The sequence below is a fragment of the Variovorax nivicola genome, from assembly GCF_051216475.1.
Lineage (GTDB): Bacteria > Pseudomonadota > Gammaproteobacteria > Burkholderiales > Burkholderiaceae_C > Variovorax.
This window is the reverse complement of the sequence record NZ_JBPJZK010000002.1, coordinates 838,380-885,713: the sequence shown is the minus strand read 5'-3', so window position 1 is coordinate 885,713 and position 47,334 is coordinate 838,380. Positions and strand designations below refer to the sequence as shown.

Annotated in this window: 41 protein-coding genes (1 of these 41 cut by a window edge); 14 read left to right on the top strand and 27 right to left on the bottom strand. The window is 66.1% G+C overall.

Annotation, left to right across the window (positions count from 1 at the left end):
• Positions 1–521: 521 nt before the first annotated feature.
• The 5 genes from ACSFBF_RS12740 to ACSFBF_RS12720 form a co-directional block, all read right to left on the bottom strand.
• Positions 522–1,463, bottom strand: a complete 942-nt coding sequence (locus ACSFBF_RS12740) for a hypothetical protein (RefSeq protein ID WP_435467382.1) — start codon at positions 1,461–1,463, stop codon at positions 522–524.
• Positions 1,464–2,379: 916 nt separating this feature from the next.
• A complete protein-coding gene (locus ACSFBF_RS12735) occupies positions 2,380–3,021 on the bottom strand; it encodes a response regulator transcription factor (protein WP_097198409.1) in 642 nt (213 codons plus the stop codon).
• A complete protein-coding gene (locus tag ACSFBF_RS12730) occupies positions 3,018–4,409 on the bottom strand; it encodes a cache domain-containing protein (RefSeq protein ID WP_435467380.1) in 1,392 nt (463 codons plus the stop codon). The genes ACSFBF_RS12735 and ACSFBF_RS12730 overlap by 4 nt, the downstream gene beginning before the upstream one ends.
• A 45-nt stretch (positions 4,410–4,454) precedes the next feature.
• Positions 4,455–5,348, bottom strand: coding sequence for a transporter substrate-binding domain-containing protein (locus tag ACSFBF_RS12725; protein ID WP_435467378.1), 894 nt, complete (start codon positions 5,346–5,348; stop codon positions 4,455–4,457).
• An 11-nt stretch (positions 5,349–5,359) separates the two neighbouring features.
• Positions 5,360–6,727, bottom strand: a complete 1,368-nt coding sequence (locus tag ACSFBF_RS12720; RefSeq protein ID WP_435467376.1) for an aspartate aminotransferase family protein — start codon at positions 6,725–6,727, stop codon at positions 5,360–5,362.
• Positions 6,728–6,908: 181 nt separating this feature from the next.
• Between ACSFBF_RS12720 and ACSFBF_RS12715 the strand changes: the two genes are divergently transcribed.
• A complete protein-coding gene (locus ACSFBF_RS12715) occupies positions 6,909–7,802 on the top strand; it encodes a LysR family transcriptional regulator (RefSeq protein ID WP_435467374.1) in 894 nt (297 codons plus the stop codon).
• A 6-nt stretch (positions 7,803–7,808) separates the two neighbouring features.
• Here the strand turns inward: ACSFBF_RS12715 and ACSFBF_RS12710 are convergent, their stop codons facing one another.
• From ACSFBF_RS12710 to ACSFBF_RS12630, 17 genes are all read right to left on the bottom strand, one after another.
• Complete coding sequence (locus ACSFBF_RS12710) at positions 7,809–9,047, bottom strand: MFS transporter (protein WP_435467372.1); 1,239 nt, start codon at positions 9,045–9,047, stop codon at positions 7,809–7,811.
• Between the two features lie 100 nt (positions 9,048–9,147).
• On the bottom strand, positions 9,148–10,074 hold the full coding sequence (locus tag ACSFBF_RS12705) for a VTT domain-containing protein (protein WP_435467370.1): 927 nt from the start codon (positions 10,072–10,074) through the stop codon (positions 9,148–9,150).
• 128 nt (positions 10,075–10,202) lie between these two features.
• Positions 10,203–11,600 carry a heavy metal sensor histidine kinase gene (locus tag ACSFBF_RS12700; protein WP_435467368.1) on the bottom strand — a complete coding sequence of 466 codons (1,398 nt, stop codon included), beginning with the start codon at positions 11,598–11,600 and terminating at the stop codon, positions 10,203–10,205.
• Positions 11,597–12,316 carry a heavy metal response regulator transcription factor gene (locus tag ACSFBF_RS12695; protein ID WP_435467366.1) on the bottom strand — a complete coding sequence of 240 codons (720 nt, stop codon included), beginning with the start codon at positions 12,314–12,316 and terminating at the stop codon, positions 11,597–11,599. The genes ACSFBF_RS12700 and ACSFBF_RS12695 overlap by 4 nt, the downstream gene beginning before the upstream one ends.
• A gap of 51 nt (positions 12,317–12,367) precedes the next feature.
• Positions 12,368–15,538 (bottom strand): efflux RND transporter permease subunit, encoded by a 3,171-nt coding sequence (locus ACSFBF_RS12690; RefSeq protein ID WP_435467364.1) that lies wholly within the window; start codon positions 15,536–15,538, stop codon positions 12,368–12,370.
• Positions 15,535–16,761: an efflux RND transporter periplasmic adaptor subunit gene (locus ACSFBF_RS12685; protein WP_435467362.1), complete on the bottom strand. Its 1,227-nt coding sequence runs from the start codon at positions 16,759–16,761 to the stop codon at positions 15,535–15,537. Before ACSFBF_RS12685 ends, ACSFBF_RS12690 begins: the two co-directional genes overlap by 4 nt.
• Positions 16,762–16,765: 4 nt before the next feature.
• Positions 16,766–18,271: an efflux transporter outer membrane subunit gene (locus tag ACSFBF_RS12680; protein WP_435467360.1), complete on the bottom strand. Its 1,506-nt coding sequence runs from the start codon at positions 18,269–18,271 to the stop codon at positions 16,766–16,768.
• Positions 18,272–18,478: 207 nt separating this feature from the next.
• Positions 18,479–19,489, bottom strand: a complete 1,011-nt coding sequence (locus ACSFBF_RS12675; RefSeq protein ID WP_435467358.1) for an aldo/keto reductase — start codon at positions 19,487–19,489, stop codon at positions 18,479–18,481.
• Positions 19,490–19,574: 85 nt separating this feature from the next.
• Complete coding sequence (locus ACSFBF_RS12670) at positions 19,575–20,834, bottom strand: MFS transporter (protein ID WP_435467356.1); 1,260 nt, start codon at positions 20,832–20,834, stop codon at positions 19,575–19,577.
• A gap of 132 nt (positions 20,835–20,966) precedes the next feature.
• Complete coding sequence (urtE, locus tag ACSFBF_RS12665; RefSeq protein WP_015866784.1) at positions 20,967–21,659, bottom strand: urea ABC transporter ATP-binding subunit UrtE; 693 nt, start codon at positions 21,657–21,659, stop codon at positions 20,967–20,969.
• A gap of 15 nt (positions 21,660–21,674) precedes the next feature.
• Positions 21,675–22,553 (bottom strand): urea ABC transporter ATP-binding protein UrtD, encoded by an 879-nt coding sequence (gene urtD, locus ACSFBF_RS12660; protein WP_435467353.1) that lies wholly within the window; start codon positions 22,551–22,553, stop codon positions 21,675–21,677.
• Positions 22,550–23,770 (bottom strand): urea ABC transporter permease subunit UrtC, encoded by a 1,221-nt coding sequence (urtC, locus tag ACSFBF_RS12655; protein WP_435467351.1) that lies wholly within the window; start codon positions 23,768–23,770, stop codon positions 22,550–22,552. The genes urtD and urtC overlap by 4 nt, the downstream gene beginning before the upstream one ends.
• On the bottom strand, positions 23,767–25,314 hold the full coding sequence (gene urtB / locus ACSFBF_RS12650; RefSeq protein ID WP_435467349.1) for an urea ABC transporter permease subunit UrtB: 1,548 nt from the start codon (positions 25,312–25,314) through the stop codon (positions 23,767–23,769). The genes urtC and urtB overlap by 4 nt, the downstream gene beginning before the upstream one ends.
• Before the next feature lie 183 nt (positions 25,315–25,497).
• Positions 25,498–26,766 (bottom strand): urea ABC transporter substrate-binding protein, encoded by a 1,269-nt coding sequence (gene urtA, locus ACSFBF_RS12645; protein WP_093058616.1) that lies wholly within the window; start codon positions 26,764–26,766, stop codon positions 25,498–25,500.
• A 117-nt stretch (positions 26,767–26,883) separates the two neighbouring features.
• The gene (locus tag ACSFBF_RS12640) at positions 26,884–27,210 is read right to left on the bottom strand and encodes a nucleotide pyrophosphohydrolase (protein WP_435467347.1); all 327 of its coding nucleotides are present in this window, start codon (positions 27,208–27,210) and stop codon (positions 26,884–26,886) included.
• Between the two features lie 45 nt (positions 27,211–27,255).
• A complete protein-coding gene (locus ACSFBF_RS12635; protein ID WP_435467345.1) occupies positions 27,256–28,725 on the bottom strand; it encodes an MFS transporter in 1,470 nt (489 codons plus the stop codon).
• Positions 28,726–28,789: 64 nt separating this feature from the next.
• Positions 28,790–29,167: a nuclear transport factor 2 family protein gene (locus ACSFBF_RS12630; protein WP_435467343.1), complete on the bottom strand. Its 378-nt coding sequence runs from the start codon at positions 29,165–29,167 to the stop codon at positions 28,790–28,792.
• Positions 29,168–29,291: 124 nt separating this feature from the next.
• Here ACSFBF_RS12630 and ACSFBF_RS12625 point away from each other — a divergent pair, with 124 nt between their 5' ends.
• On the top strand, positions 29,292–30,221 hold the full coding sequence (locus ACSFBF_RS12625; protein WP_435467341.1) for an AraC family transcriptional regulator: 930 nt from the start codon (positions 29,292–29,294) through the stop codon (positions 30,219–30,221).
• A 12-nt stretch (positions 30,222–30,233) separates the two neighbouring features.
• On the opposite strand, the gene ACSFBF_RS12620 is transcribed toward ACSFBF_RS12625, so the two are convergent.
• Both ACSFBF_RS12620 and ppk2 read right to left on the bottom strand, forming a co-directional pair.
• Positions 30,234–31,277: an extracellular catalytic domain type 1 short-chain-length polyhydroxyalkanoate depolymerase gene (locus tag ACSFBF_RS12620; protein WP_435467339.1), complete on the bottom strand. Its 1,044-nt coding sequence runs from the start codon at positions 31,275–31,277 to the stop codon at positions 30,234–30,236.
• Between the two features lie 77 nt (positions 31,278–31,354).
• Positions 31,355–32,281 (bottom strand): polyphosphate kinase 2, encoded by a 927-nt coding sequence (ppk2, locus tag ACSFBF_RS12615; protein ID WP_435467337.1) that lies wholly within the window; start codon positions 32,279–32,281, stop codon positions 31,355–31,357.
• A 146-nt stretch (positions 32,282–32,427) separates the two neighbouring features.
• On the opposite strand from ppk2, the gene ACSFBF_RS12610 reads away from it, so the two are divergent.
• The 8 genes from ACSFBF_RS12610 (at position 32,428) to ACSFBF_RS12575 (ending at position 40,438) form a co-directional block, all read left to right on the top strand.
• The gene (locus tag ACSFBF_RS12610; protein WP_435467335.1) at positions 32,428–34,059 is read left to right on the top strand and encodes an inorganic phosphate transporter; all 1,632 of its coding nucleotides are present in this window, start codon (positions 32,428–32,430) and stop codon (positions 34,057–34,059) included.
• A gap of 9 nt (positions 34,060–34,068) precedes the next feature.
• Entirely contained in the window at positions 34,069–35,121 is a 1,053-nt protein-coding gene (locus tag ACSFBF_RS12605; RefSeq protein ID WP_435467333.1) for a transporter, read from the top strand.
• Between the two features lie 97 nt (positions 35,122–35,218).
• Entirely contained in the window at positions 35,219–36,076 is an 858-nt protein-coding gene (locus ACSFBF_RS12600; RefSeq protein ID WP_307617386.1) for a 3',5'-nucleoside bisphosphate phosphatase, read from the top strand.
• Positions 36,073–37,050 carry a DMT family transporter gene (locus ACSFBF_RS12595; RefSeq protein WP_435467331.1) on the top strand — a complete coding sequence of 326 codons (978 nt, stop codon included), beginning with the start codon at positions 36,073–36,075 and terminating at the stop codon, positions 37,048–37,050. The genes ACSFBF_RS12600 and ACSFBF_RS12595 overlap by 4 nt, the downstream gene beginning before the upstream one ends.
• 14 nt (positions 37,051–37,064) lie before the next feature.
• Complete coding sequence (locus tag ACSFBF_RS12590; RefSeq protein WP_435461197.1) at positions 37,065–37,700, top strand: L-threonylcarbamoyladenylate synthase; 636 nt, start codon at positions 37,065–37,067, stop codon at positions 37,698–37,700.
• A 41-nt stretch (positions 37,701–37,741) separates the two neighbouring features.
• Positions 37,742–38,416, top strand: coding sequence for a site-2 protease family protein (locus ACSFBF_RS12585; RefSeq protein WP_435467329.1), 675 nt, complete (start codon positions 37,742–37,744; stop codon positions 38,414–38,416).
• Between the two features lie 13 nt (positions 38,417–38,429).
• A complete protein-coding gene (locus ACSFBF_RS12580; protein ID WP_435467327.1) occupies positions 38,430–39,761 on the top strand; it encodes a tryptophan--tRNA ligase in 1,332 nt (443 codons plus the stop codon).
• Positions 39,762–39,835: 74 nt separating this feature from the next.
• A complete protein-coding gene (locus ACSFBF_RS12575) occupies positions 39,836–40,438 on the top strand; it encodes a LuxR C-terminal-related transcriptional regulator (protein ID WP_093058637.1) in 603 nt (200 codons plus the stop codon).
• Between the two features lie 72 nt (positions 40,439–40,510).
• Here the strand turns inward: ACSFBF_RS12575 and shkS are convergent, their stop codons facing one another.
• Positions 40,511–41,926 carry a surface-behavior sensor histidine kinase ShkS gene (gene shkS / locus ACSFBF_RS12570; RefSeq protein WP_435467324.1) on the bottom strand — a complete coding sequence of 472 codons (1,416 nt, stop codon included), beginning with the start codon at positions 41,924–41,926 and terminating at the stop codon, positions 40,511–40,513.
• A 101-nt stretch (positions 41,927–42,027) separates the two neighbouring features.
• On the opposite strand from shkS, the gene ACSFBF_RS12565 reads away from it, so the two are divergent.
• Entirely contained in the window at positions 42,028–42,426 is a 399-nt protein-coding gene (locus ACSFBF_RS12565) for a VOC family protein (RefSeq protein WP_435467322.1), read from the top strand.
• Entirely contained in the window at positions 42,420–42,821 is a 402-nt protein-coding gene (locus ACSFBF_RS12560; protein WP_435467320.1) for a phage holin family protein, read from the top strand. The genes ACSFBF_RS12565 and ACSFBF_RS12560 overlap by 7 nt, the downstream gene beginning before the upstream one ends.
• Before the next feature lie 21 nt (positions 42,822–42,842).
• Here ACSFBF_RS12560 and ACSFBF_RS12555 read toward each other — a convergent pair whose 3' ends face one another.
• Together ACSFBF_RS12555 and ACSFBF_RS12550 are read right to left on the bottom strand one after the other, a co-directional pair.
• Positions 42,843–44,156, bottom strand: a complete 1,314-nt coding sequence (locus ACSFBF_RS12555) for an FAD-dependent oxidoreductase (protein WP_435467318.1) — start codon at positions 44,154–44,156, stop codon at positions 42,843–42,845.
• 306 nt (positions 44,157–44,462) lie between these two features.
• Positions 44,463–45,470, bottom strand: coding sequence for a Bug family tripartite tricarboxylate transporter substrate binding protein (locus tag ACSFBF_RS12550; protein WP_435467316.1), 1,008 nt, complete (start codon positions 45,468–45,470; stop codon positions 44,463–44,465).
• Positions 45,471–45,604: 134 nt separating this feature from the next.
• Between ACSFBF_RS12550 and ACSFBF_RS12545 the strand changes: the two genes are divergently transcribed.
• Together ACSFBF_RS12545 and ACSFBF_RS12540 are read left to right on the top strand one after the other, a co-directional pair.
• Positions 45,605–46,504: a LysR family transcriptional regulator gene (locus ACSFBF_RS12545; protein ID WP_435467314.1), complete on the top strand. Its 900-nt coding sequence runs from the start codon at positions 45,605–45,607 to the stop codon at positions 46,502–46,504.
• 98 nt (positions 46,505–46,602) lie between these two features.
• Positions 46,603–47,334: the 5' portion of an alkaline phosphatase D family protein gene (locus tag ACSFBF_RS12540; RefSeq protein ID WP_435467312.1), read on the top strand. The gene runs 180 nt beyond the window's last position; only the first 732 of its 912 coding nucleotides appear in the window; it begins with the start codon at positions 46,603–46,605; its stop codon lies beyond the right edge, outside the window.

Here is a 47,334-nt window from a genome sequence, read left to right as displayed (position 1 = left end):
CACCGTTCACTGCGATGGCCGCGCATGGCGCGTGGCGTTCGCTCTGCTTCAGAACGTCACCGACATCACGCCCTAAACCATCCAGCCGTCAACAACGGCCTCGAGCGGACTATTACGTTGAATGCACACTCTTCCCCCGTGTTTTGGACTATCGCTCTCCCGGTCCAGTAGATAAAACCGTCTTCGTGCCGCCGCGAACTCGGACACCTCGGGGTCAAGGCGGCCCAGGGGGTCGCGGCGGTGTGATCGACTTTAGAAGTCTCTGACGTGGTCGAGGGCATCCGCTTTAGCCATCTTCCAAGCATTTATAGATGCGTTTGCGAATGTGCTTCTTCCTCAGGCTACCGAAGAAAGATTCGGCAGTTGAACTATCCCAGCTATTGCCGCTGGTTAGCCCAGGCCATGAAGGCTCGGTTGATGAACTCCGGGCCGTTGTCGATCCTGATTGCCATGGAGTAATCTCTGACGATCGCCGCTCGGTCCGGCAAACGAGTAGATACAGTGCGCTAGCGACTTAAGAGTCACACCCCCTTCCAAAGAACCGCCCACAAATCGGTGTTGAGCTTATCCAAAAGCGCCATGTAGTGATCGCCAGCCTCTTTTCTGACAGCCCGTACTTCACTATTCAATGCTGATCCTCGCCCAAAGTATGCGGTCCTGGCTCGCTGCGACTCTGGCGACAGTGGATCGAGTTTCTGAGTTGCCTTGTATGCCTCTTCAAGCGGCAAGAGTTCATTTGTAAGTGCGGTGATCCTCTCATTCAGCCTTGCCACAATCAAAGCGAGTTCCTTACGATGCGGTGGCGCAACTTTTTCTACACCTGCCTGCAGCATTGGATACTCTGTCGGCTTCAATTGCCCTATGTAAGACTTCGACTTGTTAACCGCACTACGTAGACATTGATCTAGAGAATCTGCAGCAAGTTCGGGGGGCTCTCTCCAATCTATGGCAGCCAGTCTCAGTCTAGTGATATGCCCGCACGATCTGATATCTGCAGTGACAGCTCCCAGATACTCGCGCCGGAGTTTGATGTAGGTGACTTCACCTTCTAAGGTCGCGACTAGTGCCTGCGATTTCGCGAGATCCTTTTCGTGCTTCGCGATCTTCAAGCTCGATTCCGCTGCCTCTACCTGTTTATCCTTCTCCTTCAATGCAGCGGTACGTTGGTCGATAAGAATGGTCAACTCTGCGATGCGGGCCATCTTCTCATTTAGCTCGCTCGCTTTTCCGGTCAATTCGGCATCCTTCTTGCCAAGCTCAATCGTTTTCTTAGCGATGTCTTCATCCAAAAGAGATTTTTGGTATACAGGCAACACCGTATAGAAGTAGCCGAAGATGCCGAGCAGCAGCAATAGCACCTGAGAGAGTTGCCCTGCGCGATTGCACCATCGGTCGATGGAGTCGTGGCGTCGAGCGGACGCAGCGTTGTCGCGATGCAACCTACGCTCGGAAACTCGAGCCATCTTGGTATCTCCGTCTTCTACTCAAACCCGACTTGTAACAGAGTCCCGGAACCCCAAAAAGGATACCGGGGTGCATGAATGCTGGTAGCTGGGGATAGTTCAAGAAATTCCTCCAACCCAAGCCATAACTCACTGCTCCCTTAAGTCTAACTATCCGGTCGCCCCGAGCCATCCGACGGGGCGCAAAAATCGAATTCGGTCAGGCCTGAGTGCCCGCATGACCGTTCTTAGCTGATAGGACCTATTTGCGCGAATCCATCGAACGTTCGCAATCAGTCCGAAGCAGCCACAGACGTCCGACGGAGCGTTTTGTGCGAGCCCCTGTCACCCACCCCCACTCTCCTGAAACAACTCCACAGCCTCCCGCGCCAAATCAGAAGCAATCCAAAGCAAATTCTCCCGATGCGCCTCCCCTGCCTCCTGAAACCATCCATCCCCAGCGCCGTAGAAGCACCACAGCAGTGAGTTCAACTGCTCCAGCTTGTTCTCAAGAAGATCGGACGGATCCCGTGTCGTGGTGGTCGCGTCCGCAGATGCCGGCCTTGCAGGCCCGGCCATAATTCGTTTAGCCACTTGGTGTGCTCCTTCTCAAAGCTTGCACGTCATTTGGTTAGACGGCTGAGGTGTTCGCGCACCTTGGCCGTCGCCTTTTGTGCCTCACGTTCGCATCGATGCATGTCGCACCAATGGCCCGCCGTGAAGCGAAGCGGTTCATTCATTCATCCGGTTGTTAGTGTTGGTTGTGTGTGCCGCCTTCCTCACCCACATAGCGGGTCGTTCAATCACAGGGGCATTCACTGTAGAGAAAACCAGCCCGGCGCAGGAAGAAACTTCTGCCGAGAATTTCTCGAATAGCGCAGGTATTCGCCGGGCGGCAGCGCCAATACACAAAGCTCTGACAGTCAGTCGCTGAAGTTCACGAGCGCTGCCCGAACTCCCGCGCATGCTCCACCGCGTACTTGATGAGTTCCGCCTGCCCTTCGATGCCCAGCCGCCGCTTGATGCTCTGCCGATGCGCCTCCACCGTGCGCACGCTCAGCCCCAGGTCGCGGGCAATCTGCTTGCTCGATTCCCCTCGCCCCAGCGCCGAAAGAATCTCGCTCTCGCGCGGCGTAAGTAACGGCCGCGGCTCCTGCGTGCGAAACAGTTTTTTCGACACGGCCGGGCTCAGGAAGGTGCCACCCGCCGACACGGCCTCGATGGCCGCGACTATTTCCGCTGCGGGGGCGTCTTTCAGCACGTAGCCGCGCGCGCCCACCTGCAGGGCCTTCTGCACGTACTCGGGGTTGTCGTACATGCTGAGCATCACGATGTGCGTCGCGGGTTGGCGTTGCAGCAGCAGGGCCGCGAGCTCGATGCCGTTCATGTCTTTCATGCCGACGTCCATCAGCATGAGGTCGGGCTGCACGCTGTCTACCTGCGCTAGCGCTTCGGCTGCGCTGCCGGCCTCGCCGACGATCTCCAGGTTGGGCATGGAGCCGAGCCGGGCGCGCAGGCCGTCGCGCACCAGCGGATGGTCGTCGACAAGAAAAAGCCGGATGGTCTTTGTCGTCGTCATGTTATGGATGCGGGCGCTTCTTCGGTAGCCCTCGCGCTGCGGGTCGGCACTTCGGCCTCGATGGATGTGCGCCCGGCGTTGCTGCACATGATGAGCCGCCCGCCTATGGCCTCCATGCGCTCGCGCATATTGCGCAGGCCAATGCCGCGCCGGGGGTCGAGCTGCACGGCCTGTATGTCGAAGCCGGTTCCGTCGTCGCTCACTTCGAGCCGCACGCCTTCTTCTTCGTCGAAGTTCAGCGCAATGTTCACGTGCTGTGCATGCGCGTGCTTGCGCACGTTGGTCAGCGCCTCTTGCGTCAGGCGGAAGAGTGCGGTCTTCACTTCGGGTTGCAGCTCGAAAGATTCGCCGCCCATCATCATCGATGCGTCGACGCCGCCCTCTTCCCTGAACTCGTCGACCAGCCGCTCCAGCGCGGCGGGCAGGCCCAGGGTGTCGAGCAAGGCGGGGCGCAGGCGGTGCGATATGCGGCGCACTTCAATCAGCGAATCGTTGAGCCGCTGCAGCGCCTTGGCCAGTGCGGGCGGTGTGGGCTGCCGCTGGCGGTCTAGCGATTCGACCGCCGATTCGATCAGCAGCTTGGCCGACACCAGCGTCTGGCTGGTGCCGTCGTGCAGTTCGCGCGCGAGGTGGCCGCGCTCTTCTTCCTGCGACTGCACCACGCGCCGTGCGAGCAGGCGCAGCTTGGCTTCTGCGGTGCGGTGCTCGCTCAGGTTCAGCAGCAGGCCGGCGGCGCTGACCACGCCGAGGCACAGCGCGGCTATGCCGGCAATCCACAGCAGCGTGGCGGTGACGTTGGCGTTCATCTGCCGGTCGAGGGTGTCCATGGTCGACTGGATGTCGTCTAGGTACAGGCCGGTGCCTACCATCCAGTTCCAGCGCGGCATGGCGGTCACGTAGCCGAGCTTGGGCGCCATCTGCGCGCTCGACGGCTTGCGCCACTCGTACTCGACATAACCGCCGCCGTTTTCTTTCGCGCCCTTGATCAGCTCCTGGATGGTGTAGCGGCCACGCGAATCGCGCAGCTCCCACAAGTTCTTGCCGACCAGCTCGGGCTGGCGCGAATGCATGAGGGAGTTGCCCTCCAGGTCGTACACAAAGAAGTAGCCGTCGTCGCCGTAGTTGAGCGCGGCCAGGCGGCGCAGGGCCTCGTTGCGGGTGGCTTCGTCGTCCTGGCCCGATTCGTACAGCGGCAGCAGGTTGCTCACGGCCAGGTCGACGTAGCTGCGCAGCTCGCTGCGGCGCTGGGCCATGTAGCTGTTCTCGATGAGGGCACGCTCGCGCTGGGCGAGGTCATGCTCCTGATGGCGCACCGCGAGGGCCACCAGCACCAGTGCGATGAGCAAAGGTGCAACGGCCAGCGCAACGATCTTGGTGCGGAGATTCATCGGGTGGCAAGGCTACCACCGCCGCCCGGCGCGGCTTCTTCGCGTTTACTGCCGCTCTTCGTAGGCCTCGGCAGGCCGGTCGTTGGGCGACAGGAAGGCCGCCTTCAGCGACTCGCTCAACGGAATGTTGATGACGGCATTGCGCGGCGGAATCGGCGACATGAACCACTTGGCGTACAGCTTCTCCAGCGCACCGGAGGCCATGGCGCCGGCTAGGTAGCCGTCGACCGCGCGCTTGAAGGCCGGATCGTCCTTGCGCAGCATGATCGAAATGGGCTCGATGCCCAGCGGCTTGCCGACGATCTTGAAGTCCGCCGGATTGCGGGCGTTGGCGATGTTGCCGGCCAGTGTGTTGTCGTCCATGGCGAAGGCGTCGGCGCGGCCGCTTTCGAGCAGCAGGAAGCTCTCTGCATGGTCCTTGGCCAGCACGATGGTCAGCCCCAGGCCGCGGTCTTGCTCCAGCTTGCGCAGGCGCTGCACGAGGGTGGTGCCGGTGGTGGTGACCACCGTCTTGCCCTTGAGCTGGTCTGCCGAGGCAATGCCGCTGGCCGCGCGCACCGCAAAGCGCGCCTCGGTGATGTAGGTGGTGCTGGCAAACGCAACCTGCTGCTGGCGCGCGGCGTTGTTGGTGGTGGAGCCGCACTCGATGTCGATGGTGCCGTTCTGCAGCAGCGGCACGCGGTTCTGCGAGGTAACGACCATCGGCCGTATCGACACGCCGGGCAGCAGCTTCGACAGCATCTGCTCGCACAGCTCGACGTGGTAGCCCACGTAGGTGTTGCCGAGCGAGTATGAAAGCGGCGGCGATGCCTCGCGCACGCCCATGGTGATGGTGCCGGCGGCCTTGGCCTTGGCGAGCGTGCCTGTGGCGTCTTGCGCGCTGGCCGCGACGAGGGTCAGGGCCAGCGCGGTGCCGATGAGAAGAGATCTGCGGTTCATGGCCGGCCGGCTCAATTGCTGGCGCCCACGGACTCGGGCGCCTTCGACGCAGCGCGTGCCACGGGCGCTGGTGTCGCCAGCTCGTCCAGGCTCTCGCGCAGCGCGCGGTCGAGGATGGCGGTGGCGCGGTCGATCTCTTCGTGGCTCACGGTGAGCGGCGGCGCAATGCGCCACACCGAGCCCCGCTCGGGCCGCCGGCGGATGTTCATGCTCAGGCCCAGCTCGAAGCACTTCTTGGTGGTGCGCGCGCCGAGCTCGTGGTACGGCAGGCGCGACTCGCGGTCTTGCACCAGTTCCACGCCCAGCAGCAGGCCCTCGCCGCGCACGTCGCCTATGGCTTCGTAGCGCTCCTGCATGGCCAGCAGCTGGCTGCGCAGGTAGGCGCCGGTGGTGCGGGCGCGCTCGATCAGGCCTTCGCTGCGGATGGTCTCCAGCACGGCCAGCCCCACGGTGGCGGGCAGCGGGTCGGAGACGTGGCTTGTGTAGAAGGTGAAGCCCTTGTCGTGCACGTCCTGCTCGATCTTCGGGCTGGTCACGGTGGCGGCCAGCGGCAGGCCGCCGCCCATGGTCTTGCTGACGGACATGATGTCGGGCACCACGCCGTAGAAATCAGACGCGGTGCGGTGGCCGATGCGGCCAAAGGCGGTTTGCGCCTCATCGAAGATCAGCAGCATGCCGCGTTCGTCGGCCGCCTTGCGCAGCGCCTGCATGTACGACCTGGGCGGCACCAGCACGCCGCCGGCACTGATGATGGGCTCGATGATGATGGCCGCGCGGCGGCCGGTGGAGGCCATGTCGTACATCTTCAGGCCGAGGTCCAGGCAGGTCAGCGCCGACTCTTCGGCCGACATGCCCTTGATGTACGGCCGGTAGGCGTTGGGCTCGGGCATGACGTACACGCCGGGCACGTGCACGCCGTAGCCCTTGCGGTCGCTCGCAAAAGACACGGCACTGGTGCCTCCGGTAACGCCATGCCACGAGCCGCCCACGGCCAAAATCTCGAAGCCGCCCGTGTACATCTTCGCCATGCGAAGCGCCACTTCGTTGCTCTCGGAGCCGGTGTTGACGAAGATCGACTTGGTGAGCGGCGCGGGCATCCAGTCGGTGGCCATCTTCTGTGCCAGCTCGGCCACCACCTCGGGAATCATGCCGCTGAACATATGGAAGGCCTTCTCGCCGGCCTCGTGCACCGCGCGCACGATGGCCGGGTGGTTGTGGCCGATGGTGGCGCACATCTGGCCGGAGGTGAAGTCGAGAATCTCGCGGCCCGTGTCGTCGATGACGATGGCGCCCCTTGCACTGCGAAACAGGTTGGGGAAGGTGTCGCCGCCGTAGCGGACCATGTATTCCTTGGCTGCCGCGCGAAGTTGCTCGCTCATGATCGAATCCTTTGCGTTGTGGTGAGTGGATTCATCAATGGTCGCGAGGGGTGCGCCTGCGGTCCAATGTTCACTTTGCATCCGGCGGCAATGCGCGCCACGCATCGCCGATGCGAAAAACGAATGAGCACAACGAGGCACGGCGCTTGCAATCCGCACGTGCAAAGGAGCAAATCGCAGCATGGACACCCGGTGGTTTCAGGACTTCGTGACGTTGGCCGACGTACAGAACTTCACGCGCGCGGCGGAGATGCGCAACGTGTCGCAGGCCGCGTTCAGCCGCCGCATCCAGGCGCTGGAGCAATGGGTGGGCGCAAAGCTGATCGACCGCGCGGCATTCCCGACGCGGCTCACGCCCGCGGGCGAGCGCTTTCGCAAGGTGGCGACGGGGCTGCTCAACCAGATTGCCGATGCGCGCGCCGAGATCGGCGACGCGCCTTCGCGCAACCACGTGCGCATTGCGCTGACCTATGCGCTGGCCAGCACGCGGCTGCCGGGCTGGTGGCGCGATTGGTCGGGCGAAGGCGACATCACCTGCAGCCTGGAGGTGGGGAACGTGCACGACACGGTGTCGGCGTTCAATGCGGGCTCGGCGGACTTGCTGATCGGCTTTCATCAGGCGGCGCACCCCATACAGCTCGACATGGCGCGCTTCGAGCGGCACGAGCTGGGCGTGGAGAAGGTGCGGCCCTATGTGGCGCGCTCATTGGCAGAGTCAGGCCGGCTGGTGTTGCCGGGCACGACGACCCAGCCAGTGCCGCTGCTGATGTACTCGCCCAGCGGCTACTTCGCGCGGGTGGTCGATTCGGCCATCGAGCAATCGTCGCAGCGGCTCATGGGCTACCGCGCGTTCGAGGCCGAGATGACGGACGTGCTTGGCGATCTCGCGCTGCAGGGCATGGGCATCGCGTGGCTGCCCGACAGCTCATTCGTATCAGGACGGCTCGCAGACCTGGTGCCGGTAGGCGACGGCGCATGGGACATCGAGGTGAGCATCGTCGCGTATCGCGCCAAGGCGAACGCGCGCGCCGTCGTCGGCCAGCTGTGGGAGCGCATCTGCGCGATGCGCTCCTGAAGGGCTTCAGCTGCCGACAGCCGCGGGCACCGCGCTGCGCCGGAACTCGGTCGCGTAGTAGAGCAGCGCCAGCAGCACATAACCGCCGCCCAGCAGGCACAGGCCGCTCCATCCGTGGAAGGCGTACACGGCCGCCGCAATGCCCGAGGCCACCGCGGCGCAGATGAAGATGAAGGTCATGAACAACCCGTTGAGCCGACCGCGCAGCTCCGGCGCCAGCATGAAGAGGCTGCGGAAGTTGAGCACCTGGCAAAGCTGCACCGCCCCATCGAGCAGGATGCCCGCCGCGACCAGCCCGACCAGCGAGTGGTAGTGCATGGCGATTGCGCCGAGCACGAAGGAAAGCAGCGCAACGACGATGGCAGCCCCGGTGGCGGGCCGCGTCAGCCCCCTGTCGGCCAGCCGGCCCGCCAGCGGCGCCATCAGCGCGCCGGCAGCACCGGCCAGTGCGAACAATGCAATGCCGCGCTGCCCCATGCCGAACTCGTGCACCAGCGCCAGCGGCACGGCCGTCCAGAAGGCCTGGAAGCCGGAGAACATCATCCCCTGGTAGAAGCCGCGCCGGCGCAGCAGCGGCGTGTTCCACACGATGCCGGGCAGCGAGGCCATGGTGCGCGCATAGCCCACCGAGGCATGCGGCCGCCGCTGTGGCAGCACGCGCCACAGCACGGCGATGAGGGTGGCCATCAGCACGGCCGACAGCCAGAACACCGCACGCCAGCCCAGCGCCGACGCCACCACGCTGGCAAAGGGCCGCGCCAGCATGATCCCGCCCAGCAGGCCGGCCATGATGTTGCCGACCACCTTGCCGCGCGTGGCCTCCGGCGCAAGGTGCGAGGCAAAGGGCAGCAGCACCTGCGCCGCGACCGCGCATGCGCCAACCACGAAAGAGGCCGCCAGGAAGGTGACTGCCGAGTCGGACAGCGCAATGCCCACCAGCCCGATCACCGCGCCGACCAGCGCGCCGACGATGAGCCTGCGGTTCTCGACCACGTCGGCCAGCGGCACCAGCAGCAGCAGGCCTGCGCCGTAGCCGAGTTGAGTCAGCGTCATGATCAGGCCGGCCAGCCCGGCGTGCAGCTGCAGCGTGTCGGAGATGGGGCCGATCAGCGGCTGGGCGTAGTAGATGTTGGCCACGCACAGGCCGCAGGCGATGGCGAAGACCAGCGTGAGCGTGGGCGTGAGGCCTGTTGCGGTCGCGGTGGCCGTGGTGGCCGGAGAGGCTGTGGGAGCGGAAGAAGACACGAGGAATCCCGGTTGCCAGTTGCGAGGGAGGGACGGACTTAGGGGTTAACCCGGAGCCCGGGCACCTTAGCACGCAAGGCCGATTTCTGCAGGCGCGAGGTCAGTCCACGCTGGTGGGCCGGCCCGAGGCCACCCATGCATCGAGCCCACCGGTCAGCGGCAGGGCCCGCCGCGCACCGCGCGCCAGCAGCACGCGCGCGGCCTGCGCGGCCGACACCTCGTTGGGGCAATTGCAGTACAGCACCACGACGCGCCCGGAGGCATGCGACAGGTCGAGGCTGCGTTGCTGCAGCGCCTTGAGCGTGTATGCCTCTGCGCCCGGAATGCGGCGCGGGTCGACCTGCATGCCGGCCTTGCCGCGCACGTCGATCACCAGCGGCGGCTCTTCCCCGCTCAGCAGCTCGTGCAGCTCTTCCACCGAGATGCGCGGCATGCCCGTGAGCCGCATGAAGGCGCGCCGGCGCCAGTAGCGCACTGCGAGGATCACCAGCAGCAGCACGCCCAGCGCAGCAGTGGCGATGCCGCCTGCCTGCGCCATGACGGCCAGCACTTCCTGGATCTGGTTGCGGAACACCCAGCCCAGCCCGAGGAAGAGGCCCGTCCAGACCAGCGCCGCGCCAATGTCGAAGCCGATGAAGCGCCGCACCGACATGCCCAGCGCCCCCGCCATGGGCGGTGCCACCACCGACACGCCCGGCACGAACTTGGCGGCCACGAGCGACAGGCCGCCCCAGTCGGTAATGAGCGATTCGCCGCGCCGCACGCAGGTGTCGGGCGACAGAGAGATGCGGCACAGCAGCCGCATGAAGCGGTAGCCGAAGCGCCGCCCGGCATAGAACCAGGCGCCATCGCCCAGCAGGTTGGCAATGACCGCGGCCATCACCACGCCGGGCACCGAAACATCGCCCGCCGCCAGCAGCGCGCCCGTTACCACCAGCACCGCCGCCGCCGGCACGGGCAGCCCAAGGCGTGCGGCAAAACTGGCGGCAAACACCACCAGGATCGCGTTCTGCACGAGCAGGGACATCAGCTGCGCCATGGCTGCCTTGGTTGTCCGGATACCGGTAGTAGCGGGGGTTGCGTGCGGTTCATGCGAACCGCGATTCTCGGGCATGGCCCAAGAACGTACTGGGCACAGGCCATTGCCGGGCGGCTTCAGCCAGCGAGCTTTTCAGGGGGGCGTGCCACGCTGAAACCAAAGGTGTTCAGGCCACCCTCGCTCGATGCGCAAACCTGCCCTCCGTGCATGCTCGCCACCGCCCTCACGATGGCCAGCCCCAGCCCGTGGCCATGGTGCTCGCCGCCGTCGTTGCGCGCGGCATCGACGCGGTAGAACCGGTCGAACAGGTGCTGCAGATGCTGCTCGTCGATGGGCGCGCCCGGGTTCGACACGGTGATCCACGTCGAGGCGGCTTCTTCGCGCAGCGTGACGGCGATCTGCGCCCCCGGCTTCGAATGCTCGATGGCGTTCTGCAGCAGGTTCGACATGGCTCGGCGGAACAGCGCGCTCTCAAGCCGCGCCTCGGCCAGCACGTCGCCTTCGATGGCGACCTGCGCACGCGTCTCGTCGAGCACGAACTCGAAGAACTCGATGGTCTTGCGCACTTCCTGCGCCACGGGCGTTAGCACCAGCCCGGTCGCCACTTCGCCGCGGTCGGCGCGCGCGAGGAACAGCATGTCGTTGACGATGGAGCGCACGCGTTCCAGGTCTTCGAGGTTGGCCTGCAGCACCTCCTGGAACTCGCCCGCGCTGCGCTGGCGCGACAGCGCCACCTGCGTGCTGCCGATGAGGTTGGCCAGCGGCGTGCGCAGTTCGTGCGCCACGTCGGCATTGAACGATTCGAGCTGGCCGTAGGCCTCTTCGAGCCGGTTCAGTGCGCCATTGAAGGCCTCGGCCAGCGCCGAGAGCTCGACCGGCAAGGCCCCTGACTGCAGCCGCTGCGACAAGGTCTTGGGCCGCAGCGCCTGCGCCTCGGCCGAAAGCCGCTCCAGCGGCCGCAACCCCACCCGCGCGATCCAGTAGCCGGCAATGGCCACCACCAGCACCGACCCCAGCCCAAGCGCGGCCAGCGCGGTCAGAAAGGTCTGGCGCGTGCGCGCATAAGGCTCGGTGTTGCGCCCGACGATCAACCGCACGGCCGGCCGCTGCGCGTGGGGCTCGATGTGCACGGACAGCGTGCGAAACGGCCTCTCCTGCCCTGGCAGCACGACGCTGCTGGTGTGGCCGTTGGCCTCGCGCGTGAGGCCGTCTATTTCGGCCAGGCCCTTGCCGTACTGAAAGCGCGGATCGTCGCTGAGCACCCAGAAGCGCACGCTGCCGTCCTCTGGCGTGAGTGCGTCCATGCGCGCCTGCACGCGGGTCCAGCGCTCGGGGGTGTCGATGGCCTTGATCCAGAACTGCAGGCTCTTGAGCGTGGTGTCGAGCTCTTCGTACTGGTGCCGGTCCAGCTCGCGAATCAGCACCCTGTGCAGTGCGAAGCCGGTCAGCGCAAAGGCCCCGAGCGCCGCCGCGGCGAACATGATGACCAGCCGCGCGGTGATCGAGCGCTTCACGGTGCCGCGCCCTCCCCGCCGGCGGTGTTCTCGCTGTCGCGCACTTCCATCACGTAGCCCATGCCGCGGATGGTGTGCAGCAGCTTCGGGCTGAAGGGCACGTCGATCTTGTCGCGCAGCCGCTTGATGGCCACCTCGACCACGTTGGTGTTGCTGTCGAAGTTCATGTCCCACACCAGCTCGGCAATGGCGGTCTTCGACAAGATTTCGCCCTGGCGCCTTGCCAGCACGGCCAGCAGCGCGAACTCCTTGGCCGTGAGGTCGATGCGGGTGTTGCCGCCACCACTGCCACGAAAAGCCTTGCGCGCAAGCAGGTCGATCTGCAGGTCGGCAATGCGCAGCTGCATCGGCTCCTGCTTGCGGCCGCGCCGGTTCAGCGCCTGCAGCCGCGCCAGCAGTTCGAGAAACGAGAAGGGCTTGACGAGGTAGTCGTCCGCGCCTTCGTGCAGGCCCTTGATGCGGTCTTCCACGCTGTCGCGCGCGGTGAGCATGATGACCGGCGTCTGCTTCACGGCACGCAGCGCGCGCAGCACCGAGAAGCCGTCCTGCCCGGGCAGCATCACGTCGAGCACGATCACGTCGTAGTCGTGCGTGAGCGCCAGGTGCTGGCCGTCGATGCCGTTGTGCGCCATGTCGACGGCGCAGCCCTGCTCGGTCAGCCCCTTGGAGAGGTAGTCCGCGGTTCTCAGCTCGTCTTCGACTATCAGGATCTTCATGGCGTTTTTGTCTCTGTCTCCGTCCCTGCCTGTGGTGTCAGCCGGCGCTCATCAGTGCGCCTCGGCCGGCACCGGGGCCTTGCCTTCCTTCGCAGCCTTGCGGGCCTTGCGCGCTTCCTTGCGGCGCATGTACCAGTAGTGGCCGCGGTCGAGGTACAGGTAGACCACCGGGGTCGTGAACAGGGTGAGTGCCTGCGAGAGTATCAGCCCGCCGACCATCGCGTAGCCCAGCGGCCGGCGCAGCTCGGAGCCCGAGCCGTGGCCCAGCATCAGCGGCAGGCCCGAGAGCAGCGCACACATGGTGGTCATCATGATCGGGCGGAAGCGCAGCAGGCAGGCCTGGTAGATGGCGTCGTGCGGCGACATGCCCTGCTCGCGCTCGGCCTTGAGCGCGAAGTCGATCATCATGATGCCGTTCTTCTTCACGATGCCGATCAGCAGGATGATGCCGATCAGCGCGATCACGCTCAGGTCGTAGCCGCCCGCCATCAATATCAGCAGCGCACCCACGCCGGCCGAGGGCAGCGTCGACAGAATGGTGAGCGGGTGGATGTAGCTCTCGTACAGCAGGCCCAGCACGATGTACACCGCCACCAGCGCCGCCGCAATCAGGTAGGGCTGCGTGGCCAGCGAATCTTGAAAGGCCTGCGCCGTGCCCTGGAACGAACCGGTAAGCGACTGCGGCAGCCCCATGTCGGCCTGCGCCTTGTTGATGGCGTTCACCGCATCACCCAGCGCATGGCCCGGCGCGAGGTTGAACGAGATGGTCACCGCCGGGAACTGCCCCTGGTGGCTGATCGACAGGTAGGCCGTCTTGCTGGTGTCCACCTTCACGAAGGTCGACAGCGGCACCTGCTGGCCGGTGAGCGGCGAATTGAGGTACAGCTTGCTGAAGAGCGACGGGTCTTGCTGCAGCTCGGGCGTTACCTCCAGCACCACGTGGTAGCTGTTGAGCTGGGTGAAGTACTGCGCCACCTGGCGCTGGCCGATGGCGTCGTACAGCGTGGCGTCGATGGTGGCGGGCGTTATGCCGAAGCTCGATGCGCGGTCGCGGTCGATGGTGAGCACGGCGGACGCCGCGGCGTTCTGCTGGTCGGAGGCCAGGTCGGTGATCTCGGGAAGCTGTTTGAAGCGCGCGAGCAACTGCGGCGCCCAGGTGTTGAGCTCGTCGAGGTTGGCGTCGGTCACCGTGTACTGGTACTGCGTGCGCGAAGAACGCCCGCCCACGCGAATATCTTGCCCGGCCTGCAGGAACAGGTTCACGCCCTGCACCTTGGCAAGCTGCGGGCGCAGGCGCGTGATGATCTCGTCGGCGGTCGCGGTGCGGCCTTCGTCCTTCGGCTTCAGGCTGATGAAGAAGTTGCCGGTGTTGTAGGTGGACGAACTGCCGTTCATGCCGAAGCCGGTCACGTCAGGGTCTTTGCGCACCACGTCGGCCAGCTCGAGCATGCGGGCGTTCATCGACGCGAAGGATGCGTCTTGCGCCGACTCTGCAAAGCCCGAGATGAAGCCGGTGTCCTGCTGCGGGAAGAAGCCCTTCGGAATGATCGCGAACAGCACGCCGGTGGCGGCCACCGTGGCAATGAACACCATCAGCGTGATGAACTGGTGGTCGAGCACCACGTGCAGCCCGCGCTTGTAGCCATTGAGCATGGCGTCGAAGCCGCGCTCGAACAGCTGGTACAGGCGCCCGTGCTTGCTGCCATGCTCGTTCTTCAGGAAGCGCGAGCACAGCATGGGCGTGAGCGTGAGCGAGATGACCACGCTCACCACGATGGTCAACGTGACCGTCACCGCGAACTCGCGGAAGAGGCGCCCCACGATGCCACCCATGAGCAGCAGTGGAATGAACACCGCCACCAGCGACACCGAGATCGAGATGATGGTGAAGCCGATTTCGCCCGCGCCCTTGTACGCGGCCTCGACCGCCGACATGCCCTCTTCCACGTAGCGGTAGATGTTCTCGAGCATCACGATGGCGTCGTCCACCACGAAGCCGACCGCGATGGTCAGCGCCATGAGCGAGAGGTTGTCGAGGCTGTAGCCCAGCACGTACATCACCGCGACCGTGCCTAGCAGCGCGAGCGGCACGGTCACGCTGGGAATGAGCGTGGCGGGCACGTTGCGCAAGAACACGTAGATCACGCCCACCACCAGCGCAATGGTCAGCAGCAGCGTGAACTCGACGTCTTTGACCGAGGCGCGAATGGTCTGCGTGCGGTCGATGATGGCGTTGACATCCACGGTCGGCGGAATCGACGCCTTCAACCGCGGCAGCGCGGCGTTGATGCGGTCCACCGTTTCGATGACGTTGGCGCCGGGCTGCTTGGTAATGGCGAGCACGATGGAGCGGCCGTTCTGCACATTGCTGCCTTCGGGCGCGGCGGCGCCTGCGTAGGCCCAGCCGGCGATTTTGGCGTTCTCGGGGCCGTCGACCGCCACGCCCAGGTCGCGCACGCGAATGGGCGCGCCGTTGCGGTAGGCCAGCACCACGTCGTTCCATGGCTGAGCCTTCAGCAGCTGGTCGTTGGTGTAGACGGTGAAGCTCTGGTTGGGCCCGTCGATGGTGCCCTTGGGCGCGTTGACGGTGGCCGAGGCGAGCACGGTGCGCACGTCCTCAAGGCTCAGGCCCAGCGCCGCGAGCTTGGCCGGGTCGACCTGGATGCGCACGGCCGGCTTCTGCACGCCACCGATGTTGACCAGGCCCACGCCGGAGATCTGCGAGATCTGCTGCGCAAGGATGTTGTCGGCGTAGTCGTTCACCTCGGTGAGCGGCAGCGTCTTCGACTGCACCGACAGAATCAGAATGGGCGAGTCGGCCGGGTTCACCTTGCGGAAGGTGGGCGGGCTCGGCAGGTTGGCGGGCAGCTGGCCGGTGGAGGCGTTGATGGCGGCCTGCACGTCGAGCGCGGCGGCGTCGATGCTGCGGTCGAGGTCGAACTGCAGCGTGATCTGCGTGGAGCCGAGGCCGCTGGTCGATGTCATCTGCGACAGCCCCGCGATCAGCGAGAACTGCCGCTCCAGCGGCTGCGCCACGTTGGAGGCCATGGTCTCCGGACTGGCGCCCGGCAAGCTGGCCGAAACCTGGATGGTCGGAAAGTCGACCTGCGGCAGCGGCGCCACCGGCAGCAGCGGAAACACCGCCGCACCGACCAGCAGGATGGCCAGCGCCAGCAGCGTGGTGCCAATGGGGCGCTTGATGAATGCGGCGGAAATGCTCAATTGCTGCTCCCGCTGGCGGCCTTCTTGCCATCTTTGCCATCTGCATTCCTGGCGGCGGGCGGCGGCTCGATGATGGTGACGCCGGGCTTGAGCTTGTACTGGCCGTCGACCACCACGCGCTGGCCGGCCGTCAGGCCCTTGTCGACAACTGCTGTGCCGTCGGCGATCTGCACCACGTGCACGGGCACGTTCTCGGCCTTGTTCTCGGCATCGACCACCCAGACGTAGGTGCTGTCCTGGCCGCGCTGGATGGCGGCGGCGGGCACGGTGAGCGAGTCGGGCCGGCGGTCGAGCTGCAGCCGCACGTTGACGTACTGGCCGGGCCACAGCGTGTGCTGCGGGTTGGCGAAACTGCCCTTGAGCTGCACGGTGCCGCTGGTGGTGTCGATCTGGTTGTTCAGCAGGATCAGCTTGCCGGTGCCCAGCATCTGCGCGCCGCTGCGGTCAAAGGCCACCACCGAGAGCGGCTGCGCGCTTTGCTGCTGCACGCGGTTGATGTCCTGCACCGCGTCTTCGGGCAGCGTGAACTGCACGGCGATGGGGTCGATCTGGTTGATGACGACGAGGCCGTTGGTGTCGGCTGCGTGGACGATGTTGCCCGGGTCCACCAAACGAGCGCCAACGCGGCCGTTCATGGGCGACGAGATGCGCGTGAAGCTCAGCTGCACCTCGGCGAATTGCACCTGCGCGGCATCGTTCTGCACAGTGGCTTCGAGCTGGTTGACGAGGGCCTTCTGCGTGTCGACCTGCTGCTGCGTGGCGGCGTCCTGCGACAGCAGCGTGGTGTAGCGCTTGAGGTCGGCGCGGGCGTTGACGAGCGTGGCCTGGTCCTTGGCCTTGGTGGCCTGCGCCTGCGCGAGTTGAGCTTGCAGCGTGCGCGGGTCGAGCTGCGCGAGCAGCTGGCCGGCCTTCACGTCTTGCCCTTCGACGAAGCCGACCTTGTCGAGCTGGCCATCGATGCGCGCCTTGACGGTAACGGTGGCCATCGAGGCAACTGTGCCGATGCCCGAGCGGTAGACCTGCACGGTCTGCGGCGTGACGCGTGCGGTGGTCACCTGCACCGGCGGGGTCTTGGGTGCGTCGGGTTTGGCTGCGTTGGCCGCCTGGTGGGTGAGCGCCCAGGCGCCGCCGCCCAGCACGACCACGAGCGTGGCGGCCGCGAGCCAGGTGGAGCGGCGTTGGAACAGGGGGGGCGTTGTGGTGGTGTCTGCGGTCGTCGTCATGGCGTCAATTTCCGGAAGTCTTTTGTGCGGCATCTGCAGTGGCGGCGGTAGCGTCTGCGGCGCTCCAGCCGCCGCCCGTGGCCGCGATCAGCGAGACGCTGGCGGCCAGCTGGCGGCCGAGCACCTGCGCAGCCGTGCGCTGGTTGGTGAGCGAGAGCGTCTGCGCCGTTACCACGCTGAGGTAGGTGGCGGTGCCGGCGCGGTACTGGCTCAGGGCCAGGCGCTCGGCGAGTTGCGCGGCGCGCACGGCATCGGCCTGCAGGGCGGATTCGCTGTCGAGCACGCGCAGGGTGGCGAGGTTGTCTTCGACCTGCTGGAAGCCGCCAAGCACGGTCTGCTTGTATTGCGCAACGGAGGCGTCGTAGGCGGCCACGGCCTGGTCGCTGTGCGCCTTGCGCAGGCCACCGTCGAACACGGTCTGCGCCAGCGCCGCGCCGAGCGACCACACGCGGCTGGGCGTGTTGAAGAGCGAGGCAAGGCTGGCCGCGCTGAAGCCGCCGCTGGCGCTGAGCACGATCTGCGGGAAGTACGCGGCCTTGGCCACGCCGATGTTGGCATTGGCTGCCTGCACGCGGCGCTCGGCGCCGGCGATGTCGGGGCGGCGTTCGAGCAGTTCCGAAGGCAGGCCAGCGGGAGTGACCGGCAGTTGCACGCGCAGTGCGGCGGCCGAAGAAAGCGTTTCGGCAGTCGGTGCCTGCGACGACGACTCGAGCGGCGGCAGCGAGAACGACGCGGGCGCCTGCCCTGTCAGCACCGCGATGGCGTGTTCGAGCAGGGCGCGCTGGGCATCGAGATCCACGGCCTGGGCCTGCGCCGTCTTGAGCTGGCTTTCTGCCAGTGCCACGTCGGAGCGCAGCACTGTGCCGGCCGCGTACTGGTGCTGCGTGAGTTCGAGCGCCTTGGCGTAGGCGGTGGTGGTGCTGGCGTACAGGTCGCGCTGCAGGTCGATCACGCGGATCTGCAAATAGTCTTGCGCGAGCGTGGTCTGGATGCTGAGCCGCGCGCCGGCCAGATCGTCGGCGCTGGCCTGTTCGCTCGCGCTGCCGGCCTCGACCGAGCGGCGCACTGCGCCCCAGATGTCGGGCTCCCAGCTTGCAGCGAGGCCCAGAGTGTCGGTAGTTCCTAGCTTGACGGTGCCGGTGCTGTTCGACTGCGCACGGGTGGCTCCGGCGTTGATGCCGACGGTCGGGAAGAAGTTGGCGCGCGCTGCCGCGGTGATGGCCTGCGCCTCGCGGTACTGCGCCTCGGCGACGCGGATGTTCTGGTTGGCCGCGTTGGCCTGCACGATCAGCGCGCTGAGGGTGCTGTCGCCGTAGGCGTCCCACCAGGGGTGATTGGCGTCGATGGTCTGCGGGGCAGCGGTTTTCCAGGGGCCGCCGGTTTCCTTGTAGGCGACCGGCACGTCCATCTGCGGGCGGACGTAGTCGGGGCCGACGGCGCAGCCTGCGAGAACCAGGACGGCCAGCGCGAGGGCCGCGCGCGAAAGAGGAGGTACGTCGGAAAGAACCATGATGAAGGCACTCTAGGCACCCTCATCAAACCCCTCGCTGTCGACTAACTGACAGTTCTGACAGTTTTAGGCTCGCCCCCAGGCTGCGCGCACTTCGTGTCGCTTCGCCAACCCCCTACCGGGGGCAACACCTGCGGCCCGGCAAAGCCGGTTCCGCGGTGTTCCTGGTTTTTCTCCCTCCCCCGCTGGGGGAGGGAGCAAGACTGTTCAGCGAGGGGCGTCGCCCTTGCGGTACTCGGCGGTCAGCTCGTCGAGCTTCTGCTTCAGCGCCGGATCGAGCTTGTATTCGGCGGCGGCCAGCGTCGCATCGAGTTGGTCGGGCCGGCTCGCGCCGAGCAGCGGCGCGGTGATCAGCGGATTCGCCATCACCCACGCCACAGCCAGCGTGGCCAGCGGCACACCCGCCTCATCCGCCAGCTTGTGAAGCTGCGTCACGGTGTTGAAGCTGCGCTCGTTCCAGTAGCGGTCCTGGTACATGTTGCCCGCAGTGCCGAGCGTGAAGCGGGTGTTTTCCTCGGGCTTGGCACCGGGCTTGTACTTGCCGGTCAGCAGGCCACCCGCCAGCGGGTTGTAGGGAATCACGCCCAGCCCTTCCTCGCCCACCAGCGGCAGCAGCTCGCGCTCGATCTCGCGGAACAGCAGGCTGTAGCGCGGCTGCACTGACACATAGCGCGTGAGCTTGTGCAGCTCGGCCTTGCCCAGCGCGCGCGCCAAGCGGTAAGCCAGGAAATTCGACACGCCGATGTAGCGCGCGCGCCCCGACTTCACGATGACGTCGAGCGCTTCCAGGCTTTCTTCGAGTGGCGTCTCGCGGTCGTCGCTGTGCAGTTGGTACAGGTCGACGTGGTCGGTCTGCAGCCGCTTGAGAGAAGCGTCGATAGCGTCGAGCAGGTGCTTGCGCGACGCGCCCTGGTCCCAGCTGTTGGGGCCGACCTTGCCGACCGCCTTGGTGGCGACGACGAAGCGGCGGCGGCCCGTGGGGCCCTGCTTCTGCAGCCAGCGGCCGATGATCTCTTCGGTGCGGCCAGTGGTTTCGACGGTGCCGCCGAGCGGGTACACGTCAGCGGTGTCGAGAAAGTTGATGCCGCCTTCGGTCGCCTTGTCGAGGATCTGGTGCGACACCGTCTCGTCGGTCTGCAGGCCAAAGGTCATGGTGCCGAGGGCAAGGCGGGACACGGTCAGGCCGGTGCGGCCGAGACGGGTGGTGGGAATGCTCATGGTGTTTTCGCTCTGCGAGGATGAGGAAAGGGCGGCGGCCATCATAGACACGGCCGCGCAATCCTGCAGGCGAGACGCCGAAGCTCTACGAGGCGCTTGGGGAGCGTTGAACGGCGCCGGGGCGGGCGACGGCGCGCGCGCTCATCACCGCCCAGCCGAACACGCCCATGCCCGCCAGCGCCAGCAAGGCGCCGACCCAGCCGGTCGAGGTCCAACCAAGGCCAGCCGCAATGGCCACGCCACCGAGCCACGCGCCGAGCGCGTTGGCCATGTTGAAGGCCGAGTGATTGAGCGCGGCAGCGAGCGTCTGCGCGTCGCCGGCCACGTCCATCAGGCGGATCTGCAGCGCCGGGCCGATGGCCACGGTGGTGCCGATGAGGAACACGTTGAACGCCGCGGTAAAGACGTTGTGCGCCGCGAAGGTGAACATCGCGAGCACCAGCGCCGCGTAGACCAGCAGGCCACCGATGGTGCGCATGAGCGACTTGTCGGCCAGGCGCGAGCCCACGAGGTTGCCGGTGACCATGCCCAGCCCGAACAGCGCCAGCACGAAGGGCACGCCGCCCAGCGGCATGCCGGCCACTTCGATGAGCGTGGGCTTGATATAGCTGAACACCGAGAACATGCCGCCGAAGCCGATGGCGCCGATGCCGAGCGTGAACCACACCTGCTTGCGCTTGAGCGCGCCGAGTTCGCGCCACGGGCTGGCGCCTGCGGGCGCTGCGAGGTCGGGGATGTCGCGGCGAAGCAGCACGATGGCCACCAGCGCGATCACGCCGACGAACACGAAGGCGGCGCGCCAGCCGAAGATCTGGCCCAGCCAGGCGGCGATGGGCACGCCGACCAGCGTGGCGCCGGTGAGCCCCAGCATGACGAGCCCCACGGCGCGTGCTCGCCGCCCCGGTGGCGCGAGCGTGGCGGCCACGAGCGCAGCCACGCCGAAGTAGGTGCCATGCGGCAGGCCGGTGGCAAAGCGCAGCAGGTTCAGCAGCAAATAGTTGGGGGCTGCGGCGCTGGCGAAGTTGCCGGCCGCGAACACGGCCATGAGCGCAATCAGCAGCGCGCGGCGGCGCCAGCCTGCGGCGAGCACCGCGAGCACGGGCGCGCCGATGACCACGCCGAGCGCGTAGGCGCTGATGACGTGGCCGGCCTGGGGAATGCTGACGTCGATGTCCTTCGCCACTTCGGGCAGCAGGCCCATGATGACGAACTCGCCGGTGCCGATGGCAAAGCCGCCGACGCCGAGTGCGAGCACCGCGCGCAGGAAATTGACGGGTGCGGCGGGAGAAGAAGAAACGGAAATGTCGGTGTCCGCGCTGTCCAGCGCGGGTGGGGAGGCGTTCAAGGCCAGGCTCCTGGGAAGGTGCCCGGCGGCCGCGGGCAGAAGCCGAATTTTAGGGTAAACCCTGAATTTCCGCTGATACGGGGTTGCCCAAGGCCGTGTACTGGCAGGGCTTCAAAGCCCTGCCCCAGGGGTTCAGATGGCGACGAGCTGGCGCACGCCCTGGGCTTCCATGTCCTTGCCAAGGCCGCGGGCAATGACTTCGCCGCGCTCCATCACGAGGTAGTCGTCGGCCAGTTCCTGGGCGAAGTCGTAGTACTGCTCGCACAGCACGATGGCCATGTCGCCGCGGTCGGCCAGCATGCGGATGACACGGCCAATGTCCTTGATGATGCTGGGCTGGATGCCCTCAGTGGGCTCGTCGAGAATCAGCAGCTTGGGCTTGGGCGCGAGGGCCCGGGCAATCGCAAGCTGCTGCTGCTGCCCGCCGGAGAGGTCGCCGCCTCTTCTGTTGATCATCTGCTTGAGCACGGGGAACAGGTCGAACAGTTCCGATGGAATGGGCGTGCTGCCGCTCTTGTAGGCAAGGCCCATGCGAAGGTTTTCTTCGACAGTGAGCCGCGCGAAGATCTCGCGGCCCTGCGGGACGAAGCCGATGCCGGCCCTTGCCCTGTCGTAAGGCGTGGCCTTGTGGATCGGCTTGCCTTCGAGTTCGATGCTGCCGCTCTTGATGGGCACCAGGCCCATGAGCGACTTCAGCAGCGTGGTCTTGCCTACGCCGTTGCGGCCCAGCAATACCGTGACCTTGCCGAGCGTTGCCTCGAAGCTCACGTCTCTGAGGATGTGGGAGCCGCCGTAGTACTGGTGGATGTTCTTGACTGTCAGCATGGCTTCGTTCTTTCCTCAGCGGCCCAGATAGACCTCGATCACACGCTCGTCGGACTGCACTTCGTCCAGCGTGCCTTGCGCCAGCACGGAGCCGTCGCACAGCACGGTGACGATCTCGGAGATGGTGCGGATGAAGCTCATGTCGTGCTCCACCACCATCAGCGAATGCTTGCCCTTGAGCGTGAGGAACAGCTCTGCGGTACGAGCCGTCTCTTCATCGGTCATGCCTGCGACGGGCTCGTCGAGCAGCAGCAGCTTCGGGTCTTGCATCAGCAGCATGCCGATTTCGAGCCACTGCTTCTGGCCATGGCTCAGATTGCCGGCCAGGCGCGAGACGCTGTCGGCGAGGTGGATGGTCTCCAGCACCTCGGCCAGGCGGTCGCTTTGCGCCGAGTCGAGCCTGAAGAGCATCGAGGCACGCACGCCCTTGTTGGTCTTCAGCGCGAGCTCGAGGTTCTCGAACACGGTCAGGTGCTCGAACACTGTTGGCTTCTGGAACTTGCGGCCGATGCCCAGTTGCGCGATGTCCGCTTCGCGGTGGCGCAGCAGGTCGATGGTGCTGCCGAAGAACACGGTGCCCTCGTCGGGCCGGGTCTTGCCGGTGATGATGTCCATCATCGTCGTCTTGCCCGCACCGTTGGGGCCGATGATGCAGCGCAGCTCGCCCGGCGCGATGTCGAGTGACAGCTTGTTGATGGCCTTGAAGCCGTCGAAGCTCACGCTCACGTCTTCGAGGTACAGGATGCGGCCGTGCGTGACGTCGACCTCGCCCGGCGTGACGTGTCGGCCGAAGTCGGCAGCGCGGCCGCCCGACTCGGTGTTGCCGCTCGCGTATTGAATGCCGCTGGCGCGTGCCGCGCGCTCTGCGCCGGCTTCCATCAGGTCGGGCGTCATGCGCGTGCTCCCTTCGCGTCCACAGGCAGCGAGGCCAGGGCGTCGGGCTCGACGCCCTGCTCCGCCGCGACCGAGCGCCGTGCTTCCTGTACAGGCTCTGCCGGTGCGGCAGGCTTCTTCTCCCTCGACACCCACTTGCGCACCAACCCCACGATGCCGTTCGGCAGGAACAGCGTGACAGCAATGAACAAGGCACCCAGGAAGTACAGCCAGTACTCGGGGTAAGCCACCGTGAGCCAGCTCTTCGCGCCGTTGACGATGAAGGCGCCGATGATGGGGCCGATCAGCGTCGCGCGTCCGCCCACTGCGGCCCAGATGGCGATCTCGATGGAGTTGGCCGCGCTCATCTCGCCCGGGTTGATGATGCCGACCTGCGGCACGTAAAGTGCGCCGGCCACGCCGCACATGATGGCGGAGATGACCCAGATCGTGAGCTTGTACGGCAGCGGGTTGTAGCCCGAGAACATCACGCGCGTTTCGGCGTCTCGAATGGCCTGCAGCACGCGGCCGAACTTGCTGCCGATGAGCCACTTCGCGAACAGGAAGAAGCCGAGCAGCGTGGCGCCGGTGAGCGCGAACAGCGTCATGCGCATTTCCTGCGTGGCGATCGGAATATTCAGGATGCGCTTGAAATCCGTGAAGCCATTGTTGCCGCCGAAGCCCGTCTCGTTGCGGAAGAACAGCAGCATGGCCGCAAAGGTCATGGCCTGCGTGATGATCGAGAAGTACACGCCCTTGATGCGCGAGCGGAAGGCGAAGAAGCCGAACACGAAGGCAATGAGGCCAGGCACCGCGACGATCAATATCAGCGTGGCAATGAAGCTGTCGCTGAAGGTCCAATGCCAGGGCAGCGTCTTCCAGTCGAGGAACACCATGAAGTCGGGCAGGTCGCTCTTGTAGTTGCCGTCGCGGCCGATCTGGCGCATGAGGTACATGCCCATCATGTAGCCGCCGAGCGCGAAGAACAGGCCATGGCCCAGCGAGAGGATGCCGGTGTAGCCCCAAATCAGGTCCATGGCCAGCGCGCAGATGGCGTAGCACATGATCTTGCCGACCAGCGCCACCGCGTAGTCGCTCATGTGCAGCGGGCTGTCGACCGGCACGACGATGTTCAGGACCGGCGCCACGGCGCACACCACGATCAGCGCGACGAAGAAGGCCGTCCAGCCCTTGCCGCTCAAGAGCGGCCCCTTGGTTGGAAGTACGACCTTGCTCATGCCTCAGCGCTCCGGCCTTTCATTGCGAAGATGCCTTGTGGCCGCTTCTGGATGAAGATGATGATGAAGACAAGCACAGCGATCTTCGCGAGCACCGCGCCCGCCCAGCCTTCGATGAACTTGTTGAGAATGCCCAGCCCCAGCGCCGCATACACGGTGCCCGCGAGCTGGCCGACGCCGCCCATCACGACCACCATGAAGCTGTCGACGATGTAGCTCTGGCCCAGGTCGGGGCCGACGTTGCCGATCTGGCTCAGCGCGCAGCCTGCAAGGCCGGCGATGCCGGAGCCGAGCGCGAAGGCGTAGGTGTCGATGCGCGCAGTGTTCACGCCCATGCACGAGGCGATCGGCCGGTTCTGCGTGACGCCGCGCACGAACAGGCCCAGGCGCGTCTTGCCGATGAGCCAGCCCATCGCAAGCAACACCAGAGCGGCGAAGATGATGATGCAGATGCGGTTCCACGGCAGCGTGACGTTGCTCAGCATGGTGAAGCCACCGCTCATCCAGCCGGGGTTTTCGACGCCGACGTTCTGCGCGCCGAACAGCGTGCGCACGAGCTGCTGCAGCATCAGGCTGATGCCCCAGGTGGCGAGCAGCGTTTCGAGCGGCCGGCCGTAGAGGAAGCGGATCACGCCGCGCTCCAGCACTGCGCCCACGAGTGCCGATGCGAGGAACGAGACCGGAATGGCCGCGACAAGGTACAAGCCGAAGGCAGCCTCCGGCACGTACTTCTGGAAGATGCCCTGCATCACGTAGGTGGCGTAGGCGCCGATCATCATCAGCTCGCCGTGCGCCATGTTGATCACGCCCATCAGCCCGTAGGTGATGGCCAGGCCGAGCGCGGCCAGCAGCAGCACCGAGCCCAGGCTGATGCCGCTGAACACGGCGTTGATGCGGTCGCCCCAGACCAGCGCGCCGTCGATGCTGGCAATGGACGCGACGATGGCGGCCTTGACGTCCGCCTCGGTTTCGTCGGCCAGGCGCTGGTTGAGCAGCAGCTTGGTGTCGGGGTTGCGGTTGTTGCCCAGCTCCTTGGCCGCGACGAGGCGCTTGGCCTTGTCGGCGCTGTTGAGCATGCTGGCGGCGCGCACCAGTTCTAGCTGCGCCTTGATCTTGGGGTTGGTCTCGGCGGCCAGCGCCTTTTCGACCATGGGCACGCGCGATTCGTCGGGCTCCTTGAAGAGCGCCTGCGCGGCTTCGGCGCGCACAGCGTCGTCCTTGCTCGTGAGCTTGAGCGCGGCCTGCGCGGCATCGAGCGCGCCGCGCATGAGGTTGTTGTTGACGACGTCCTCGGCGGTGTCGGGCACCTTCAGCTCGGCGCCGGTGACGGGGTCGTAGCCTTTGTCGTCCTTCATCACGAAGACCTTGTCTTCGGTGTACTTGACCGCGTCGTCGGACATGGCCTGAATGAAGGCAGCGGTCTTGTCGTCGGCCGTGAGCACGGCCTTGTTGAGCGCGTCGATGCGGGCTTCGGATTCGCCGGAGGCAATGGCCCGGGCTTCGTCGGCGGTCAGCGCGTGGGCGGCCGATGCCATGAGGAGCATGGCGGCGAGTGCGCAGTGAAGGGTTCGTCGAAGCATCATGAGAATGGAAGTTGGGTTGGCTCCCTCCCCCACTGGGGGAGGGTTGGGGTGGGGGCACGCGGCGCCTGTACAAGCGCAGTGCTCGAATCGACCGCCGTCAGCCCCCACCCCTGCCCTCCCCCAGCGGGGGAGGGAGAAACACACTTACATCGACTTGCCGGCCGGGTAATCAGGCTTCTTGTCGTTGCCTTCGATATACGGGCTCCACGGCTTCGCCTTCACCGGACCCGGCGTCTTCCATACCACGTTGAACTGACCATCGGCCTTGATCTCGCCGATGAACACGCTCTTGTGCAGGTGATGGTTCTTCTCGTCCATCTTCGAGACGATGCCCGAGGGGGCCGTGAAGGTCTGGCCGGCCATGGCGGCGATCACCTTGTCGGTGTCGGTCGACTTGGCCTTCTCGACCGCCTGCTTCCACATGTGGATGCCGATCCAGGTGGCTTCCATCGGGTCGTTGGTGAGCGGCTTGTCCTTGTGACCGGCGATGTTCTTGGCCTTGGCGTAGTCGCTCCACTGCTTGATGAACGCCGTGTTGGTCGGGTTCTTGATCGACATGAAGTAGTTCCATGCGGCCAGGTGGCCGACCAGCGGCTTGGTGTCCACACCGCGCAGCTCTTCTTCACCCACCGAGAAGGCAACCACGGGCACGTCCTTGGCCTTCAGGCCGGCGTTGCCGAGTTCCTTGTAGAAGGGCACGTTGGAGTCGCCGTTGATGGTCGACACCACTGCAGTCTTGCCGCCGGCCGAGAACTTCTTGATGTCGGCAACGATGGTCTGATAGTCGCTGTGGCCGAAGGGGGTGTACTTCTCGTCGATGTCGGTGTCCTTCACGCCCTTGCTCTTGAGGTAGGCGCGCAGGATCTTGTTGGTGGTGCGGGGGTACACGTAGTCGGTGCCCAGCAGCACCCAGCGCTTGGCGCCGCCGCCTTCCTTGCTCATCAGGTAGTCGACAGCCGGAATGGCTTGCTGGTTGGGCGCGGCGCCCGTGTAGAACACGTTCTTCGAGAGCTCTTCACCCTCGTACTGCACCGGGTAGAACAGCAGGCCGTTCATTTCCTCGACCACCGGCAGCACCGACTTGCGCGACACCGAGGTCCAGCAGCCGAAGATCACCGAAACCTTGTCCTGGCCGAGCAGCTGCTTGGTCTTCTCGGCGAACAGGGGCCAGTTGGAAGCGGGGTCGACCACCACGGGCTCGAGCTGCTTGCCCAGCACGCCGCCCTTCTTGTTGATGTCGTCGATGGCCATCAGCACCGTGTCTTTCAGCACGGTTTCCGAAATGGCCATCGTGCCCGACAGCGAATGCAGCACGCCGACCTTGATGGTGTCGGCAGCGAAAGCGGGCGCAGCAGAAATGCTGGCCAGCGCGACGGCGGCGGTGAGCGCCTTGAGTGTGAAACGACGTTGCATGTGGACTCCTGCTCCGGGTTGGTTGAACCTTGTCGCCAGCGCTTTGCTGGCGTGGGAGGGAGTCTGCGGAATGCACCAGGAAGGGGAAATACGCCGGGTGGCGTACACGGAAGGTATTCAGGCTGACGGCGGCGGCGCGGGGTACTTCTGTGCGTTGACCAGCATCTTGCTTCTAGCCGCCTCGATCACGTCGATGCCGAGCTTGTCGGCGAGTTGCAGCAGATAAAGAAAGACATCCGCGATCTCCGTGCCGATCTCGGCGCGCTTGTCGGCCGGCAGCGAGCGGCTCTGTGCTTCGGTGAGCCACTGGAAATGTTCGAGCAGCTCGGCGGCTTCGACCGAAAGGGCCGAGGCGAGGTTCTTGGGGGAGTGGAACTGCTCCCAGTTGCGGGCTTGCGCGAAGTCGCGGAGCGCCTGAATCAGTTGTTGCAGATCGGTTGCCATGTCGCTCCTGTTGTTCGGTCAGGAGTTTGGCACGGCCTCCATGCCTCAGGTCTGCCGGCTCCCTCGCCGATGCAGCACAGCCACCACCAGGGCCGACACCATCAGGTACAACAGCGCGACACCGAACGCCCCCGAATAGCCGGTCGTGTCCGTCGCCTCGCCGAGCCGCCCGTAGAACAGGATGCCGATCAGCGCCACGCCCAGCGCATTGCTCGCCTGCTGCACCATCGACAGCACGCCCGAGGCCACGCCCGCATGCTGCGGTGGCAGTCCGGCCAGCACGGTCGACACCAGCGGCGCCATCACCATGCCGAGCCCCGCGCCTTGCAACAGCAGCAGCGGCACCATCCACGCCACGACGTGCGAATGCCCGGCCCATCCGGCCACATTGACGAACTGCAGTGCATGCCCCGCGGCCAGCACCAGCGCGCCGAGCGCGATGGGCGGCTTGCCTCCGAAGCGGCGCGCGAGGCGCGCACCCGCCATCGACGTCGCGAAGAAGCCTACCGCCAGCGACGTGAAGACGACGCCCGAGGTGAGCGCATCAAGCGCCAGGCCTTGCTGCAGATATAGCGCAAGCACGAAGTACAGCGAGGCGTTGCCCACATAGAAGGCCAGCGTGGTGAGCAGGCCCGTAACGAAGCGGCCATTGGCCAGCAGTGCCGGTGCCACGAGCGGCGCACCGCCGCGCGCGGCGAGCCGGCGCTGTTGATATGCAAAGGCTGCGAGCAGCGGCAGCGCCGCCGCAAGGCACACCCAGCTCCACAGTGGCCAGCCCTGTTCGCGGCCTTCCACCAGCGGCAGCACCACGGCCACCGAACCCGCGGCCACCAGCAGCATGCCAACGAGATCAAGCCTGCTGTTGCCGTTGTTCGTGAGCGGCGGAATGACGCGCGGTGCGAGCATCAGCGCCAGCAGGCCGATCGGCACGTTGATGAGGAAGCAGCTGCGCCAGCCGAGCCCCGCCAGATCGGCATGAATCAGCAAGCCGCCGACCAGTTGCCCGAGCGTGGCACCGAGCCCCAGCGTGAGCCCATACGCCGCGAAAGCACGCGCCCGGTCTTCGCCGGTATAGGCCAGGCCGATCATCGCCAGCACCTGCGGTTGCAGCAGCGCGCCGGCCAGCCCCTGCAGCACGCGCGCGGCCACCAGCAGTTCGGCATTCGGTGCGAAGCCACAGGCGGCCGACGCCAGCGTGAACAGCAGCAGGCCCAGCATGAACATGCGGCGGCGCCCGAACAGGTCGCCGAGCCGGCCGCCGGTGATCAGGCCCGCAGCGGTGGCCAGGCCGTAGCCGGCCACCACCAGTTGCAGGGTGCCCGCGCTCGCCAGCAGTTCGCGCTGCATGGACGGAAGCGCGACGTTGACGATGAAGAAGTCCAGCACCACCAGGAAGGTGCCGCTGAGCATGACCCACAGGCCCAGCCGCCCGGGCTTCGTCGCGCCCGTGCTCTGGCTGCCTGTGGAAGAAAGCGATGCTGCTGCTGCCGAAGCAGCAATGTTTGACTGCGTCATGATGGACTCGAGTGTTGGGAGGAAGCGGTACGGCGGCAATGACCCCGGAGGTCATCGCCACGGCTCAGGCAGCGGGCGTCGGCAGGATGAACTGGTAGTCCGTGGCGATGCGGCCGTCCTCGGCCAGCACCAGAAACTCCAGCCCGAGCGCAGCCACCGGGCCGCCCGCGGCCGGGACCATGTGCCAATGGAACACCACCGCGTCGTGCAGGAACTGGGCGTCGCCCGCGGAGACGAAGCGGAAGCCAGCGTCGCGCACGTTCTTCTCGTGCGAGCCGGTCACTCGCTGCTGCAGCGCCTCATAGCCCTTGGCCTGCAGCGTGCGTACGTAGTGCTCACCATCGGGCACCCAGAGGCTGGCGATGGCAGCGCGGCGCGCGTCGGCATCGGGTTCGTTCCATACGGCGACGTAGCGGTCGGCAAGTTCGGTTCTGGCGTTCATGGTCTGCTCCTGCTGTTTCTGTGTATGGGAAGAGTGAGACCGCAGTTTCTGCCTCCGTCTGTGGACAGTGAATGCCTGAGAAGCCGACAATCTTGTCCATTCGTCCACCGCCACAGGAGTCTTCATGGATCCGCTCGACGACGTCTTCGCCGCCATGCGCGTGCGCAGCGCCTTGTATGCGCGCCTCGAAGCCGGCGCGCCCTGGGGCGTGAGCCTGGCGGGCGGCGAGAGCGCGCGCTTCGGGCTGGTGGTGCGCGGCGGCTGTCTACTGGAGGTCGAGGGCGTGGCGCAGCCCGTGGCGCTGGCTGCCGGCGACTGCTATGTGCTGGCGCACGGCACGCCCTACATCCTGCGCGACCATCCGAACACACCGACTGTGAGCTGCGCCTCGGTCGTGCGCGACCGCATCGGCGGGCTGGTGGAGCTCGGCGGCACGGGCACGGCGGCCTCGGTGATCTGCGGCTGGTTCCACTTCGACCAGCGTGCCGCGCGGCCGCTGCTCGATCTGCTGCCGGTGCTGCTGCACGTGAAGATGGAGCAGGCCCGCGCCCTTGCGCTGCAAGGCACGCTGCAGCTGCTGGCCATGGAAACCGGCGAGCCAGGCCTGGGCTCCAGCCTGCTCGTGAGCCGGCTGGCCGACATCGTGTTCGTGCAGGCCGTGCGTGCGCACGTCGCGGCCAACGGCGAATCGCAGACGGGCTGGCTGGTCGCGCTGGCCGACGCGCGCATTGGCCCGGCCCTGCGCGCAATGCACAAGGACATCGCTCGCGACTGGACGGTGGAGGCGCTTGCCTCCGCGGCGAGCCTGTCGCGCTCGGCCTTCGCGCAGCGTTTTCGCGAGCGGGTGGGACAGGCGCCGCTGGAGTACCTCACGCAGTGGCGCATGTTCAAGGCCGGCAATATGCTGGGGCAAGGCAACGCGGCCCTGGGCGCGATCGCAGGGGCGGTGGGCTACGAGTCGGAGGCGGCGTTCAGCAAAGCCTTCAAGCGCGAGAAAGGGATGGCACCCGGTGCATGGCGGGCCGCGGCGCGCGAAGGCGCTGTCGCTGCATAGCAGCCCTTCCCTTCAGGCCTTCGCTGCGGCCTTGAACTGCGCGGCCGCGAAGGCCCAGGTCATGCGCGTGGCGTCGGGCCCCTCGGGGTCGCTGAACAGCAGCTTCGATGCGCCGCCGCTCCACGAATGGCCCAGCCCCGCAATCTCGCACAGCGTGACGAGCGTGCGGCCCTTGCGCTTGAAGTCGGTCACGCGCATCGCGCGGCGCTTGCCACGCTGCATGTTGCGCGATAGCCCGGGCTTCGCGCCCACCGCGGTGGCCCACACCGCGGCGCTGTTGACGGCATTGCTCGGCGCGACCACAGCGTCGGCATCGCCGTGCAGCACCAGCATCGGCGGCAAAGTGGCGAAAACAGCCGCGGCGCCCATCGCCTTGCCAACCGCCGTGGAGGGCATCGGCGGCACGTTCTGCCCGCGCATCGCGCCGAGGGCCGTGGCCGGCGATTTCGCCGCGCCGGGCGCCACGCCCGAATGCATGACGACGGCGCGGAAGCGGTTGGGATAGCGCGTCGCAAGCAGGGCCGCCATGCTGGCGCCAGCCGAGAGCCCCGCCAGCGCCACGCGATCGCGGTCCGCGGGGTACAGCATGCAGGCCTGGTCGACGGCGGCCATCAGCGTCGCGGCTTCGGCGTCGGCCTTGCCGGAGCGGCGCTCATACCAGTTCCAGCAGCCCTGCGGATGGGCGAGCCGGTCTTGCTCGAGATAAAGCACCAGGAAGCGCTGGCGCACGGCCAGCGCGTTCATGCGCGTGCTCGCTGCAAAGTCGCGTCCGGTCTGCCCGCAGCCGTGCAGCATGACCATGAGCGGCAGCCGCTCGCCCGGCTTCAGCTGCAACCCGGCCGGCCGGAACAGGTGATAGCCGCGCGCACCGCCGGGGCCCATCGCCATGCCACTGAGCCAGTCGCCCTTGCCGGGCGGCGGCTTGAGCCTCTTGGCGGTGGCGCGCTGGACCTGACCCGCGATGCGCTTGCTGTTGCTCAGCGTTGCCTTGGTGAGCGCGCGCAGGTTGCGCTCGTAGGCGCGGGCAAAGACGGAAGCAGTGGAAGAACGGGCCATGGCGCGCAGTGTGAACGCAAAGCGCCGGCTGGCCTAACAACACCAAACAAGGGGCGGCCTTCCCGCCCCGGCGCGCATCAGTAGATTTCCGGAACGATCATGTTCGCGGGAACAGGCTGACGAAGATAGTCGTCATGCCGCACGCGCGAGGGCAGCTCGACCGGCGGATGCGCCACTTCCTGGTACGGCATCTGGCCCAGCAGGTGGCTGATGCAGTTCAGCCGCGCCTTCTTCTTGTCGACCGCCTGCACCACCCACCACGGCGCCTCGGGGATGTGGGTGCGCTCCAGCATGATTTCTTTCGCCTTGGTGTATTCCTCCCAGCGGCGGCGGCTTTCGAGGTCCATCGGGCTGAGCTTCCACTGTTTGAGCGGATCGTGGATGCGGCCGAGAAAGCGCATGTGCTGCTCGTCGTCGGTGATGGAGAACCAGTATTTGATGAGCTTGATGCCCGAGCGCACGAGCATCTTCTCGAACTCGGGCACGGTGCGGAAGAACTCTTCGTACTCTTCGTCGGTGCAGAAGCCCATCACGCGTTCGACGCCGGCGCGGTTGTACCAGCTGCGATCGAACAGCACCATTTCGCCGGCTGCCGGCAGGTGCGCGGCATAGCGCTGGAAGTACCACTGCGTGCGTTCGCGGTCGTTGGGTGCCGGCAGCGCGGCCACGCGGGCCACGCGCGGGTTCAGGCGCTGGGTGATGCGCTTGATGACGCCGCCCTTGCCCGCCGCGTCGCGGCCTTCGAACAGGATGACAACTTTCTGCTTGCTGTGCTGCACCCAGTCCTGCAGCTTGACCAGCTCGCCCTGCAGGCGGAACAGCTCCTTGAAGTAGGCCTGGCGGGCCGCCTTGTCGGCGGAGGTCGGTGTTGCCAAGGCGGGGTCGAGGCCGTCGATGTTGCGGTCTTCGATCTCCAGCTCGAGCTCTTCGTCGTAGCTGTCGATCAGGTCGCGGGCGATGCGTTGCATCAGGTCTTCGTGGTCGGGAAGTGCGCTGGTCGGCATGGTGGGGCGGAAAGAGTGAAAGGGGCAGGAAAAAGCATGCTGCTCGCCGTATATGACGGCTGCGTGACGGTTTTGAGCCCGTTGACACGGAGTTGTCACACACCGCGAACACCATCTGCAGCTATTCCAACACCCCAGAAACGCCCATGAACACGCTTGCAGCCCCGCATGCCGAGTTGCCGTCCGCGTCCGCCTCGCAACGGCCCAAGCTCGACTCCAAGCCCGGTCCGCTCACGCTGATCACCTTCGTGGGCCTGCTGGCCGCCGGCCTGCTCTTCACGGCCTGGAGCCTGGTGGGCGACGTGACGTCCTCCGGGGCGCCCGTCACCACCTGGGTGCCCTACATACTTCTTGGCGTGGCGCTGCTGATTGCGCTGGGCTTCGAGTTCGTCAACGGCTTCCATGACACGGCCAACGCCGTGGCAACCGTCATCTATACCCATTCGCTGCCGCCCAACTTCGCTGTGGTGTGGTCGGGCTTCTTCAACTTCCTGGGCGTGCTGGTGTCCAGCGGCGCGGTGGCCTTCGGCATCATCGCGCTGCTGCCGGTGGAACTTATTCTTCAAGTGGGTTCGAGCGCCGGCTTCGCGATGGTGTTCGCGCTGCTGATCGCCGCCATCATCTGGAACCTGGGCACGTGGTGGCTGGGGCTGCCGGCTTCTTCGTCGCACACGCTGATCGGCTCGATCATCGGCGTGGGCGTGGCCAATGCGCTGATGCACGGCCGCGACGGCACCAGCGGCGTCGACTGGGCGCAGGCCACCAAGGTCGGCTACTCGCTGCTGCTGTCGCCGATGGTCGGCTTCGGCTGCGCCGCGCTCCTGCTGCTGGCGCTGCGGGCCTTCGTGAAGAACCGCGCACTGTATGAAGAACCCAAGGGCAGCGAGCCGCCGCCGTGGTGGATCCGCGGCCTGCTGATCCTGACCTGCACGGGCGTGTCTTTCGCGCACGGCTCCAACGACGGCCAGAAGGGCATGGGGCTGATCATGCTGATCCTCGTGGGCACGGTGCCCATGGCCTACGCGCTGAACCGTGCGATGCCCGCCAACGAGACCGTGAAGTTCGCAGCCGTGGCCGAGATGGCGCAGACCGCGTTGACCCGCAGCGTGCCGACCTCGCTGCCTGCGCTGGAGCCCGCCGCGGCGCGCGACACGCTCTCCACCTATGTGCGCACCCGCGAGTTCAGTCCTTCGGTGGTGCCAGCGCTGGCCGCGACCGCCGGCAGCATCGGACGGCAGGTGCGCGAGCACGGCTCGCTGGCTGGCGTTCCCGCAGATGCCGTCGCCAACGTGCGCAATGACATGTACCTGGCCTCCGAAGCCATCCGCCACCTCGACAAGAGCGGTGCGGCCAAGTTCGACGAGGAGACAAAACTGCGCGTCAACACGTTCCGCCAGGAACTGGACAGCGCCACGCGCTTCATCCCGCTGTGGGTCAAGGTCGCGGTGGCTATCGCGCTGGGCCTGGGCACGATGATCGGCTGGAAGCGCATCGTGGTCACCGTGGGCGAGAAGATCGGCAAGACGCACCTGAGCTACGCGCAGGGCGCATCGGCCGAAGTGGTGGCGATGATCACCATCGGCGCGGCAGACATGTATGGCTTGCCTGTGTCGACCACGCACGTGCTGTCTTCCGGCGTGGCCGGCACCATGACGGCCAGTGGCTCGGGCCTGCAGATGTCCACGCTGCGCAACCTCGCGCTGGCCTGGGTGCTGACGCTGCCGGTGGCAATGCTGCTGTCGGGGTCGCTCTACTGGTTGTTCACCCGAATTTTCTGATCACGCATCTTGTCGGCATTTCATGACCTCGCCTCTCAGTCTTACGGAGGCGACGAAGCCGGACTGATCTCCGGCTACCTGTTCGACGCCTCCGCGCCCGAGCCCGCACGGGCCATCGACTCCGCGCAGGCGGCCGTGTGGCTGGCCGAACAACGCGACAAGGGCGAGGAAGGCGATGGCGAAGAAAACCCCGCCTACGTCTGGCTGCACTTCAATCTGAGCCATGCGCATGCCGAGCGCTGGCTGGTGCGGCACGCGAACCTTTCCGACATCTTCTTCGAGACGCTGCACGAGGGCCTGCCCTCCACACGCATCGAGCGCGCCGACGACTCGCTGATCGCCGTCATCAACGACGTGCACTTCGAGTTCAGCTTCGAGCCCTCTGACATCTCCACGCTGTGGATCAGCGTGGGTCCGCGCCTCGTGGTCACGGCGCGCACCAAGCCGCTGCGCTCGGTCGACACGCTGCGCACGGCCGTGAAGGCGGGCGACGCGCCGCGCTCGAGCACCGAATTGCTCGAACACCTGCTGCGCGCGCAGGCCGACGTGCTGGTGAAGATCGTGCGCGGCGTCACCTCGCGCATCGACCACATCGAAGACGAGTTGCTAGCCGGCCGCCTCGACCACAAGCGCGCGCGGCTCGGCGTGCTGCGCCGGCTGCTGGTGCGGCTGCAGCGGCTGCTGGCGCCCGAGCCGGCCGCGCTGTTCCGACTGCTGCAAGGGCCTCCCGCCTGGATGGCCGAGCCCGACGCGCAGGCGCTGCGCGGCTCGACCGAAGAGTTCTCGGTGGTGCTGCGCGACATGCAGGCACTGCAGGAGCGCATCAAGCTGCTGCAAGAAGAAATTGCCGCCAACGTCAACGAGGACAACAACCGCAGCCTGTTCGTGCTGACGGTGGTCACGGTGCTGGCGCTGCCGATCAACATCCTGGCCGGCCTGTTCGGCATGAACGTGGGCGGCATTCCGCTGGCCGACCACAAGCACGGCTTCTGGATCGTGGTGGCAATCGTCGCAAGCTTCACCGCGGTGGCGGCCTGGGCAGCTTTTCGCAAGAAGCGCTGAGCCGCATGCAGCGGCACAGTAATGCTATTTATTTAATAGCATCTTGCGCAGCATCCATGCGCCCGCACCGATGTTCCAGACCCCATAGAATGCGAGGGTGTCCTCCATTCTCAATGCCGATCTTCACTGCCACTCCGTGGTCTCCGACGGCACACTGACGCCCGAAGAATTGGCCGCGCGCGCGGCCGCCAACGGGGTCGAGCTCTGGGCCCTCACCGATCACGACGAGGTCGGCGGCCAGCACCGCGCCGCCGCGGCAGCCCGTGCAAACGGCATGCGCTACCTGACCGGCACCGAGATCTCGGTGACCTTCGCGGGCGAAACGGTGCACATCGTCGGCCTGGGCTTCGACGCCGACGACGCAGCCATGTCGCAGGGCCTCTACGACACACGCGGCGGCCGCGGCAAGCGCGCGCAGGAAATGTCCGAGGGGCTGGCCAAGGTCGGCATCCACGGCGCATACGAAGGCGCGCTCAGGTTCGTCGGCAACCCCGAACTCATTTCGCGCACGCACTTCGCACGCTTTCTCGTCGAGCAGGGCCACTGCCGCGACACGCCCGAGGTGTTCCGCAAGTTCCTCACCGAAGGCAAGCCCGGCTACGTGCCGCACCGCTGGGCCTCGCTGAAGGACGCTGTGCACTGGATCACCGCCGCCAAGGGCATGGCCGTGATCGCGCACCCGGGCCGCTACAAATTCACGGCCAACGAGGAGTACGCGCTGTTCCTCGAATTCAAGGCTCATGGCGGCAAGGCGATCGAGGTCGTCACCGGCAGCCACACGCCAGCCGAATATGTCGAGTACGCCGACAAGGCGCTCGAGTTCGATTTCGCCGCCTCGCGCGGCAGCGATTTCCACAGCCCCGACGAGAGTCACTGCGATCTCGGCAAGCTGCCGCCGTTGCCTGGCGCGCTCACTCCTGTGTGGGAACTGCTCGGCGATCGCATCCAGCAGTGAGCCAGAACCCCGGGACCGGCATCGACAACGCGGCAACCGTTGCGCTGGCGAATGCGCGCCTCGCGGCGCAAAAGACGCGCGACACCGAATCGGGCCGCATCCTCGCGGGCATCGGCCTGGTGCTGGTGGCCGTGGCCTGCTTCGCCACGCTCGACACCGCAACCAAGGCCTCCACCGCGGGCGTGCCCATCCTCATGGGTGTGTGGTTCCGCTACGCATTCCAGGCCGTGGCCACCACGGCCGTGCTCCTGCCGCTGCATGGCACGGCGCTGCTGCGCACGCGGCATCCGCGCTACCAGTTGCTGCGCGGTGCGCTGTTGCTGGTGTCGAGCACGCTGGCCTTCCTGAGCCTGCGCTACATGCCGCTGGCCGAGTTCACGTCGATCGTGCTGATCGCGCCGCTGGTGATCACGCTGCTGGCGGCCACCACGCTCAAGGAATATGTGTCGCCGCTGCGCTGGGTGCTTGTGGCGGGTGGCTTCATCGGCACGCTGGTCATCCTGCGACCGGGCGGCGAGGCCTTCAGCTGGGCCATCCTGCTGCCGATCGGGCTGGTGCTGACCAATGCGTGGTTCCAGGTGCTCACGAGCAAGCTCGCGCAGACCGAGAACCCGCTCACGATGCATTTCTATACCGGCTGGGTCGGCGCGCTGATTGCTTCGCTCGCAGTGCCCTTCGTGTGGACCGAGCTGGACTCGTGGCATTGGTGGGCGCTGCTGTGCCTGATGGGCTTCATGGGCACGGTGGGCCACTTCATCCTGATCCTGGCCTACCAGCGCGCGCCGGCATCCACGCTCACGCCTTATCTTTATGCCCAGATCGCTTTTGCCATGCTCGGCGGCTGGCTCATCTTTTCCCAACTGCCCGACCGTTACTCGCTCATCGGCATGGCGATGATCGCGGTCTGCGGTGCGGCCGGTGCGTGGCTTACGGTGCGCGAGCGCCGCGTGCCTATCGAGCCCGCCGAATCCTGATCCGGAGTTTTTTCATGGCCCAGTACTTCGAAGTCCATCCCGAGAACCCGCAGCAGCGGCTGCTGAAGCAGGCCGTCACGCTGCTCGAGCGCGGCGAGATCATTGCGGTGCCCACCGACTCCAGCTATGCGCTGGCCTGCCACCTCGACGACAAGGACGCGGTAGACCAGTTGCGCCGCATCCGCCAGGTCGACGAGAAGCACCACCTCACGCTGCTGTGCCGCGACCTGAGCGAGCTGGCCAACTACGCGCGCGTCGACAACAAGCAATACCGCCTGCTGAAGGCGGCCACGCCCGGCCCCTACACCTTCCTGCTCGAAGCCACCAAGGAAGTGCCGCGCCGCGTGAGCCATCCGCAACGCAAGACCATCGGCCTGCGCGTGCCTGATCACAAGGTGCTGCTGGAGTTGCTCTCGCTGCACGGCGCACCGCTGCTGGCCACCACGCTGATCGCACCAGGCGAGACCGAGGCGCTGAACGACGCACAGGTCATCCGCGAGCGCTTCGAGAAGCAGATTGCCGGCGTCATCGACGCAGGTGCCTGCCCGTCGCAGCCGACCACGGTGGTCGACCTCACGCCCATGGGCACGGGCGACGAGCCGGTCGTGGTGCGGCAGGGGCGCGGTGCATTGGCTGTGCTCGGCCTCTGAAATCGGGCTGATAAACACTCCTCGTCTGACACAATCGCCCAGTGGATATTTCCAACCTGATACAGACCGTACTGATCTACGCGTTGCCCGTGATCTTCGCGATCACCGTGCACGAGGCAGCGCACGGCTATGTGGCTCGCCATTTCGGCGACAACACGGCCGAGGTCATGGGGCGCGTCACCCTCAACCCGATGAAGCACATCGACCCCATCGGGACCATCCTGATGCCGCTGATGCTGTACTTCGCGACCTCGGGTGCATTCCTGTTCGGCTATGCCAAGCCGGTGCCCGTCAACTTCGGGCGGCTGCGCCATCCGAAGCGCGACATGGTGTGGGTGGCTCTCGCCGGGCCGGTCTCCAATTTCGTGCAGGCGATCCTGTGGGCGCTCGTGCTGGTGGCGCTGGTCGCGGCCGGCCTCGACAGTAAAAACTTTTTCATTCAGATGGCGCAGGGCGGCATCCTCGTCAACCTCGTGATGTGGGCCTTCAACCTGTTCCCGCTGCCCCCGCTCGACGGCGGCCGCGTGCTGGCTGGCCTGCTGCCCAACGGGCAAGCCCAGATGTTCCTGGCGCGCATCGAACCGTATGGCTTCTTCATCGTGATGGGCCTCGTCATCGCGGGCGTCGTCAGCACATACTGGCTGCGGCCGCTGATGGACGTGGGCTACTTCGTCATCAACCTGATCATCACCCCGCTCAAGGCATTGCTGCTCTAAGTCTTTTCGTCTCATGGCTTCGTCTTCCCAAGCTCCCCTGCGCGTCCTGACCGGCATCACGCCTTCAGGCACGCCGCACCTCGGCAACTACGTCGGTTCGATCCGCCATTCGGTGCGGCAAAGCGTCGCGCCCGGTGTGCAGAGCTTCTTCTTCCTGGCCGACTACCACGCGCTCATCAAGGTGCAGGAGCCGGCGCTCATCCAGCGCTCCACCCTCGAGATCGCCGCCAGCTGGCTGGCCTGCGGGCTCGACCCCGAGCGCGTTACCTTCTACCGCCAGTCGGACATCGTCGAGATTCCCGAGCTGACCTGGTTCCTCACCTGCGTCACCGGCAAGGGCGTGCTCAATCGCGCGCATGCATACAAAGCGCAGCTCGACAAGAACGTGGCCAAGGGCGAGGACCCCGATGCCGACGTGACGGCCGGCCTCTTCATGTACCCGGTGCTCATGGGCGCGGACATCCTGATGTTCAACGCCCACAAGGTGCCCGTGGGCCGCGACCAGGTGCAGCACATCGAGATGGCGCGCGACATGGCGCAGCGCTTCAACCACCTGTACGGCGATCACTTCACGCTGCCCGAGGCCGAGATCGACGACGCTGTGGCCACCCTGCCCGGCCTCGACGGCCGCAAGATGAGCAAGAGCTACGGCAACACGATCCCGCTGTTCGCGCCGCGCGCGCAGCTGCAAAAGCAGATCTCCAGCATCGTGACCGACTCGCGCGCCCCCGGCGAGCCCAAGGACACCGAGGGCTCTGCCCTGTTCCAGATCTACCAGGCCTTTGCCAGCGCCGAGGAAACCGAGTCGCTGCGCAAGGAGTACGCCAATGGCATTAGCTGGGGCGACGCCAAGCAGCTGCTGTTCGAGCGCATCGACCATGAAGTGGCGCCGCTGCGCGCGCGCTACGACGCGCTCATGAACGACCCGGCGCAGATCGAGCGCACGCTGCTCATCGGCGCCGAGAAGGCGCAAGCCCTGTCGAAGCCGTTCATGGCCAGCCTGCGCCACGCGGTCGGCCTGCGCAATCTCGCGGCCGGCAAGGACAAGGGCTCAGCCAAGGCGGCCAAGGTCGCGAAGCCAAGTTTCAAGCAGTACCGCGAGAAGGCGGACGGGCTTTTCTATTTCAAGCTGTTGGATGCGCGCGGCGAAACCCTGCTGCAAAGCCGTGGATTCACATCGCCGCAGGAAGCGGGCCGTACCATCGCGGTCTTGCAGGCGCAGCGCGGCGAAGCATTGACCACGCTGGCCAGCCAGCTGGAACCCATCGACACAGAAGGAACACGCGCCGTCACCGAGGCGCTGGAGGCCCTGACGGAGGCAACACCCACAACAAGCGGGAGTTGATCCGGCAAAGCCCATCGGCTTATCCGCCGATGAGCAGGAAGAGAGAAGACGGTGCGATCACAAAGGAAGAAAACATGAGCATTTATGTCATCGACGACCACCCCCTGATGCGCGACGCGATCGTGATGGTCTTGCGGCGATTGCGTCCGGCCGAGAACATCGTCGAGCTCGAGCGCCTCGACAAGCTCGCGAGCTCGGTGCAGCAGCGTGGTGCGCCCACCCTCTTCTGCCTGGACCTGAAGCTCCCGGACACCAATGGCGTGTCGGGCGTGATCGCGGTCAAGCAGGTCTATCCGAACGTGCCCATTGCCGTGTATTCGGCGGCACCTTCCGCGGACATGGAGGACGCCTGCATCGAAGCGGGCGCGGACACCTACATCGAGAAGTCGGCCAGCTCCAACGAACTGGCGGCTGCCTTGCGCGGCCTGCTGATGGCAGGCTCGGAAGACGAAGCCGACGAGATGCCAGCCGCCAACAGCGGCAAGCTGTCGAAGCGGCAGACGCAGCTGATCGCCATGCTCGACAAGGGCATGAGCAACCGCGACATCGCCACCGACCTGGAGATCAGCGAGCACACGGTGAAGGTGCACCTGTGGCGCCTGTTCCGCAGGCTCGGCGTGAAGAGCCGCACTCAAGCTCTGCACTACGCGCGCACCAACGGTTTGCTGTCGGGCTGATTCCCGCCGGCGAACCTGACGACCTCTGGAACCGCGCCCTGTGCGCGGTTTTTTATGCAGACCTCTCGCAGCTCAGCCGCCTGAGGCGCTCACGCGGGCTTGCGCTACCGCTTCGTCGGCATCGTGCAGCGCCACGCGGAACACGCTGCCGCTGCCCAGGCGCGAACGCACGCTGACGGGGTGGCCCAGCACGTGCGACAGCCGCGCGACGATGGCAAGGCCCAGGCCGAAGCCGTCGGAGGTGCCGGCATGGTCGGCCACCTTGTAGAACTCCAGAAACACATCGCGCAAGTGCTCGGGCGCGATGCCGATGCCGGTGTCCCACACTTCCACGCGCAGGCCGTCACGTGTCTGCCGCGCCGCCAGCAACACGCCGCCTTCGGCCGTGTACTTGATGGCGTTGGCCAGCAGGTTGCCGATCATGCGGCGCACGCGGATGGGGTCGGTCAGGAACGAGCCCTCGCACACGTGCACGCGAAAGTCGAGGCCGCGGGTCTCGGCCACCGGTCGGTATTGCAGTTCGAGGTCGTGCAGCAGCTCGGGCACATCGACCCGCTCGACGTGCAGGCGCACCTGGCCCGAGTCGATGCGCGCCAGGTCGAACATGGAGTCGAACAGCGCGTTCACCGCGTGCGTGGCGCGCACGATCTTCGGCGCGAGCTCCAACACCAGCTCCGGCTCGTTGCGCAGCCAGTCGGCATACAACGAAAGTGCCAGCACCGGCTGGCGCATGTCGTGTGCGGCACTGGCAAGAAAGCGGTTCTTCATGGCCACGGCCGACACCGCCGCCTGGCGCTGCTGGGTCAGCGACTTGATCAGGATGTGGTTGTGGAACAGCAGCTCCAGGCTGTTGCGCGCCGTCTCGTGAATGTGCCGCCCCGCCCGCAGCAGCAGGAACCAGTGCAGGATCGGCAGGATGGGCATCAGGTAGCCGTACTGGAACTGCGGGTGGTGCATGGCAATCGACGCCAGGCGTATCACCACCGCGCCCAGCATCGTGATGAACAGCGTGTTGACGTAGCGCTTGAGCAGCGGCGGATGCAGCGCCAGCCCGTTGAGCGGAAAGGTGCCCACGCCGGCCACGATGAGCCAGCTCATGAACTGGTTGACCTGCGGCGTGCGCTCGAAGAACAGCAGCACCGACAAGCCCCACACCACCGCGCTGGTGCTCCAGACGAAGCCATAGCGCTCGGTGAACTGCTGCTGCGCCGCCGCGCTGCGCCCGGCATAGCGCACCGCATAGACCCGCGCACCCCAGGCGCGGCACGCGGTGGCGATGAGCCCGGCCACGAGCCACGTGAGCAGCTCCCAGCGGGGCACGTAGGCCCAGTTCAGGCCGACCATCGCCGGCATCAGCGCGGCCGATACAAAATACGAGCCCCGCGCGGAGCGCATCAGGCTGCGGATGAGCTCTCCGCGCACCCACGATTCGGCCTCGTCGGCCGAAGCCGGGGCGGGGGTCATGCTGGCGATAGACGCGTTGGCCATAAGAGCGGCGATCTTAACGGCGTCCTCGCCATTGTTTCCTAGGGTAACAATCGAAAACAGCGCTCAACAATTCAAACGCTAACCAGGAAGAATTCACTCGCATGCTGTCCCATGTCTACATCGGCGCGAACGACTTCGAGCGCGCCTTTTCCTTCTATTCGGCGCTCATGGGCGAGCTCGGCCTCAAGCTGAGGTTTCGCGACGACAGCAAGCCCTGGGCCGGCTGGCAAAGCCCCGACGCGCCTCGCCCGCTCTTCCTGGTGGGTACCCCGTACGACGATCAGTCTGCAACACCCGGCAACGGACAGATGGTGGCGCTGATGGCCGCCGACCGGGCCACGGTAGACCGCGCCCATGCCACCGCCCTCGCGCATGGCGGCGTGTGCGAGGGCCCGCCCGGCCTCAGGCCGCACTATCACCCGGACTACTATGGCGCCTACTTCCGCGATCCCGACGGAAACAAACTCTGCGTCTGCTGCCACACACCCAACCCATGCTGAACAACCTGACTCCCTTCCTCATCCACTGGGCCATCACCGCCATCTCGCTGTGGGTGGCCAGCCACCTGTTTCGCGGACTCAAGTTCGACAGCACCGGCGCGCTGGTGATCTCGGCGCTGCTGCTGGGCCTGGCCAACGCCGTCGTCAAGCCGCTGCTGATCGTGCTCACGCTACCGCTGACGCTGGTGACCTTCGGGCTGTTCCTGCTGGTCATCAACGCGCTGATGATCCTGCTGGTGGCGGCACTGGTGAAGGGCTTCAAGGTGTCGGGCTTCTGGACCGCGCTGTTCGCGAGCATCTTCATCTCGCTGCTGAGCATCGCCATCGGCTCGTTCGTGACGAGCGACGACCCGGCCGAGAAGGTGCAGATGCCGCAGAGCGGCAACTGGCTCTGACTTTTCTGAACGCCTAAACGATCAGGCGAGCACAGCGCCGCCGCGCACCAGCGCCTCGCGCAACGCAGGCACGGGCACCGCCCTGACCTGCGCGCCCATGCCGGCATCCGCGCCCTTCACTGCCATCGCCGCGGCAATGCCGGCCGCGTGCCCGACTGCCATGGAGATCGTCATGACCCGGATCGCCGCCAGCGCCTCGTGGCTGGCCGAGATGCCTCGGCCCACCACCAGTGCGTTGTCGAGCGTGCTCGGAATGAGGCTGCGATACGGGATCTGGTAGGCGTGGTCGTCGTCCATCGGCACGTAGTGCAGTGCACCGCCCTGCGCCGGATGGATGTCGATCGGATACGCGCCCGCGGCGATGGCATCTTCGAACTGCACGGGCTGGAGCAACTCGCCGGCCGTCAGCACATGGTCGCCTTCCACCCGCCGCGTTTCGCGCACACCCACCTGCGTGGCAAAGGCGCGCAACCGGCCGTTCTCGCAGCCGGGCACCGAAGCGGTAAGGAAAGCCGCCGCCTTCCATGCCTGGCGCCGGCCTTCGATCTCGGCCGCGCCCAATGCCATCGGGTCGGTGGCGTCGATGCCCAGTCGGCTGATATTGAACCAGCCGTCGTCCGAATACGGATCGCGGCTCGAATGCAGCGCGGCCCGCGCCAGCCCGCCTTGCGCATAGCCCTGCGCGGCCAGTGCGCCAAGCTCGGCCTTCGACAGCGCGCCGAAGCGCTCGAAGTCGATCGGCCCGAAGCGAAACATCATCGTGGCGGGCTGCAGCGCCTCGCCGTCGCCGAGTTCGAGAAAGCGCGCACCCGCCTGCTTCAGCGCATCCATGTCGCCGGACGCATCGACCAGCACGCCCGGGCGCAGCCGCAGCACGCCGCCCTTGGTGAGCACGCGCAGGCCGGCAATGCGCCGCCCTTCGCACTCGACATCGAGCAGGCTGGCATGCAGCAAGGGGCGCACGCCGGCCTCGGCCACCATGTCGTCGAGCACAAGCTTCAGCACTTCGGGCGCGTATTCCACGCGGTCCATATGGTGGCCGGTCGACATCACGAAGCTCTCGTGCTCGCGCGCTCCGCCATACAGCCGCAGCCGCGTGACCACTTCATCGGCCAAGCCTGCCACCACCTTGCGGCCGTTGCCGGTCTGCCAGCTGTTGAACTGGGCCACTGCGCCTGCCGTGGCATTGCCGCCCAGGAAGCCGTAGCGCTCGACCAGCACGACTGACGCGCCCTGCCTGGCCGCTGCCACGGCGGCCATGGTGCCTGCGACGCCGCCGCCGCATACCACCACGTCGGCTTCTATGACGTGGCTGCTTTTGATGTCTGTGTTCATGCCGGTGTCGCTTGTGTTTTGTCGGCTTTTGTTCGGGGTGCGTGCGAATGACACCGGGTACTCCCCTCCGCGAATGTCCCCCGGCCTGCGGCCTCCTCCTTTATTTCGCTGCGGGGAGCACCCGATGCCATTCGCACATGAACGCTGTCGTTGTGCGGCCGGGTCAAGCGCTGCGTCCAACGATCACGTCGATGGGGTGCCTTGCGCAGCGAAATAAAGGAGGAGGCCGCAGGCCGGGGGACATTCGCGGAGCAAGGTACCCCGTCGGCGTGAGCGCACCCCGAACAGGAAGAGCAAGGTTTCATCTCAGTTCTCGACCTGAATGCCACGGCTCTTCACCACCTGCCCCCAACGAGCACCTTCAGCCTTCAGATACTGCGCCGTAGCCTCGCGTCCTCGAACGAATGTCTCCAGGCTCAGCGCATCGAAGCGCTTCTTCACCACATCGGATTGCAGTGCAGCCGCCAGCAATTTCTCCAGCCGAGCCAAGCCCTCGGCAGGAATGGTGCCCTTGGGCGCGACCAGCGTCGCCCAGCCCTCCACTTCGAGGCTCTGCAGCTTCAGACTGCGCAAGGTCGGCACGTTCGCAAGTTCAGCCACCGGCTGCGCCGAAGACACAGCCAGCGCGCGCAGCCGGCCCGAACGGATGTGCACGATCACGCTCGGCAAATTCAGGAAGCCCATCGACACGAGTCCCGAGATCAGGTCGGGCATCAGCGCGCTCTCGCCCTTGTAGGGCACGCTGACCAGCGCGGTGCCGGTTTCCTGCGCGAAGAGTTCAGCCGTCAGGTGTGCCAGCGTGCCCGTGCCGCTGTTGCCTGCGCTGAGCTTGCCGGGCTGCGCCTTGGCCTGGGCCACAAGGTCCGCCACCGTCTTCGCCTTCGACTCGGCGGGCACCACCAGCACCAGCGGCTGCTGCGAGACCATGCCGATGGCATCGAAGTCGCGCGACACGTCGTAAGTGAGCTTGGGGTTCAGCGACGGGTTGATCACCATGCTGTTGCTGCCCATCAGCAACGTGTGGCCGTCTCGGCTTTGCAGCGCCGCCATCACGCCGATGGCGCTGCCCGCGCCGGGCTTGTTCTCCACGATCACCGGCTGGCCCAGTTGCGGCGCCAGCACTTCGGCCAGTACGCGTGCCGACCCGTCCGCACCGCCACCCGGTGCAAAGGGCACGATGATGCGCAGCGGCTTGGTGGGCCAGGCATCGGCGGCGTCTGCGCGGCGACCGAGGGTGCTGGCAAGTGCCGCGACCGACAGCATGGAAAGCGCATGCCTGCGTGTGATGCCGCGTACGGCGTTGACCTGGACCATGTCTCGTTGCCTCTTTTATGTTCTTGAAGGAAGAAGCCCGATCCTAGGAAGCCCCCGCGCGCCCGGCAAATACCAACATGTCGCAAGCCCATAACATCGCGTTATCGAACAACGCCATTGCGCGGACCCAAGTCATGAATCTCCGACAGATCGAAGTCTTCCGCGCCGTCATGCTTGCCGGCTCCGTCACCGACGCGGCGCGCTCGCTGCACGTGTCGCAGCCGGGCATCAGCCGCATGCTGTCGCACATCGAGCTGCAGCTGGGGCTGCGCCTGTTCGAGCGCCGCAAGGGCAAGCTGCTGGCCACGCCCGAGGCGCAGGCTCTGTTCGCCGAGGTCGAGCAGGTGTACCGCGGCGTGGCGCGCATCGACGACTGCGCGCAGGCATTGAAGGACGGAAAGATGCTCACGCTGCGCGTGCTGTGCAGCCCGAGCACCGGGCTCGACATGGTGCCGCGCGCACTCACCGCGCTGGGCGAGGAGTTTCCTTCCGCGCGCATCTACTTCGAGGTGCTGCTCGCCAAGGAGATGGTCAAGCGCCTGGCCGCGCACGAGGCCGACGTGGCCATCTCCACCCTGGCCATCGACGATCCGCTGCTCACCGCGCGACCCATCGGCCAATGGACGCTGGCCGGCGTGTTCCCGCGCGGGCATGCGCTGGAAGCGCGGCGCACGCTGAAGCCGGCCGACATCCTGGGCGAACGCATGATCTCCTTCAGCCCCGACACGCCGCAGGGCCGCATCATTGCCGACTGGTGCGTGGAGCACCGCTGCGAGCCCGATGCGCGCATCGAAGTGCGCGCCGGCCAGAGTGCCTGCGCCATGGCTGCGGCGGGCGCCGGCGTCGCCATCGTCGACGACCTCACGGCACGCGGCTGCATGACCGACAGGCTGAGCTTCAGGCCGATCCGCAAGGCGCCTTCCTTCGACATCTTCGCCGTGACCAACCACAACTTTGCGGCTTCGCTGCTGTCGGGCCGCTTCGTCGCGCATGCCGAAGCGGCGCTGCGGCAGCTGAAGAAAGAGCGCGCCTGAGCACACAGCGCCATCCCATGTTTTGCGGAGAGACAGAGCGCACGGGCTGCCTATGATCCGCCTCACCCGGCACCCAGACCGGTGAATGAGGAGCCCCCATGAAAATCGCCTTTGCCTCGTGCATGAACCTCCGTCCCGGCCACGCGCAGGTGGTCTGGGACAAGGTCGCAGCCCACCAGCCCGACTACCTGTTCCTGCTGGGCGACCAGATCTACATGGACTACTTTCCCCACCTGGAGGAACCCCGGGACTGGAGCGACGACTACTTCCGGCGGATCATGGCCGAGAAGTACACCGCCCAATGGGACACGCCGGGCTTCAAGCAGCTCATCGCCACCGTGCGCGAGCGCCAGGACCAGGGCGGCGGCGTCTACGGCACCTGGGACGACCATGACTTTGCCTGGAACAACGCCTACGGCACGCAGGTGAGCAACACCAAGAAGGCCATCTCGCGCGAGCTGTTCACGGAGTTCATGCAGATCAACCCGCCGGGCCCCGGCATCTTCTATTCCGTGCCGCTGCAGCATGCAGGCCAGCGCATCGGCAAGGCCATCTTCCTGGACACGCGCTGGTTCCGCGACGTGCCCGGAGAGAAGAAAACGCTGCTCGGGGAAGCGCAGTTCGCATTCCTCGAGAACGAGCTGAGGAACGAGCAAGGCTTCGTCCTGATCTGCGCCGGCACGCCGATCCGGGCCACCGGCAACGGCTGGATGCCCTACGGCGACGACTACGCGCGCTTTCGCCGGATCATCCAGGGGCGCCACACCATCTTCCTGTCGGGCGACATCCACGAGAACGCCTTCCTGCCGCCAGCCGGCGAGACGAAGATG

Excerpts from the sequence above, each read along its gene's own strand:
- ACSFBF_RS12740 (WP_435467382.1), bottom strand. The coding sequence starts at position 1,463 with ATGGCTCGAGTTTCCGAGCGTAGGTTGCATCGCGACAACGCTGCGTCC.
- ACSFBF_RS12735 (WP_097198409.1), bottom strand. The coding sequence starts at position 3,021 with ATGACGACGACAAAGACCATCCGGCTTTTTCTTGTCGACGACCATCCG.
- ACSFBF_RS12730 (WP_435467380.1), bottom strand. The coding sequence starts at position 4,409 with ATGAATCTCCGCACCAAGATCGTTGCGCTGGCCGTTGCACCTTTGCTC.
- ACSFBF_RS12725 (WP_435467378.1), bottom strand. The coding sequence starts at position 5,348 with ATGAACCGCAGATCTCTTCTCATCGGCACCGCGCTGGCCCTGACCCTC.
- ACSFBF_RS12720 (WP_435467376.1), bottom strand. The coding sequence starts at position 6,727 with ATGAGCGAGCAACTTCGCGCGGCAGCCAAGGAATACATGGTCCGCTAC.
- ACSFBF_RS12715 (WP_435467374.1), top strand. The coding sequence starts at position 6,909 with ATGGACACCCGGTGGTTTCAGGACTTCGTGACGTTGGCCGACGTACAG.
- ACSFBF_RS12705 (WP_435467370.1), bottom strand. The coding sequence starts at position 10,074 with ATGTCCCTGCTCGTGCAGAACGCGATCCTGGTGGTGTTTGCCGCCAGT.
- ACSFBF_RS12695 (WP_435467366.1), bottom strand. The coding sequence starts at position 12,316 with ATGAAGATCCTGATAGTCGAAGACGAGCTGAGAACCGCGGACTACCTC.
- ACSFBF_RS12685 (WP_435467362.1), bottom strand. The coding sequence starts at position 16,761 with ATGACGACGACCGCAGACACCACCACAACGCCCCCCCTGTTCCAACGC.
- ACSFBF_RS12680 (WP_435467360.1), bottom strand. The coding sequence starts at position 18,271 with ATGGTTCTTTCCGACGTACCTCCTCTTTCGCGCGCGGCCCTCGCGCTG.
- ACSFBF_RS12675 (WP_435467358.1), bottom strand. The coding sequence starts at position 19,489 with ATGAGCATTCCCACCACCCGTCTCGGCCGCACCGGCCTGACCGTGTCC.
- urtE (WP_015866784.1), bottom strand. The coding sequence starts at position 21,659 with ATGCTGACAGTCAAGAACATCCACCAGTACTACGGCGGCTCCCACATC.
- urtD (WP_435467353.1), bottom strand. The coding sequence starts at position 22,553 with ATGACGCCCGACCTGATGGAAGCCGGCGCAGAGCGCGCGGCACGCGCC.
- urtC (WP_435467351.1), bottom strand. The coding sequence starts at position 23,770 with ATGAGCAAGGTCGTACTTCCAACCAAGGGGCCGCTCTTGAGCGGCAAG.
- urtB (WP_435467349.1), bottom strand. The coding sequence starts at position 25,314 with ATGCTCCTCATGGCATCGGCCGCCCACGCGCTGACCGCCGACGAAGCC.
- urtA (WP_093058616.1), bottom strand. The coding sequence starts at position 26,766 with ATGCAACGTCGTTTCACACTCAAGGCGCTCACCGCCGCCGTCGCGCTG.
- ACSFBF_RS12640 (WP_435467347.1), bottom strand. The coding sequence starts at position 27,210 with ATGGCAACCGATCTGCAACAACTGATTCAGGCGCTCCGCGACTTCGCG.
- ACSFBF_RS12635 (WP_435467345.1), bottom strand. The coding sequence starts at position 28,725 with ATGACGCAGTCAAACATTGCTGCTTCGGCAGCAGCAGCATCGCTTTCT.
- ACSFBF_RS12630 (WP_435467343.1), bottom strand. The coding sequence starts at position 29,167 with ATGAACGCCAGAACCGAACTTGCCGACCGCTACGTCGCCGTATGGAAC.
- ACSFBF_RS12625 (WP_435467341.1), top strand. The coding sequence starts at position 29,292 with ATGGATCCGCTCGACGACGTCTTCGCCGCCATGCGCGTGCGCAGCGCC.
- ACSFBF_RS12620 (WP_435467339.1), bottom strand. The coding sequence starts at position 31,277 with ATGGCCCGTTCTTCCACTGCTTCCGTCTTTGCCCGCGCCTACGAGCGC.
- ppk2 (WP_435467337.1), bottom strand. The coding sequence starts at position 32,281 with ATGCCGACCAGCGCACTTCCCGACCACGAAGACCTGATGCAACGCATC.
- ACSFBF_RS12610 (WP_435467335.1), top strand. The coding sequence starts at position 32,428 with ATGAACACGCTTGCAGCCCCGCATGCCGAGTTGCCGTCCGCGTCCGCC.
- ACSFBF_RS12590 (WP_435461197.1), top strand. The coding sequence starts at position 37,065 with ATGGCCCAGTACTTCGAAGTCCATCCCGAGAACCCGCAGCAGCGGCTG.
- ACSFBF_RS12580 (WP_435467327.1), top strand. The coding sequence starts at position 38,430 with ATGGCTTCGTCTTCCCAAGCTCCCCTGCGCGTCCTGACCGGCATCACG.
- ACSFBF_RS12575 (WP_093058637.1), top strand. The coding sequence starts at position 39,836 with ATGAGCATTTATGTCATCGACGACCACCCCCTGATGCGCGACGCGATC.
- shkS (WP_435467324.1), bottom strand. The coding sequence starts at position 41,926 with ATGGCCAACGCGTCTATCGCCAGCATGACCCCCGCCCCGGCTTCGGCC.
- ACSFBF_RS12565 (WP_435467322.1), top strand. The coding sequence starts at position 42,028 with ATGCTGTCCCATGTCTACATCGGCGCGAACGACTTCGAGCGCGCCTTT.
- ACSFBF_RS12560 (WP_435467320.1), top strand. The coding sequence starts at position 42,420 with ATGCTGAACAACCTGACTCCCTTCCTCATCCACTGGGCCATCACCGCC.
- ACSFBF_RS12555 (WP_435467318.1), bottom strand. The coding sequence starts at position 44,156 with ATGAACACAGACATCAAAAGCAGCCACGTCATAGAAGCCGACGTGGTG.
- ACSFBF_RS12550 (WP_435467316.1), bottom strand. The coding sequence starts at position 45,470 with ATGGTCCAGGTCAACGCCGTACGCGGCATCACACGCAGGCATGCGCTT.
- ACSFBF_RS12545 (WP_435467314.1), top strand. The coding sequence starts at position 45,605 with ATGAATCTCCGACAGATCGAAGTCTTCCGCGCCGTCATGCTTGCCGGC.